The sequence below is a fragment of the Mariprofundus erugo genome, assembly GCF_005818865.1.
Taxonomy (GTDB): Bacteria; Pseudomonadota; Zetaproteobacteria; order Mariprofundales; family Mariprofundaceae; genus Mariprofundus; species Mariprofundus erugo.
This window is the reverse complement of sequence record NZ_VBRY01000005.1, coordinates 115,343-173,013: the sequence shown is the minus strand read 5'-3', so window position 1 is coordinate 173,013 and position 57,671 is coordinate 115,343. Positions and strand designations below refer to the sequence as shown.

General features: G+C 55.8%; 56 protein-coding genes (2 of these 56 running past the window's edge). 41 read left to right on the top strand and 15 right to left on the bottom strand.

Annotated elements, in window-relative coordinates:
• From rlmN to FEF65_RS06755, 16 genes are all read left to right on the top strand, one after another.
• Positions 1-781: the 3' portion of a dual-specificity RNA methyltransferase RlmN gene (rlmN, locus tag FEF65_RS06830; protein WP_138239053.1), read on the top strand. It extends 320 nt beyond the left edge of the window; 781 of the gene's 1,101 nt are visible here — the last part of the coding sequence; its start codon lies off the left edge, out of view; the stop codon is at positions 779-781.
• Entirely contained in the window at positions 778-1,650 is an 873-nt protein-coding gene (gene mtnP / locus FEF65_RS06825; protein ID WP_138239052.1) for an S-methyl-5'-thioadenosine phosphorylase, read from the top strand. The genes rlmN and mtnP overlap by 4 nt, the downstream gene beginning before the upstream one ends.
• Positions 1,647-2,411, top strand: coding sequence for a tetratricopeptide repeat protein (locus FEF65_RS06820; RefSeq protein WP_138239051.1), 765 nt, complete (start codon positions 1,647-1,649; stop codon positions 2,409-2,411). The genes mtnP and FEF65_RS06820 overlap by 4 nt, the downstream gene beginning before the upstream one ends.
• Positions 2,408-3,451, top strand: coding sequence for a helix-turn-helix domain-containing protein (locus tag FEF65_RS06815; protein ID WP_138239050.1), 1,044 nt, complete (start codon positions 2,408-2,410; stop codon positions 3,449-3,451). The genes FEF65_RS06820 and FEF65_RS06815 overlap by 4 nt, the downstream gene beginning before the upstream one ends.
• Before the next feature lie 180 nt (positions 3,452-3,631).
• Positions 3,632-4,309, top strand: coding sequence for a protein-L-isoaspartate O-methyltransferase family protein (locus FEF65_RS06810; RefSeq protein WP_138239049.1), 678 nt, complete (start codon positions 3,632-3,634; stop codon positions 4,307-4,309).
• Positions 4,310-4,335: 26 nt separating this feature from the next.
• Complete coding sequence (locus tag FEF65_RS06805) at positions 4,336-4,728, top strand: hypothetical protein (protein ID WP_138239048.1); 393 nt, start codon at positions 4,336-4,338, stop codon at positions 4,726-4,728.
• A gap of 98 nt (positions 4,729-4,826) precedes the next feature.
• Positions 4,827-5,885, top strand: a complete 1,059-nt coding sequence (locus tag FEF65_RS06800; protein ID WP_138239047.1) for a lytic murein transglycosylase — start codon at positions 4,827-4,829, stop codon at positions 5,883-5,885.
• Between the two features lie 2 nt (positions 5,886-5,887).
• The gene (locus FEF65_RS13735; protein WP_138239046.1) at positions 5,888-6,685 is read left to right on the top strand and encodes a septal ring lytic transglycosylase RlpA family protein; all 798 of its coding nucleotides are present in this window, start codon (positions 5,888-5,890) and stop codon (positions 6,683-6,685) included.
• Positions 6,678-7,244 carry an LOG family protein gene (locus FEF65_RS06790; protein WP_238701236.1) on the top strand — a complete coding sequence of 189 codons (567 nt, stop codon included), beginning with the start codon at positions 6,678-6,680 and terminating at the stop codon, positions 7,242-7,244. The genes FEF65_RS13735 and FEF65_RS06790 overlap by 8 nt, the downstream gene beginning before the upstream one ends.
• Entirely contained in the window at positions 7,241-8,113 is an 873-nt protein-coding gene (locus FEF65_RS06785; RefSeq protein WP_138239045.1) for an RluA family pseudouridine synthase, read from the top strand. The genes FEF65_RS06790 and FEF65_RS06785 overlap by 4 nt, the downstream gene beginning before the upstream one ends.
• Positions 8,107-9,336: a D-alanyl-D-alanine carboxypeptidase family protein gene (locus FEF65_RS06780; RefSeq protein ID WP_138239044.1), complete on the top strand. Its 1,230-nt coding sequence runs from the start codon at positions 8,107-8,109 to the stop codon at positions 9,334-9,336. Before FEF65_RS06785 ends, FEF65_RS06780 begins: the two co-directional genes overlap by 7 nt.
• A gap of 1 nt (position 9,337) precedes the next feature.
• Positions 9,338-10,207 carry an aminotransferase class IV gene (locus tag FEF65_RS06775; RefSeq protein WP_138239043.1) on the top strand — a complete coding sequence of 290 codons (870 nt, stop codon included), beginning with the start codon at positions 9,338-9,340 and terminating at the stop codon, positions 10,205-10,207.
• Complete coding sequence (locus FEF65_RS06770) at positions 10,204-10,839, top strand: HAD family hydrolase (RefSeq protein WP_138239042.1); 636 nt, start codon at positions 10,204-10,206, stop codon at positions 10,837-10,839. Before FEF65_RS06775 ends, FEF65_RS06770 begins: the two co-directional genes overlap by 4 nt.
• Positions 10,818-11,690, top strand: coding sequence for an Hsp33 family molecular chaperone HslO (locus tag FEF65_RS06765; RefSeq protein WP_138239041.1), 873 nt, complete (start codon positions 10,818-10,820; stop codon positions 11,688-11,690). Before FEF65_RS06770 ends, FEF65_RS06765 begins: the two co-directional genes overlap by 22 nt.
• 3 nt (positions 11,691-11,693) lie before the next feature.
• On the top strand, positions 11,694-12,389 hold the full coding sequence (locus tag FEF65_RS06760; protein WP_138239040.1) for a M48 family metallopeptidase: 696 nt from the start codon (positions 11,694-11,696) through the stop codon (positions 12,387-12,389).
• A 147-nt stretch (positions 12,390-12,536) separates the two neighbouring features.
• Positions 12,537-13,319 carry a TIGR01458 family HAD-type hydrolase gene (locus FEF65_RS06755; RefSeq protein ID WP_138239039.1) on the top strand — a complete coding sequence of 261 codons (783 nt, stop codon included), beginning with the start codon at positions 12,537-12,539 and terminating at the stop codon, positions 13,317-13,319.
• Positions 13,320-13,322: 3 nt separating this feature from the next.
• Here the strand turns inward: FEF65_RS06755 and FEF65_RS06750 are convergent, their stop codons facing one another.
• Complete coding sequence (locus FEF65_RS06750; RefSeq protein WP_138239038.1) at positions 13,323-14,042, bottom strand: EI24 domain-containing protein; 720 nt, start codon at positions 14,040-14,042, stop codon at positions 13,323-13,325.
• Between the two features lie 183 nt (positions 14,043-14,225).
• Here FEF65_RS06750 and tldD point away from each other — a divergent pair, with 183 nt between their 5' ends.
• From tldD to FEF65_RS06735, 3 genes are all read left to right on the top strand, one after another.
• A complete protein-coding gene (gene tldD / locus FEF65_RS06745) occupies positions 14,226-15,659 on the top strand; it encodes a metalloprotease TldD (protein WP_138239037.1) in 1,434 nt (477 codons plus the stop codon).
• Positions 15,656-17,035 (top strand): TldD/PmbA family protein, encoded by a 1,380-nt coding sequence (locus FEF65_RS06740; protein ID WP_138239036.1) that lies wholly within the window; start codon positions 15,656-15,658, stop codon positions 17,033-17,035. The genes tldD and FEF65_RS06740 overlap by 4 nt, the downstream gene beginning before the upstream one ends.
• 188 nt (positions 17,036-17,223) lie before the next feature.
• A complete protein-coding gene (locus FEF65_RS06735; protein ID WP_138239035.1) occupies positions 17,224-17,436 on the top strand; it encodes a hypothetical protein in 213 nt (70 codons plus the stop codon).
• Between the two features lie 177 nt (positions 17,437-17,613).
• On the opposite strand, the gene FEF65_RS06730 is transcribed toward FEF65_RS06735, so the two are convergent.
• Both FEF65_RS06730 and FEF65_RS06720 read right to left on the bottom strand, forming a co-directional pair.
• Positions 17,614-17,877 carry a hypothetical protein gene (locus FEF65_RS06730; RefSeq protein ID WP_138239034.1) on the bottom strand — a complete coding sequence of 88 codons (264 nt, stop codon included), beginning with the start codon at positions 17,875-17,877 and terminating at the stop codon, positions 17,614-17,616.
• Positions 17,878-18,905: 1,028 nt separating this feature from the next.
• Positions 18,906-19,262, bottom strand: a complete 357-nt coding sequence (locus tag FEF65_RS06720; RefSeq protein ID WP_138239032.1) for a response regulator — start codon at positions 19,260-19,262, stop codon at positions 18,906-18,908.
• Between the two features lie 572 nt (positions 19,263-19,834).
• On the opposite strand from FEF65_RS06720, the gene hrpA reads away from it, so the two are divergent.
• From hrpA to FEF65_RS06705, 3 genes are all read left to right on the top strand, one after another.
• On the top strand, positions 19,835-23,722 hold the full coding sequence (hrpA, locus tag FEF65_RS06715; protein ID WP_138239031.1) for an ATP-dependent RNA helicase HrpA: 3,888 nt from the start codon (positions 19,835-19,837) through the stop codon (positions 23,720-23,722).
• Positions 23,723-24,006: 284 nt separating this feature from the next.
• Complete coding sequence (locus FEF65_RS06710; RefSeq protein WP_161595197.1) at positions 24,007-26,361, top strand: CBS domain-containing protein; 2,355 nt, start codon at positions 24,007-24,009, stop codon at positions 26,359-26,361.
• A 128-nt stretch (positions 26,362-26,489) separates the two neighbouring features.
• Positions 26,490-28,544 carry an ATP-binding protein gene (locus FEF65_RS06705; protein WP_138239029.1) on the top strand — a complete coding sequence of 685 codons (2,055 nt, stop codon included), beginning with the start codon at positions 26,490-26,492 and terminating at the stop codon, positions 28,542-28,544.
• Positions 28,545-28,572: 28 nt separating this feature from the next.
• Here FEF65_RS06705 and FEF65_RS06700 read toward each other — a convergent pair whose 3' ends face one another.
• A complete protein-coding gene (locus FEF65_RS06700) occupies positions 28,573-29,451 on the bottom strand; it encodes a MipA/OmpV family protein (RefSeq protein ID WP_238701235.1) in 879 nt (292 codons plus the stop codon).
• 169 nt (positions 29,452-29,620) lie between these two features.
• Between FEF65_RS06700 and FEF65_RS06695 the strand changes: the two genes are divergently transcribed.
• On the top strand, positions 29,621-31,036 hold the full coding sequence (locus FEF65_RS06695) for a CCA tRNA nucleotidyltransferase (RefSeq protein ID WP_238701234.1): 1,416 nt from the start codon (positions 29,621-29,623) through the stop codon (positions 31,034-31,036).
• A 25-nt stretch (positions 31,037-31,061) separates the two neighbouring features.
• Here the strand turns inward: FEF65_RS06695 and tatC are convergent, their stop codons facing one another.
• Genes tatC through tatA form a run of 3 tightly spaced genes read right to left on the bottom strand, consistent with a single transcriptional unit; the run spans position 31,062 to position 32,304 of the window.
• Entirely contained in the window at positions 31,062-31,805 is a 744-nt protein-coding gene (tatC, locus tag FEF65_RS06690) for a twin-arginine translocase subunit TatC (RefSeq protein WP_138239027.1), read from the bottom strand.
• Entirely contained in the window at positions 31,805-32,101 is a 297-nt protein-coding gene (locus FEF65_RS06685; RefSeq protein ID WP_138239026.1) for a Sec-independent protein translocase subunit TatA/TatB, read from the bottom strand. Before FEF65_RS06685 ends, tatC begins: the two co-directional genes overlap by 1 nt.
• Before the next feature lie 8 nt (positions 32,102-32,109).
• Entirely contained in the window at positions 32,110-32,304 is a 195-nt protein-coding gene (tatA, locus tag FEF65_RS13730) for a twin-arginine translocase TatA/TatE family subunit (protein ID WP_138239025.1), read from the bottom strand.
• A gap of 367 nt (positions 32,305-32,671) precedes the next feature.
• On the opposite strand from tatA, the gene FEF65_RS06675 reads away from it, so the two are divergent.
• The 7 genes from FEF65_RS06675 to FEF65_RS06645 all read left to right on the top strand — a co-directional run bounded on the left by FEF65_RS06675 (position 32,672) and on the right by FEF65_RS06645 (position 38,507).
• Positions 32,672-33,412 carry a hypothetical protein gene (locus FEF65_RS06675; RefSeq protein WP_138239024.1) on the top strand — a complete coding sequence of 247 codons (741 nt, stop codon included), beginning with the start codon at positions 32,672-32,674 and terminating at the stop codon, positions 33,410-33,412.
• Positions 33,413-33,516: 104 nt separating this feature from the next.
• Positions 33,517-33,807: a c-type cytochrome gene (locus tag FEF65_RS06670; RefSeq protein ID WP_138239023.1), complete on the top strand. Its 291-nt coding sequence runs from the start codon at positions 33,517-33,519 to the stop codon at positions 33,805-33,807.
• A 63-nt stretch (positions 33,808-33,870) separates the two neighbouring features.
• Entirely contained in the window at positions 33,871-34,695 is an 825-nt protein-coding gene (locus FEF65_RS06665; protein WP_138239022.1) for a cytochrome c, read from the top strand.
• Positions 34,695-36,119, top strand: coding sequence for an oxygen-independent coproporphyrinogen III oxidase (gene hemN, locus FEF65_RS06660; RefSeq protein ID WP_202978169.1), 1,425 nt, complete (start codon positions 34,695-34,697; stop codon positions 36,117-36,119). Before FEF65_RS06665 ends, hemN begins: the two co-directional genes overlap by 1 nt.
• Positions 36,120-36,448: 329 nt before the next feature.
• Positions 36,449-36,859 carry a group II truncated hemoglobin gene (locus FEF65_RS06655; protein ID WP_138239021.1) on the top strand — a complete coding sequence of 137 codons (411 nt, stop codon included), beginning with the start codon at positions 36,449-36,451 and terminating at the stop codon, positions 36,857-36,859.
• Positions 36,856-37,668 carry a ParA family protein gene (locus tag FEF65_RS06650; RefSeq protein WP_238701233.1) on the top strand — a complete coding sequence of 271 codons (813 nt, stop codon included), beginning with the start codon at positions 36,856-36,858 and terminating at the stop codon, positions 37,666-37,668. The genes FEF65_RS06655 and FEF65_RS06650 overlap by 4 nt, the downstream gene beginning before the upstream one ends.
• Positions 37,669-37,769: 101 nt before the next feature.
• Positions 37,770-38,507: a hypothetical protein gene (locus FEF65_RS06645; RefSeq protein WP_138239020.1), complete on the top strand. Its 738-nt coding sequence runs from the start codon at positions 37,770-37,772 to the stop codon at positions 38,505-38,507.
• Here FEF65_RS06645 and FEF65_RS06640 read toward each other — a convergent pair.
• The 4 genes from FEF65_RS06640 to thiO all read right to left on the bottom strand — a co-directional run bounded on the left by FEF65_RS06640 (position 38,496) and on the right by thiO (position 42,490).
• On the bottom strand, positions 38,496-39,422 hold the full coding sequence (locus FEF65_RS06640) for a transposase (RefSeq protein ID WP_138239019.1): 927 nt from the start codon (positions 39,420-39,422) through the stop codon (positions 38,496-38,498). The genes FEF65_RS06645 and FEF65_RS06640 overlap by 12 nt on opposite strands.
• Before the next feature lie 36 nt (positions 39,423-39,458).
• On the bottom strand, positions 39,459-39,842 hold the full coding sequence (locus FEF65_RS06635; protein ID WP_161595196.1) for a hypothetical protein: 384 nt from the start codon (positions 39,840-39,842) through the stop codon (positions 39,459-39,461).
• Positions 39,826-41,028: a hypothetical protein gene (locus tag FEF65_RS06630; protein WP_138239017.1), complete on the bottom strand. Its 1,203-nt coding sequence runs from the start codon at positions 41,026-41,028 to the stop codon at positions 39,826-39,828. The genes FEF65_RS06635 and FEF65_RS06630 overlap by 17 nt, the downstream gene beginning before the upstream one ends.
• 304 nt (positions 41,029-41,332) lie before the next feature.
• Positions 41,333-42,490 carry a glycine oxidase ThiO gene (gene thiO, locus FEF65_RS06625; RefSeq protein ID WP_238701231.1) on the bottom strand — a complete coding sequence of 386 codons (1,158 nt, stop codon included), beginning with the start codon at positions 42,488-42,490 and terminating at the stop codon, positions 41,333-41,335.
• A gap of 326 nt (positions 42,491-42,816) precedes the next feature.
• On the opposite strand from thiO, the gene hpnC reads away from it, so the two are divergent.
• The 11 genes from hpnC (at position 42,817) to FEF65_RS06570 (ending at position 51,600) form a co-directional block, all read left to right on the top strand.
• Positions 42,817-43,671 carry a squalene synthase HpnC gene (gene hpnC, locus FEF65_RS06620; RefSeq protein WP_238701230.1) on the top strand — a complete coding sequence of 285 codons (855 nt, stop codon included), beginning with the start codon at positions 42,817-42,819 and terminating at the stop codon, positions 43,669-43,671.
• Positions 43,668-44,543 carry a presqualene diphosphate synthase HpnD gene (gene hpnD, locus FEF65_RS06615; protein ID WP_138239015.1) on the top strand — a complete coding sequence of 292 codons (876 nt, stop codon included), beginning with the start codon at positions 43,668-43,670 and terminating at the stop codon, positions 44,541-44,543. Before hpnC ends, hpnD begins: the two co-directional genes overlap by 4 nt.
• A gap of 5 nt (positions 44,544-44,548) precedes the next feature.
• Complete coding sequence (locus FEF65_RS06610) at positions 44,549-45,832, top strand: hydroxysqualene dehydroxylase (protein ID WP_138239014.1); 1,284 nt, start codon at positions 44,549-44,551, stop codon at positions 45,830-45,832.
• A 263-nt stretch (positions 45,833-46,095) separates the two neighbouring features.
• A complete protein-coding gene (gene coq7, locus FEF65_RS06605; RefSeq protein WP_138239013.1) occupies positions 46,096-46,785 on the top strand; it encodes a 2-polyprenyl-3-methyl-6-methoxy-1,4-benzoquinone monooxygenase in 690 nt (229 codons plus the stop codon).
• Positions 46,786-47,101: 316 nt separating this feature from the next.
• Entirely contained in the window at positions 47,102-47,602 is a 501-nt protein-coding gene (ruvC, locus tag FEF65_RS06600; protein WP_138239012.1) for a crossover junction endodeoxyribonuclease RuvC, read from the top strand.
• A gap of 64 nt (positions 47,603-47,666) precedes the next feature.
• Positions 47,667-48,230, top strand: a complete 564-nt coding sequence (gene ruvA, locus FEF65_RS06595) for a Holliday junction branch migration protein RuvA (protein ID WP_138239011.1) — start codon at positions 47,667-47,669, stop codon at positions 48,228-48,230.
• A 5-nt stretch (positions 48,231-48,235) separates the two neighbouring features.
• Positions 48,236-49,273, top strand: a complete 1,038-nt coding sequence (ruvB, locus tag FEF65_RS06590) for a Holliday junction branch migration DNA helicase RuvB (RefSeq protein ID WP_138239107.1) — start codon at positions 48,236-48,238, stop codon at positions 49,271-49,273.
• A complete protein-coding gene (gene ybgC / locus FEF65_RS06585; protein WP_138239010.1) occupies positions 49,270-49,698 on the top strand; it encodes a tol-pal system-associated acyl-CoA thioesterase in 429 nt (142 codons plus the stop codon). Before ruvB ends, ybgC begins: the two co-directional genes overlap by 4 nt.
• Positions 49,695-50,384 carry a protein TolQ gene (tolQ, locus tag FEF65_RS06580; RefSeq protein WP_138239009.1) on the top strand — a complete coding sequence of 230 codons (690 nt, stop codon included), beginning with the start codon at positions 49,695-49,697 and terminating at the stop codon, positions 50,382-50,384. Before ybgC ends, tolQ begins: the two co-directional genes overlap by 4 nt.
• A 3-nt stretch (positions 50,385-50,387) precedes the next feature.
• On the top strand, positions 50,388-50,804 hold the full coding sequence (tolR, locus tag FEF65_RS06575) for a protein TolR (RefSeq protein WP_138239008.1): 417 nt from the start codon (positions 50,388-50,390) through the stop codon (positions 50,802-50,804).
• The gene (locus FEF65_RS06570; RefSeq protein WP_138239007.1) at positions 50,782-51,600 is read left to right on the top strand and encodes an energy transducer TonB; all 819 of its coding nucleotides are present in this window, start codon (positions 50,782-50,784) and stop codon (positions 51,598-51,600) included. Before tolR ends, FEF65_RS06570 begins: the two co-directional genes overlap by 23 nt.
• 66 nt (positions 51,601-51,666) lie before the next feature.
• Here FEF65_RS06570 and FEF65_RS06565 read toward each other — a convergent pair whose 3' ends face one another.
• From FEF65_RS06565 to FEF65_RS06550, 4 genes are all read right to left on the bottom strand, one after another.
• Complete coding sequence (locus FEF65_RS06565) at positions 51,667-53,298, bottom strand: hybrid sensor histidine kinase/response regulator (RefSeq protein ID WP_138239006.1); 1,632 nt, start codon at positions 53,296-53,298, stop codon at positions 51,667-51,669.
• A 4-nt stretch (positions 53,299-53,302) separates the two neighbouring features.
• Positions 53,303-53,899: a cysteine hydrolase family protein gene (locus tag FEF65_RS06560; protein ID WP_138239005.1), complete on the bottom strand. Its 597-nt coding sequence runs from the start codon at positions 53,897-53,899 to the stop codon at positions 53,303-53,305.
• A gap of 174 nt (positions 53,900-54,073) precedes the next feature.
• Positions 54,074-54,436 carry a response regulator gene (locus FEF65_RS06555; protein ID WP_138239004.1) on the bottom strand — a complete coding sequence of 121 codons (363 nt, stop codon included), beginning with the start codon at positions 54,434-54,436 and terminating at the stop codon, positions 54,074-54,076.
• Position 54,437: 1 nt separating this feature from the next.
• Positions 54,438-57,671 carry the 3' portion of an ATP-binding protein gene (locus tag FEF65_RS06550; RefSeq protein WP_138239003.1) on the bottom strand. 279 nt of this gene lie beyond the right edge of the window, so only the last 3,234 of its 3,513 coding nucleotides appear in the window; the start codon falls outside the window, past its right edge — the gene reads right to left on this strand; it ends in the stop codon at positions 54,438-54,440.

Below are 57,671 nucleotides of genomic sequence, written 5' to 3'. Positions count from 1 at the left end.
GGTGTTTATTCCGGAAGAGAAGCGCGGCACGGTCTGCATCTCTTCCCAGGTCGGTTGCGTGCTGGACTGTCCCTTCTGTCATACCGGCACACAGGGCTTTGAAGGCAACCTGAGTCCGGGAGAAATTGTGGCCCAGGTGCTGATGATCAAGGCCGACCTGCTGCATGAACCGATGACCGGCGACCTGCACGATGGCGTCACCCATATCGTCTATATGGGCATGGGCGAGCCGATGGCCAATGAGGAGGGAGTGCATGGCAGCCTGGCCCTGTTGATGGATGAAGATGGTCTGAAGCTGTCCAGGCGACGGATTACCGTCTCCACCTCCGGTCTGATCCCGCAGATTGACCGGCTGGGACAGGTGCATCCGGTCAACCTGGCCATTTCGCTGCATGCGGCCATGGATGACAAGCGCAATGTGCTGGTCCCGATCAACCGCAAATACCCGCTGACACAGCTGCGCCACTGCCTCGACAACTACCCGCTGCCAACCCAGCGCCATATTACACTGGAGTATGTGCTGCTCGATGGCGTCAATGATCAGCCTGAGGATATTGCTGCTCTCAGACGCTTTGTGAACCCGGAGCGTGAACGGATCAACCTGATCCAGTTCAACCCCTATCCTGGCAGTCCCTATCGCGGAACGCCGAAGGAACACATGAGCAAATTTGCGCAAGACTTGATTTCAAAAGGCATTCGTGCCACTCTAAGGCGCTCGCGCGGACAGGATATCATGGCCGCATGCGGGCAACTCAAGGCGGAGACAAGAGAGGTTTCATGAGTCGGCTTACCCCTCACCGCACCGGCATTATTGGCGGTAGCGGGCTGTATCATATCGACGGTATTGAAGTACTCGATACCCTTACGATCGATACGCCATACGGCGCACCGTCCGATGAGCTGGTGCTCGCACGCATCGGTAATCAGGAAATTGTATTCCTGCCAAGGCATGGCCGAAACCACTCGATACCACCGCACAAAATCAACTATCGCGCCAACATTTACGCCATGAAACTGGCCGGTGTAAATCGCCTGATCTCCATTTCCGCCGTCGGCTCCCTGCGCAAACACATCCACCCCGGGGAATTTGTACTGGTCGACCAGTTTGTCGATCGCACCCATGGCCGCGAAAGCACCTTTTTCGATGGCCCGATTGTCGCTCACGTCTCCATGGCCGACCCGGTCTGCAATGAATTGCGCGAAGAGCTGGCCACAGCCTGCCGCAAAGCCGATATCACCACCCATCAGGGCGGCCGCTACCTGGTGATGCAGGGACCGCAGTTTTCCTCCCGCGCCGAATCCGAGTTGTATCGCAGCTGGGGTATGGATGTAATCGGCATGACCAACCTGCCTGAAGCGAAGCTCGCCCGTGAGGCGGAGATCTGCTATGCCACCGTCGCCATGTGCACCGATTATGACTGCTGGCATGGTCAGGAAGAGGATGTTTCGGTTCAGTCCATTGTTGAAGTGATGCAGCAAAACGTCACCCGCGCAAAAGCGATGTTGCATGCGTTCTTTGCCGGCTATCAGCAGTCGACCTGCCATTGTGGCTGTCGCGAGGCCCTTGAACAGGGGATTTTTGCCGACCTTTCCTCTCTCGACGATGATGCCATCCGCCCTGTGCATGCTCTGGTAGCGCGACTGCTGTGAAATACTACTGCCGGCTTGTTGCCCTTACCTCCCTGTTAACCCTCGCGGCCTGTGTCACCACCACGCCTCAGGATACCGCCCATCGCGACAAACTCGCCAGCCTGCACTACCAGATCGGTGTGGATGCGCTCGGCAAGGGACTGCTCCCCAAAGCCTTTGACGAACTGATGGAGTCCGACTCCATACGTCCGGATCAGCCCGAAGTGCTGGATGCACTGGCCTATGCATGGCTGATGCGCGGCGACATGGCCAAATCGGAAAGCTATTATCTCAAGGCCCTGCGCCAGGGTGGCGGCGCAGCAACACAGAACAATTATGCCAGCCTGCTCAACCGCCTCAACCGCTATGATGAAGCGGAAAAAGCTGCCCGCACGGCCCTCAATGACCCTCGTTACTCCAACCAGGATCTCGCCTTTATCAACCTTGGCAATGCCATGGCCGGCCAGAAAAATTACCCGGCCGCGATCGATGCGTTCAGGCAGGCCTTGCAGTTCAACCCGGCGAATAACCTGGCCAATCTCCGCCTGGCTGATACCTATGCCGCCGCCGGCGACCTGCTGCAGGCCCAGGCCCTCTACGAAGCCCTGATCCAGTCTCAGCCACAAAGCCGCGACACCGTCGCAGGTCTGGTACAGGTACTGGTGGCACAGCACAAAATTGATGATGCCCAACGTTATCTGAACCATTTCAGCAAACAGAGCGAATCGGTTGCTGATCGCGCATGGTCGATTGAACAGATCAACAGGCTGCCTACCCCATGAAAGATCAAATCGAGCAAGAGACAGCCAAAAAAACCAGACGCGAACAACCGGCGCCACCGGTTGATCCGGCCGAATTGCGTCAGCAGCTGCTGATCAGCATTGGCAAGAAACTGACAGCGGCACGACTGGCAACAGGTGAACCGCTGGAGGACCCGGCCCGCAAGCTCAAGCTGCGGCGCAAACACCTTGAAGCACTTGAAAACGGCAACTGGGCGATCCTGCCTGAAGGCGTCTATGCCATGGGCTTCCTGCGTCAGTACAGCACCTATCTCGGCATTGATCTCAGTGATGATATCGAGCGACTGAAGAGCAGCACCTATGCCCTGACACGCCCCCTGACGTTTCCCGACCCGCCGGTTGCACCATCACGGCGCTGGGCCTGGCTTTCGGCGGGCGGCTTTCTTGTGCTGATGCTGGCCTTCAACATGGTTTACCAGGGCTTTTCAACGTCAGACAACAGCAGTGACGTCAGCCGCGATGATAACGCCCCCATCCATCAGGATGAATACCAGGGCAGCGACCACACCACTGCCACAGCAGACAGGGAAGAGAGCACTCCTGCCCGCGATGACAGCGCGACAGGCGACACGACCCCTGCCGTAGCCGACGCCGTCCCGGTCAGCACGCCGACTGAACCGGTTGCAACACCGGCAGCAGCACCGACCACGGCGCGGGCAGCCATTCCCGATGCCATCCAGCCGGTGGTGGTCAAAGAGCAGATCGATATGGCAGCAGCCAGCCCTGACCGGGTCGCTGATCAGCCCCACACCTATCGATTCGAGGCCGTGGATGGTGCGGTCTGGATGCAAATTTCGCTGCCGGATGCGGTGAATCGCGGCAAAGGCAAGCTGATTAAAGAGGTCCTGCTACATAAAGGCGGAGAGGTACGCATCACTCAGCCGGTGAGCGCCCTGTGGTTGACCTGCGGCAATGCACCATCGCTGCGCATCTGGGTGGATGGCAGGCTGCTGGCAGAAACCGGCAGCCTCGGTGATGGCAAAAAGGTATTGCGCGACCATCGTATCGAGATACCGAACTGACCCGGCAAGCCGGGTTGTTACTTGCTATTTATCTGAAGCGACTGCATATTGCTGTGCCTTCATCGCTCTGCTGGCTGCCAGCATCGGAAGCATAACGTGCTGAATTACTGCGCAATATCGTGATTCAGCGGATACAATTCATCACACCGCACAGGACACCTTTGGGGAGGGAGCCGTCACATGACCGTTACAGACTTTCAATTTGCGCGCAAAAACATGGTGGATCATCAGATCCGCTGCTGTAAGGTACTGGATGCATCCACGCTTGACCTGATCGAGTCCATGCCGAGAGAAAACTTCACCCCGGCACATGTAAGAAGCCTCGCCTATATGGAGGGTCATGTTCCGCTGCCGTGTAATCAGGAGATGCTCAGCCCGCTGCAGGAGGCCAATATCATCCAGCATCTGGCCCTGACCGGTTGCGAGCGGGTACTTGAAATCGGCACCGGTACCGGCTTCCTCACTGCCATGCTTGCCATGCAGGCCAAAGAGGTGGTCAGTTGCGAGATTCACGATGCACTGGCGAAGGCCGCCCGCAGCAATCTTGAACAGCACGGTGTCAGCAACGCCAGCGTCCTGACCATCAATGCAATGGATCCAGCTGCCATGGCAGCAAACCCGGCCATGCGTGAGCCGTTTGATGCCATTGTGCTCGGTGCCGCCCTGCAGAGCATCCCGGCCCATATCGAAGCCATGCTGAATGATGGCGGCAAGCTGGTTGCCTTCCTTGGCCAGAACCCGGTCCTTTCTCTTGTGATGAGAACAAAGGTACGCCAGACATGGCAGCAGATCGGCATTTTTGAGACCCTGCTGCTGGATATGGAAGGACTGCCGGCAACACGTCAGTTTGTTTTCTGATAGCCAAAGCATTCGATCACATTCCCATGCATAGAGGATCCGGACCTGCAGCAGCATATACCCCGCTGCTGCTGTTGGTGGTACTGCTGACATCAGCCCAGTGCACGTCAGCACAGACCAGCGCTGCCCGCGACACTGAGGCTGATCTGCCTCAGTCAGCCGGCACCAGCGAACGTAACAGCGATGTGGCCGACGCCCCCTCGCCTGTCTGGCAGCCGCAACTGGCTGCTGCCACCCCGATGCCCGTCCCCCTGCAACCGGTTGTTATCATCAACAACAGCTGGCATGCCCCTGCACTGACCCCCGATCTGGCCAGAGAGGCCAGAATACAGCAGCAACGCGAGCGGGCCCGTACAGTACGCATGGCGGAGCGGGCCTTTTATTTCGGCATCGATGCTGACAACAACGCCCTGAAATAGACCTCACCGTCATCGCACAGAGGTGTACACAACCGAATTTTCCTGCTGTTTTCTGACAGGACTACCTCTCACCACCTTTCGCCGCTAGCATGGCCGCCATGCAGTTGCTCCAGGCACCTTGTCCAGCGGACAGCGAACAACCCATTGCCAACCCTCTGCGACGCACGCTGTTGCGCGGCGCGGGCTTTGCGGCCATCACCCTGTGCCTGCCCTCCCCGCTTGTCGCCGCTGCGATCAAACATCCGCACCAGCAGGTGGATCGGGAAACACTGATCCGGCTTGTAGCCGCTGAAACAGGGCTGCCGGTCAGCTACGTCGCCAGCATGCTCGGCCACGCAACGTTCACCCCCGCCATCATCAGGCAGATCACCACACCGTATGAGTCCCGCTCCTATGCCGAGTACAGGCCGTTGTTTCTGGGCCATAGCATGGAAAAAATGGGCCGTGACTACCTGCATCAACAGCAACAACACTTTGCTGCGGTGGAAGAGCGCTATCGTGTCGACAAAGAGATCATTGCTGCCATTCTCGGCATGGAAACCCGCTACGGCCGCCACCGGGGCAAGGATCGTATCGTCGATTCGCTCTATACCCTTGCCACCGGCTTCCCTCGCCGGGCCAACTTTTTCCGCAAGGAGCTGGGGGAATTCCTGCTGCTGGCCAGAGAAGAGCACCTGGATGCAACACAACAGCTCGGCTCATATGCCGGCGCCTTTGGCACCACCCAGTTTATCCCGTCATCCTATCGCGCCTATGCAGTCGATGCCGATGGTGATGGTCACCGCAATGTATGGGACTCTCCGGCCGATATTATCGCCAGTGTCGGCAACTATTTTCACCTGCATGGCTGGCAGCAGGGGCGTCCGTGCGCCCACTGGCTACCGGTGATCCCGCAACTGCAGGCGCATGCAGAAGCAGGCTTCGATCAGTGGGTGACGCTTGCCAGCCTGCGCCGGCAACTGCCTGCACTGCCACCGCAATGGCAGGATGATGACAAGGTCACCCTGATCGACATGCAGCCACCACAGGGCCGTCGCTTTGCACTGGTCCATTATAATTTCTACGTCACCACACGCTGGAACCGCTCATACAATTATGCCATGGCCGCGACCGAGGTTGCCGCCATGCTCGGAGGTCAGTCATTCGCCGTCACCTGATCATGCCAGCCCTGCTGTCGATTGCATTGCTGGCAGGCTGCGCCAAACCCGTCGACCGTGAGTCACCCGTTGTGCCGACAGCCGATACCCCCCGCTTGCCCGACGGCAAGGGTGGTGTTCGCAAGACCGGCAATCCGTATATGGTGGATGGCCGCTGGTATAACCCGATTCAGCAGGCAGATGTCAGCTACGATGAAACCGGTATTGCCTCATGGTACGGCCGTGATTTTCATGGCAAGGCCACAGCCAATGGCGAGCAATATGACATGCACAGCCTGTCAGCCGCGCATAAAACCCTGCCACTGCCCACACTGGTGCGCGTCACCAACCTGGATAACGGTCGCTCCCTGATCGTGCGGGTCAATGATCGCGGCCCGTTCGTCAAGGACCGCCTGATCGATCTGTCCTACGCTGCGGCAAAAGAGCTCGCCTTTGATAAACAGGGCACCGCCCGCGTACGGGTGCAAACGCTGGATATTCCGGCTACGGCTCCGCTGCCGCCAGCCAATATTGCAGTAACACCGCCCGTGCGCCCGGCTCCGCCACAACCACAACCACCGGCTGCCACAGGCAATATTTTTGTCCAGCTCGGTTCATTCAGCTCTCAGGAAAATGCCCGCCGCCAACAGGCCATGCTGTTGCCGCGTCACCCTGAAACCAGACTGATGCCATTCAAAGCGGCCGATAAAACCTTCTATCGGGTTCGACTGGGCCCCTATAACCATATGCAGATGATCGAACAGACGCTACAGGCACTCAAACAGGAGGGGTTCAATAACCCGATGGTGATCATTGAATAAGCTGGCAAATACAGACAACCGCCCCCGCCTGGCGGCCTTCGGTTCATCGCGCACAGCAGCTGACTCACCCGCCTATGCGGATGTTTCGCGACTTGCCAGAGCTATCGGTGAGGCCGGCTGGAATGGCATGACCGGCGGCCACCAGGGCATGATGGCCGCCTTCTCTGAGGGCATGGATGCCGGTGGTGGCCATGTGCGCGGCATTACGCTGGAGCGCTTCCCCACCCCGCCCGGCAACAGCCTGAGCGAAGAGGTTCGAGCTGCCGATTTTTTTGAACGCATGGGCCATCTCATTGAGCAGGCGGATGCATGGATCGTATTACCCGGCGGCCTTGGAACGCTGGCGGAGCTGGCCATGACCTGGGATCTGATCGCGATCCGGGTACTTGAGCCCAGGCCGCTGCTGCTCTACGGCGATATGTGGCAACCGGTGATCCACACGCTTGCAGAGCAGCTGCAGCTCTCCACCGATCGCGCCTTTGATTGCATGCAGATCTGCCACACCCACACAGACGTGCTGCAGGCGCTTGCCGGCTATAAAGAGAGGTTCCGTCGATGAGTAAAGCGGGCTATATGGACCTGAAAGGTACGGCAACTGCAGCACTTGCCGGCCAGCGTCTGGATCAGGGGCTGGCAGAGATATTCCCCCTTTCCCGCCGCCGCATCCGCCGGGCGATTGATGAGGGGGGGATCTACCTCAACGGCAAACGCTGCCGCACTGCCGGGCGCAAACTGGCCTGCAACGACCGCCTCCGAATCGTACTGCTGGATGATGAAGTACTGACGCCATTTGTTCCGGAGCAGCTGATCTGGCAACAGCCGCCTCTCTATCTCATTCATAAAAGGTGCGGACAGTATGCCCAGGAGGCACTGCACCGCAGCCGTGGCACCCTGCCCGACGAGCTCGCCCGTCATCTGGCCCTGCCACCGGCTCAGACCGAGCTGCTCAGACCCGTACACAGGCTTGATCGCGGCACCTCCGGACTGCTGCTTTTTTCATCCAGTCCGGCGCAACTGCAGCAACTGCAGGCGCACTGGCATACGGCCGTCAGCAAACACTATCTTGCTGTCGTTGAGCCGGCCCCGGCATGGGAGAGGCAGCGTATTCAACTGCCGATCGGTGCCAAACGTGATGCTGAAGGCCGCTATCACGTAACTCCCGATGGTCGTGCCTGCGACAGTGAAGCGACCGTTCTTGAGAGACGCGGTAACCGCGCCCTGATAGGGTTGATTCCCCATACAGGTCGCAGCCATCAATTGCGCGTCCATCTTTGTGCTCTAGGATGTCCCATTCTCGGAGACAGCCGCTATGGCGGCAGAGCTCATCCCCGTCTGATGCTACATGCCGACAGCCTGTGCATCAGCACGCCGGCATTGCCGGAAACAAAACAATGGAATAGCCCCCCCGAGGAGGATTGGCAATGGTAAAACAACAATCAACGTTCAGCATACATGGAGTGTTCAGGCTGATCACGCTGCTTCTGGTGTTACCATTTGCAACCAACGCTTACGCTCAGGCATCGGACTGGCCGGAGTCTCCCAAGCTGGATGCGCGGGCATGGGCCATGATCGATGCTCGCTCGGGACAGATCATTGCCAGCCATAATGGTGATGAGTCACTGCCGCCGGCGAGCCTGACCAAGATGATGACCCTCTATCTTGCTTTTGAGGCAATCAAACAGGGACGCCTGTCACTGGATACCCGGGTCTCGGTCAGTGAGAAAGCATGGAAAATCGGTGGCAGCACGATGTTTCTTGAGCCCCGCCTGCACCCCAAGGTGGGAGAATTGTTGCACGGCATCGCCACACTCTCAGGCAATGATGCCTGCATCGCACTGGCAGAGCATATGGAGGGCAGTGAAGAGACCTTTGCCGAGCGCATGAATGCCAAGGCCAGGGAGCTGGGCATGCTGCACAGCCATTTTGCCAATGCCACCGGCTTCCCGACCGAGGGGCATGTATCAGCCGCTCTCGACATGGCCACCCTGGGCGCCGCCCTCTGGCGTGACTATCCGGATCAGTACAAACTGTTCGGCGAAAAAGATTTTTCCTTTGACGGCCATGTGCAACCCAACCGCAACCGCCTGCTGTGGACCTTCAATGAGGCGGACGGCATCAAGACCGGCCATACACAGGAAGCCGGCTACTGCCTGGTCGGCTCAGCTGAAAAAGCCGGCACCCGCTTTGTTGCAGCCGTATTCGGCACAAAATCGGATCGTGCACGCGCCCAGGAAACTGCCACCCTGCTCAAGTTCGGTTTCAACCACTTTGTCACCCTGCGTCCGGCCGAACGGGATATCCGTCGTCAGGTGGAGGTATTTGAGGGCACAGAAGATCACGTCTGGCTGAAACCAACGACCGATATCTGGGTGACCGTTCCCAAGGGCAGTGAAAGCGCCCTCTCCTTCCGCCTGCGTTATGATGCACCGCTGAAGGCCCCGATCCGCCAAGATCAGAAGCTGGGGGTTATTGACGCCATCATCACCGGCAAGGATGGCAAGGTGAATGTTATTCGCTCCTTCCCGATGGTGGCTGCCGCCTCTGTCGGACAGGCCTCATGGATCAGTCGCCAGTGGGACGGGCTGCGCCTGTGGATGCGTGATAACAGCGATGCGATTGAAAACGTAACCGGCAACAGCGAAGCCAAATAACATGCCACTGACCGCATGGGTCAACGGACATTTTGTTCCCCTTGAGCAGGCAGTGGTACACATTGAGGATCGGGGCTTTCAGTTTGCCGATGGCGTTTATGAGGTTATCGCCTGTTTCTCCGGTGCCTTTCTTGATCTGGATGCCCACCTCTCCCGCCTGCAGCGCTCATGTGATGCGGTCGCTATCCGGCTTCCCCGTCCGATGGGTGAGATCGAACAGCTGATTGCAGAGGTTTACGCCCGCAATCCGTTTCCCCATGCGATGATCTATATTCAGATCACCCGTGGCATCAGCCCGCGCAGCCATCATCCGGCGGAGCCGATCGAGCCGACGCTAGTCATCACCGCCCGCGAGCTGCCGGAACCCGGGCAGGAGAAGATCGAAAAAGGGGCATATGCCATTACCCTGCGGGATATGCGCTGGCAGCGATGTGATATCAAATCGATCGCACTGCTGGCCAGTGTACTGGGTGAGCTTGAGGCGGCCCGGGCCGGAGCCGATGAGTGTTTCTGGCTGGATGAACATGGCCATATGCTGGAAGGCTGTGCCAGTAACTGCCTGGCGGTCATCGACGGGGTACTGGTCACGCATCCGCTGGACCACCATATCCTTGATGGCATGTCACGGCGGATGACGCTGCGCCTTGCCGTAAGCCACGGCATTGCGATTGAGCAGCGTCCCTGGCAACTGAACGAGCCGGGCCTGAGTGAATGCATGATGTGCAGTACAACCGATGCCATCATGCCGGTCTGCCGGGTGGATGAGCAGATCATCGGCAGTGGCCACCCCGGCCCTGTCGCCACATCCCTGCGCCAGTGGATGCTGGAAGAGTTTGAACAATTACGCACAGGAGCAACACAACAACCATGATCAAGGGTGTACTTCTCGATATGGACGGCACCATCGTCAATGCATTCCCGCCGATTATTCGCGCCCTGAATCAGACCTTTGTCGAATTCGGCCTGCCCACCATGACTGATCAGGAGGTCAAGCGACATACCGGACGCGGCGACTGCAGCATGATTGCCCTGTTTGGTGAGCGCCGGGAAGAGGCCGGTGCCCGCTTCCTCGAAATTCACGATGAAGACTACCTCGATCGCATCACCCCGCTGGATGGGGCGAAGAACCTGCTGCACTGGCTGAATGAGCGTGCCATCCCCTGTGCGATTGTTACCAGCAAGTCCCAGTCGCGCGCCGAGGCCCAGCTGGAGGTGCTTGGCTGGACCGACCTTGTGCAGGCCGTGGTCGGCAAGATTCCCGGCCGGCCGGAAAAGCCGGACCCGACCCCGCTGCTGCTGGCCTGCTCCATACTGCAGGTGGATCCTGCCCACACGGTCATGGTTGGCGATGGCGTCGCCGATATGAAGGCTGCCTGTCGCGCCGGCAGTCGGGCACTTGGCCTGTGTGACGGCTTTACCGCAACTGAATTAACCGAAGCCGGTGCACATGACTGCTTCGATTCCCTGACCGGAGTACATCAATGGCTCATCCATCACAGTTAACCACTGCATCTGATCCGACAGAGCAGGCGGGCGATCAACTGATCCGCTTCCTCCTGCCCGACGCATTTACGCGCGGCGCCATCATCAGGGGCAAACAGATCATTGAAACAGCCGCCAGCATGCACCGCCTTGATGCGGCCGATGGTCTGCTTTTCGGACAGGCCCTGCTCTCATCGATTCTGCTGCTTTCGATCAGCAAGGGCGGTGTACGTCAGGTGTTGCAGCTGGATGCAACGGTAAAGAGTGCCTCATGGCAACGACTTCTGGCAGAAACACGGCCGGGCGCCGTGCGCGGCTACATCAACCGCAACGACAGCAACGCTGAACCGGATGCACCATCTCTTGCCGCCCGTATGGGCAGCACCATTCGTCTCTCGACTGTACGTGATCCCGGCTTTGGCCAGCCCTACATCTCCACGGTGGAACACGACTCCCCCTACCTTGCCGACCATATCGTCCGTTATCTGGCCCAATCCGTACAGATTCGTGCCGATATCGTCCTGCATGATGATCTGGCGATCATGATCGAAGCCATGCCCGGTTGCGACGAAGAGCACTGGTTCAAAGCCGTGGAGGCGCTGGCAAAAATTCCGGCCTCGGCCATGGCTGAACAGACACCGGAAGCCCTGCTCGCTTACTTTGACAGCCTGCACTGCCGCCAGGCTGGCAGCGACAACTACAGCTACCGTTGCGGTTGCAGTCCGGCCATGATGGCGGAAAGTCTGCGCGCAATCCCGGCAGAACAGCTGGATGAGCTGGTCGATGCCAGCGGTCATATTACCGTGACATGCCAGTATTGCGGCAACCATTACGCTGTTGCCCACAGCGTCACGCCATCAAGATTACAGTAACCGGTGAACGGACTCAGCTATCAGATCGTACGGCGCCCCCGTCGCACGACCACCAGCATCGTCATTCATCCGGACAACCGTATTGAGGTCCTGGCCCCGCCGGGAGCACCTTTAAGCAGCATTCACAGCTGGGTGCAAAGCAAAAAATCGTGGATCGAACGCAAGCTTCACTTTAACAGCCATGTGCGCACTCAAGCCTCACCGCAACGATTCCATGCCGGCGCATCATTCACCCTGCTGGATCAGCCGTTTCTGCTGCGCATCGTTGAAGGCAAGCGGCGGGCCCGCATCACCTTTGACCAGCAGGAGATTTCAGCCCATCTGCCGGCGGCAGCCGAAGCCGATGAGCATACGCTGCGCCCGCTGCTCACAGCCTGGTATAAGCGTCAGGCCGGTGAATATATGCGCCAGCGGGTGGCTCATTATGCCGGCATCACCGGTTATACCCCGTCTCTGGTCGGTATTAAAAGCTATCGCAGCCGCTGGGGAAGTTGTCATACGGATGGACGCATCTATTTCAACTGGCGCCTGATCATGGCACCGGCTGCGGTGGTCGATTATGTCATCGTCCACGAACTCTGCCACCTGCCCCATCCGAATCACTCGCGCGCCTTCTGGCAACAGGTCGAACGATTCTGCCCGGACTATCGCGACGCCCGCAACTGGCTGAAAGTGCACGGTCTGTCACTGGATCTTTAGGGAATCGCTGATGAATCCGGCGAATGGACGGCCGGTCTGCAGCAATATGTCAGCAGCTTGCCGTAAAATGCAGTGATGAACGCCCCATGCAGGACAAAAGGATTTCCCCGATTGGGGAATACCGGCCTCCTCTGCTACAATCCGGCCATGAAATCCCGAAAACAACCCGCTATTGATGCTGTTTTGTTCGATCTTGATGGTGTCCTCTACATTGATGACAAGGTCATTCGCGGTGCCGCCGCGACGATTGACTGGTGCCGCAGCAGGCGGATTCCGATTGCTGCCGTCACCAACACAACCACCAGCCCGCGCCGGGTGATCGCTGACAAGCTCGAGCGTTTCGGTATCGCCATCGCAATCGATGAGATCTATACCCCTGCCGCGATCGCCGCCCGCCTGATCGGTCAGCGGACAGCACGGCTGTATATACACGATTCACTGCAGGAGGATTTCGACGGGATACGACAAGTCGTCGATCAGCCCGACTTCATTGTCATGGGCGATGTCGGTGGGGCCGGTTACAGTCAGGCACAACTCCAGCAGATATTCCGCCTTGTCATGGATGGCAGCCGCTTGCTGGCACTGCATAAAAACCGTTTCTGGCAAAAGAAAGATGGCCTCCATATGGACCTGGGCGCCTATGTCAGCGCCATTGAGTATGCCACGGCCAAACAGGCCACGCTGCTTGGCAAACCATCGCAGGCTTTTTTCCATGCCATTTGCAAGGCGATGCAGGCAAAACCGGCGCATACGCTGATGATTGGTGATGATATCGAGTCGGATATCGACGGCGCCGGCAGAGCCGGCTTGCGTACCGGTATGGTGCAGACAGGAAAATATCGTGAATCATTTTTCCGTCATTCCGGCATCAAACCGGATCTTCTTCTCCCTTCGGTTGCCGACCTGCCCGATGCGATTCAGCTGCTGTAGCGCTCAGCCTTTCAGCGCTTGATCCGCCGTATAAGGACGGGATGAGAGCGCCACCACCGCTGCCGGAATCACCAGCAGATTCAGTACGGGCACCATTAACAGCAGCATCGCCACACCGGCAAAACCGATATAGAACCAGCGCTGTTCATTCAGCTCCTGTTTGCGGCGATGAAACGCCCATGCTTGCCGCGATGCCGTCGTATCCATCAGTTCATAGCCGAGAAAGCGGATACCGGCATAGGTCCAGATCGCCGTCGCCAGCGGTGGCAACCAGATAAACAGCAGCGCCACCGCTCCCCATGCCAGTAACCCGCCCAGCGGCCGGATCGAGTTGGCCAGACTGGCGGTCACCTGCATCATCCAGCTATCGCTGTTAGCGGCAGACTCACCGACACCATGCAGCCTTTCCGTTCGCACAGCCAGCGTATCCAGCCACGGAGCCACCGCTGCCGATCCCAGTGCCACATAAGCCAGTGCGCCGGTGACCAGCGACAACAACAATGCCAGCACCCAGACCACCGCCGACAACAGCTGCCAGTACCAGGCATCCCCCTGTGGCAACCAGATCGTGGCCAGGTAATCCAGCCCCTGAAATGCCGCCATGGTTGCCGCAACCATCAGCGCGATGAGCAAAGCAAGCATGCGCCAGAGTACGCTGCGCAAATCAGGCTCGACAAAAAGCAGGCGGATCCCTGCCAGCAATGAAAATACACCCTTAATCACATCTTCTCCTATGACCGTATCAATCGCCGATGGCAAAGGCCAGCTTATGCAACAGGCCTGCCCCCGTCACGCACAAGCAATGGCCTGCCCTGTTCAGACTGGCCGTAAAACCAGGCTGACCGGCAGGCCAGTGATGGCCATGTCGCTTGACAATAGATGTATACGAACCACACGATTGCCCATATGCATAGTCAACCATCCGATTCCCGCGATCAACTGCCAGTAGCCGAAGAGGCGTTACAACGTGTGCTTGCCGCCATGCTGCCGGCCGATGCGGATGATGGGGACCTCTACATTGAACACTCGGTTTCAGAATCCATCTCACTTGAGGAGGGGCGGGTAAAACATGTCTCGGCCTCGACACAGCAGGGCATCGGTGCCCGCGTGATCAAGGGTGAGGCCAGTGGTCATGCCTATACCGACCGGCTGGAGCCGGAAGCCCTGATGCAGGCAGCCCGCTCGGCCCGCTCCATTGCCGACTCGGGTGGCAACCGCACCTCTGTGCGTATCCATCGTGCTGCGAGTGAGGTCGCTCTTTACAGCGCTGAGAACCCGGCTGCATCGGTAGATTTTTCGGCACGCAAACAGTTGCTGCAACGTCTGGATGCCATGGCGCGCAATCTCGATCCGCGTGTCAGACAGGTATTCGGCAATATCTCCTCCTCCTACTCGGACATTCATATGATCCGTATGGATGGCGCCCATATTCATGACGGACGCCCGCTGATCCGGCTGAATATTTCAGTGGTTGTTGAAGAGAACGGACGGCGTGAAACAGGCAGTGCCGGCGGCGGTGGCCGCTTTTCCCTCGCCCGTATGATCCACAGTGATGAACCTGAACGTCTGGTCCAGGAGGCCGTACGTCTGGCCACCCTGAACCTTGCCGCCCGCAAGGCACCCGCCGGCAGCATGCCGGTCGTGCTGGGGCCCGGCTGGCCCGGCATCCTGCTGCATGAAGCCATCGGTCACGGTCTTGAGGGGGATTTCAATCGCAAGGGCAGCTCCGTCTTTGCTGACAAGATGGGCAAACGGGTGGCCGCTCCCGGCATCACCGTGGTGGATGATGGCACCATCGCCGAGCGCCGTGGCTCCCTGAATGTCGATGATGAGGGAACCGCCAGTCACCGGACAGTCCTCATCGAGGATGGTATCCTCACCGGCTACCTGCTCGATCGTCAGAATGCCCGGCTGATGGGCATGCAACCAACCGGCAACGGTCGCCGTGAATCCTACGCCCACCCGGTCCTGCCACGTATGACCAACACGTTCATGCTGGCAGGAAAAGATGATCCGGCCGATATTCTTGCCTCTCTCGATCGGGGTATTTATGCAGTGAACTTCGGTGGCGGCCAGGTCGATATCACCTCGGGCAAATTTGTTTTCACCACATCTGAAGCCTATTACGTCGAAAACGGCATCATCCAGTACCCGGTCAAGGGGGCCACACTGATCGGCTCCGGTCACGAGGTACTGCAGAAGGTTTCAAGCATCGGCAACGATCTGGCGCTTGATCCGGGTGTTGGCACCTGTGGCAAGGGCGGTCAATCCGTGCCGGTCGGCGTCGGTTTGCCGACCATACGCATTGATGATCTGACCGTCGGAGGAACCGAGGCATGAAATCCACAGTACGCTCCACCCATGATTATACCGGTCAATTGATCGATGCCGCTCTCAGGGCCGGAGCGGCGCATGCCGATGCACTGAGCGTTTCCGATACCGGCGATGCCATCAATGTCCGTAACGGCACGGTTGAATCGGTTGAGCGGGAGGATGCACGCGGCGTAGGTCTGCGCGCCTTTGTGGAAACCGCCAGTGGTATGGCCTTTGCCACAGCATCCACATCTGATGTGTCGCCACAGGGGCTGCAAAAACTCGCCGAACAGGTGCTTGCCATGGCACGCATCTCAGAAGCCGATCCGGATGCCGTTCCCCCGGTTGGAGCCAACCACCCGACCGAACAGCAGCTGGCCGACTGGCGCCTCCGCCATCCGGAATCCGATGCCGGCTGGTCGCTGGAAGAAGCCAGGGATGCGGCACTCGCGTGCGAGGAGGTCGCACTCTCCTGCTCCACAGCCATCAGTAACAGCGAAGGTGCTGCCGCCAGCTTCGGTATCAGCCATGTCGTATATGCCAGCAGCGACGGGTTTTCAGCCGCCTATAGCAAAGCCTCCGCATCACTGAGTATTTCCGTCATTGCCGGCCATGGTGATGGCATGCAACGCGATTACGCCTGGCACAGGGCTCTGCATGTGTCAGGGCTGCGCACCCCCGACCTGATCGGCCGGGAAGCTGCCGAACGGGCCTGGCGCCGCCTTGATCCGGGCAGCATGGAAAGCGGTGCAGCCACGGTCGTCTTTGAGCCCCGCATTGCCACATCCCTGCTCGGCCATCTGATCGGGGCCATCAATGGACGGGCCATACTGCAGCAGCGTTCATTTCTGACCGATTGCCTGCATCAGCCCCTCTTTCCGGCCGGCGTTTGTATCGATGACAATCCGGATCACCCGGATGGACTGGGGAATCGTCTGTTTGATGGCGAAGGCACCCGCACTGCCAGCCACCGCCTGGTCAGCGATGGTGTATTGCAGCATTTTCTTACCGATCGCTATACAGCCCGACGACTCGGCATGCCTGAAACGGGCAGTGCTGTGCGAGGATTAACCGGCGACATCGGCATCGGCAGTGCCAATCTGATCTGGCAGCCGGGCTCTCTGTCACAGACCGATATCATCCGACAAATCCGCCATGGTCTGCTGGTGACTGAACTGATCGGTTTCGGTGTGAATTCCGTCACCGGCGATTATTCGCGTGGCGCCAGCGGTTTCCTGATCGAAAATGGTATGATCGTACGACCGGTTCAGGGCATCACCATTGCCGGCAACCTGAAAGAGATGTTTGCACAGATCAGCCATGTCGGCTCCGATCTTACCTGGTTCGGCTCATCGGCAGTTCCTTCCATTGCCATTGAGGGCATGACGATCGCCGGGGCATAACTGCCCCCCTTTTACCCTCCTCACGGGATCTCCTCTGTCGCTGTGCAACCCATCATGAATGTATCAACTGCCTGATCCGGAGCGCATAGATACGCCTGTCTGTCTCCTTCAGGCATAAAGTCCGACTTTGACACTCGGTCTTTATTGATCTATACCTCAGGTTGCATGCACAACAAAAGGAGGTTGCTATGCAATTTATTGAAAAATCAATCCGGGAATATCTTGATGCTCTCACCCATGTACACGGAGAGGCGTATACCAAAAAAGCTGTCGTGGATCACAGGGGCGGTGCCCAGATCTTCGTGAAATACCCCGGCCATGCTGAAGGGATGCTGGTCAACCTGGGCACGCTTGAGCTGATGACCCGAAATCTTCTTGAGCGGGCAGCGCAGGCCGCCTGACGCTTACCCGCTTCATCATATGCGTAAAAAAAGGGGCTTGATTAGAAGCCCCTTTTTTACGATTTCATCGCGCATGAGCGGGCAATATGGTGAAGCAAGCTTTTGAAACCCTGTCAGCGATAAGATGCATTTAAAGCAACACAGAATACTCTGCTAAAGCAGAACATCCCCCTTTCTTTATCGGTAAAGAAAGGGGTGAAAGAAAGCCGCCCCCGATATCTTTGTCCTGCGGATTCCCTCATGCGAGCCATTCACTACAGCCGCTGCATCCGCAGCTTGTTTCTGTAGTGAATCACTCTGTTCGGCAAATCTATAAGGGGGAATCAAACGGCTTTGCCGCCGCCCGGTGAGCTCCAGGATACAGCGAATCAAATCAGACGCGTGAATGTTGGGTTTGCAGGCAAAGGCGAAAACGTACATCCAACCTTTGCGTTCGATCATGGCCAGGATGGCAACACATCAGCATCACCCTAAAGCAGAGCATCCCCCTTTCTTTATCGGTAAAGAAAGGGGTGAAAGAAAGCCGCCCCCGATATCTTTGTCCTGCGGATTCCCTCATGCGAGCCATTCACTACAGCCGCTGCATCCGCAGCTTGTTTCTGTAGTGAATCACTCTGTTCGGCAAATCTATAAGGGGGGGAATCAAGCGGCATCCACTCCTCTTTACCAGCACCGGTTTTCGGGCTTTCGCGATGAACCTTTTTTGGTTCATCGCGCATGAGCGGGCAAGATGGCTGAAGCAGTTTTTTAATACCCTGTCAGCGATAAGATGCATTTAAAACTACGCGACTACTCTGCTAAAGCAGAGCAGCCCCTTTCTTTATCGGTAAAGAAAGGGGTGAAAGAAAGCCGCCCCCGATATCTTTGTCCTGCGGATTCCCTCATGCGAGCCATTCACTACAGCCGCTGCATCCGCAGCTTGTTTCTGTAGTGAATCACTCTGTTCGGCAAATCTATAAGGGGGAATCAAGCGGCACCCACCCATCGTTACCGGCACTGGTTTTCGGGCTTTCGCGATGAACCTTTTTTGGTTCATCGCGCATGAACAGGCAAGATGGCTGAAGCAGTTTTTTAATACCCTGTCAGCGACAAGATGCATTTAAAACTACGCGACTACTCTGCTAAAGCAGAGCAGCCCCTTTCTTTATCGGTAAAGAAAGGGGTGAAAGAAAGCCGCCCCCGATATCTTTGTCCTGCGGATTCCCTCATGCGAGCCATTCACTACAGCCGCTGCATCCGCAGCTTGTTTCTGTAGTGAATCACTCTGTTCGGCAAATCTATAAGGGGGGGAATCAAGCGGCTTTGCCCCTCCGTGCACAGAAATGAACCAGGAATACTCTGACTTGCAGGAGAGGAAACGGCATCAGCTCATCTTGAACGGCACTGGTTCCCGGGACTTCGGCGATGAACCTTTTATGCAGGCAGACCTCGGTCAGGGTGAACAAACTGCCGAGGCTGAAAAGAACTTTTTAACGCAGATTGAGCTCGGCCAGAACCGCCTCAAGCACCTCGGGATTGAACGGTTTACGCATAAAGGTATGCGGAATATCCGAACATTTATCCTCGACTTCCTGATAGCCGGTCACAATGATAAACGGGACATCGGGATAGAGCCTGTTCACCTTGCGCATCAGGTTATAGCCATCAATACCCGGCATACGCACATCGCTGATCACCACACCGGGCGGCTGATATTGAGGGCTGGTGACATAGGCGAAATATTCATCACCGCTCTGATATGTGCGGGCCTGATAACCAAGGATATCGGCTATTTCAGCAAGCATCTCGCGAACATGACGCTCATCATCGATAATATCTACAATCATGGGCCTGAATGTTACACCCTCAATTCTCTTCTGTTAACTGCCAAACGCATATTTTTGATCCTGCTTTTATCACCCGCCCGGATGAGCCCGGTTCCGGTCATCAGCCAGGGTGCACAACGGATGGATGACTTCCCTGTACAGGGCAATCGCATGAAAAAGCCAGTCACTTAAAAGCGTTTCATTGCAAAGGAGACAGAGTTACACAAAGTAACCGCAATGGTTTACAGCGTGAAGGAGATGCTGATTGATTGCCCTCCTGGCAAAATCGGTTCGCAAAGGCAAAAACGCGACAACGAGGCAGCAAGCCGATTGGACGGCCAACGGCTGCCCGCAGGGTGCGGGCATGATGCCCGAGTCATTTTGTCTTTGCTTACAAATCAGTCACTTACGCATCTGATTTGACGCGCTGCATCCTGCAGCTCACCCGGCGGCGGCAACGCCGTCCAATCCGGCTATCCTGCCGGATTGTGGCGCCCGTCCATGGCTCGCTCGGAAGCGCAGAATAAATCAGCGCTTCCCTGTAGTTTATCAAGGACAATGGTAACAGCCTTGATATAGAGTGCTGCGCTCTTATGGATAACATCGCTCATCCCATCAATGCCCTGCTCGATCTGCTCCCCTCCTGCATGATCAGCGATCGACGTGCATTCAGCAAACGACTGCACGGACTTCGCCAGCGCAGCAAACAGGGAAAACCGGTGGACCGGGCACTGGCAACATTAACGGATGCCATCCACACATCGGTTGCGACATTCAAACAGCGCATGCAAAGCCGGCCCGTGATTACCTACCCGGAGTCACTGCCTGTATCGGGTAAACGCCAGCAGATTGCCGATGCTATTGAACGCCATCAGGTGATCATTATCGCAGGTGAGACCGGCTCCGGAAAAACGACCCAGATTCCCAAAATTTGCCTGGAGCTGGGACGCGGCATTGCAGGCCTGATCGGTCATACCCAGCCGCGCCGTATTGCCGCCCGCTCGGTCGCCGGCCGTATTGCAGCAGAACTGAACAGCCGCATCGGCGAGCACGTCGGCTTCAAGGTGCGTTTCTCTGATCATACCGGCCCGAATGCCCTGATCAAGCTGATGACCGATGGTATCCTTCTCGCTGAAATACAGAGTGATCCGCAACTGCTTGCCTACGACACCATCGTCATCGATGAGGCTCATGAGCGCAGCCTGAATATCGATTTTCTGCTCGGTTATCTGAAACAGCTTCTGCCGCAGCGCCGTGATCTTAAGGTCATCATCACCTCGGCCACCATCAATACAGCCCGCTTTTCGGCATTTTTTGATGATGCCCCGGTCATTGAGGTATCAGGGCGCAGTTATCCGGTTGAGGTTCTTTATCGCCCGATTCAGGGGGATGAGGATGAGCTGGACCGTGATCTGCCACAGGCTATTGCCGATGCCGTCGATGAGGCGGCGTCGATCGACCCGTTCGGTGATATCCTGGTATTCCTGCCCGGAGAGCGGGAAATCCGTGAAGCCAGCGACCTGCTTCACCGCCATGCGATGAAACACACAGAGGTCATTCCCCTGCTCTCCCGTCTCTCACCGGCCGAGCAGGATCGGGTGTTTCAGTCACATCCCGGCCGCCGTATTGTGCTGGCCACCAATGTGGCGGAAACCTCACTGACCGTACCCGGCATCCGTTTTGTCATCGACTCGGGCCTTGCCCGTATCAGCCGCTATAGCGTCCGTACCAAGGTGCAGCGCCTGCCGATCGAACCGATTTCGCAGGCATCGGCCAACCAGCGCTCAGGCCGCTGTGGCCGTATCGCATCGGGCGTCTGCTTCCGTCTTTACAGCGAGGAGAGCTTTAACAACCGCCCTGAACAGACCGATCCTGAAATCCGCCGCACCAACCTGGCCAGTGTGATTTTGCAGATGAGCAATCTCAGGCTGGGGGATCTCGGCAAATTTCCCTTTATGGATGCACCCGAACAACAGGCCATTCGCGATGGTTACCGGCTGCTGGAGGAGCTGCAGGCGGTCGATAGCGGCAGGCAACTCACCCCGATCGGAAAAAAGCTCGTACGATTGCCGGTCGATCCGCGCATTGGCCGCATGCTGCTGCAGGCTGGCGAAGAAGGTGCTCTGCAGGAGCTGCTGATTATTGCTGCCGGCCTCTCCGTACAGGATCCACGCGGTCGCCCGATGGATATGCAACAGCAGGCGGATGAGAAGCACCGCAGCTTTGCCAATCCCGCCTCCGACTTTCTGACCTGGCTGAACATGTGGAACTGGTTTCACGAGCAGTCCCGTCATCTCTCCCGTTCAAAAATGCACAAACTCTGCCACGATCGATTTCTCTCCTATCTGAGGCTGCGCGAATGGCATGACCTGCATAGTCAGCTGCTCTCCATTGTACAGGAAATGCGGATGATGCCGAACAGTGAGCCAGCCCACCCTGATGCCGTACACCGGGCACTGCTGGCAGGGCTGTTAAGTCATGTCGGCCTCTATGATGATGAAAAGAAGTGTTATCTGGGAGCCCGCAACCTGAGGTTTGCCCTTTTCCCCGCCTCACCTCTGGCCAAAAAGCCGCCAAAATGGGTGGTCTGCTCAGAACTTGTTGAAACCAGACGCCTTTTTGGCCGTACGATTGCACCCATTGATCCGGCGTGGCTGGAACGACTGGCGCCCCATATATTGCAGCACAGCTACAGTGAGCCGCACTGGTCGAGCAAACAGGCTCAGGTTCACGCCTGGGAAAAAGTAACACTCTACGGCTTGCCGGTGATCGGGCGTCGCCGGATTCACTATGGCCCTGTTGATCCGGTGATTTCGCGCGAGCTGTTTATCCGCCATGCACTGGTGGCATCGGAGTTCCGCAGCCACGGCAAGTTTCTGCAACATAACCAACAGCTGATCGCAGAGCTTGAAGCGCTTGAAGCCAAACAAAGGCGGCGCGACCTGCTGGCCGATGAGCAGGCACGCTTTGAATTCTTTGATGCAGTGATCCCTGAGGGGATCTTCAGCGGCAAACTTTTTGAGCAGTGGCGCAAACAGGCAGAACAGCAATCGCCCCGACTCCTCTTTCTGAATCGGCAGACACTGTTGCACGGCGACAGTGCCAGCGTGGACGCATCGGCATTCCCGGACGAATACAGCAATGGCAAACTGAGGCTGAAATACAGCTACCACTTTGATCCATCCAACCAGGCCGATGGTATCACCCTGTTAGTCCCCCTCCCGGTACTCGGCCAGCTTGAGCCGGAACCTTTTGAATGGCTCGTACCGGGCATGCTGGTGGAAAAGTTGACTGTGCTGATTAAATGCCTGCCAAAATCAATCCGGCGCCGCTTTGTGCCAGCCCCTGAATTTGCCCGTGCCGCCGGCGAAAACATGGCATTTGCGCAAGGGGATTTACTGACTGCCCTGGCACGTGAACTCGGCCGCATGACAGGGCTTGAACCACACCGCAGCGACTGGGGAACAGATCCCCTGCCACGCCACCTGCAGATGAAATTCAGTGTTGTTGATGCGCATGGCAAATCCCTGGCCAGCAGCCATGACCTTAGAGCGCTGCAGGAAAAGTATGCCGAAACCAGCCGTCGCAGCCTGCAATCGATCGATACCGTCCGGAACATTGAACGTGTTGGAATCACCCGCTGGGATTTCGGCGACCTGCCCGAATCGATTGCCAGGGTACAAAACGGACTGTCGCTGCAATTTTTCCCGGCCCTGTGCGACTGCGGTCAAACCGTTGCCATCCGCATCTTCGAAAATCGTCATGAAGCGGCCCGTGCCATGCAACCCGGCCTGCGCCGCCTGTTCATGCTCTCACTGCACCAGCAGGTGGAGCTGCTGAAAAAGAACAGCCCGCAACTGCAAAAGCTGACGCTGCTCTATGCGCTGATCGGTAGCCCTGCCGCGCTGAAAGAGGAGCTGATCGAAGCGGCCTTTACCGCCCTGTTCATGCAATCACCGCTTCCGCGCACAGAAGCCGATTTTGTAAAACGGCTGGATGCCGGCCGCTCCCGCATTGTCGCACGGGCCGGTGAACTGGCGGATGCCGTCAGTGCCGCCCTTTCCGCCTATCACGGCCTGAGCCAGGCTCTGGAGGGCGTGCGTTCACTGCAATTACAGCCGGTGGTGGAGGATATACGCCTGCAAATGAGCCGTTTGATCTATCCCGGTTTTGTTGCCGCCACACCTGCTGAATGGCTGTCCCACTTCCCTCGCTTTATTCAGGCTGCAGCTCTGCGCCTCGAAAAGGCCGGCCGTAACCTGAAACAGGATAGTCAGCACCGTCAGGCCATCAGCCAGCTGTGGTCACAGTATGACGCCCGCCAGAAAGCGATCATTTCCGCTCATGGCGACACCGCTGATCTTGAAACGTTCCGCTGGCTGATTGAGGAGTTGCGTGTCTCGCTGTTTGCCCAGGAGCTGAAAACTTCGACACCGGTATCGGTGAAAAAACTTGAAAACATGTGGCTGACGCTGCGCTGATCGCCAGGGAAACAGCACAGTGCCAAAGCCTCTTACGGACGATACGTTTACACAGGCCGGCATATAAACGCCGGTCAAATCAGATCCGCAGGGGATGATTGCACACAAGGATTAAACCATATATGGCCTTTAAGCCGGAAGTTACGAAGCGAGGTCTGGTCAACCGGATGTTACCCCATCCGCCCAAATGATCACTTGCCTGATTTGACGAATAAAACCATGCTGTCACCCTGATCATCAGGCGCGCTCATTGCATCATGAGGATGGGAGGAGGTGGAGCAGGCATGTTAGAAAACCGTGTGGGTCATATTTTCAACAGGCATGTAGTCCGGGTCACGCCGGATACACCGGTGGCTGAAGCCATCCGTGCTATGGCGGATATGCAGAGTACCAGCATTGTGATTTGCGGTGCCCGTGGCCCTGTCGGCATTCTCACCGCCCGCGACCTCCCCCGCCTCTATGAGCACCACACCGATCGCTCCGCTCCGATTCAGCAGGTGATGACCTCACCGGTGACGACCTGTCTGCAGGATATTTCACTGCTTGATGCACTGGATATCATGCTTGATAAAGGGATTCGTCATATTCCCGTTGTCAATTCCAGGGATGAACTGGAAGGCATGATTTCAGAAAGTGATATTATGGACAGCCTGGGATCTGCCGATCTGATGCATTCGCAAACGATCATCCAGATTATGAAGTCAGAGGTCATCACCATCTCATCACAAGCATCATTTGATGAGGTCATGGAGATCTTTCTGGCCGAGCGGATCGGTAGCCTGATTGTCACAAGAGATTCGCTGCCGGTCGGCATTATTACCGAACGGGATCTGCCACGCCTGATCTCAAGCCAGACAGAAAGCAGTACAACGGCAGAGAAGATCATGACTGCGCCTGTCATCACCATATCGGTACACGCAACCGCACAGGATGCACTGCTTAAAATGCATGCGACCCATATTCATCACTTGCTGGTGACCGATACGGCCAACCGGATCAAGGGCATCATCACCCGCTCCTGCTTTTTTCATGATCTGGGCCGCTACCTGATCCGCAAACTGGTGATGGCTGAAAGGCAGGTCAGGGTGCTGTCACAGTTGCAGCAGGAGCAGCAGCTGCCGGCGATCGAGAATTTTTATTTGCAGGCGACTGAAAATGCCCCTTACGCCATGCTGGTCTACAAGCTGGGGACCATTATCTATGCCAACAAGGCAGCAATGCAGATGTTCGCATACAAGCGCCGATGTGATTTGATCGGCCGGCTGATCACCGATGTACTCCGCATCGATGCCTTCTCCAGTGAGCTGGACAAACTGTTAACCCATGAAAATGACATCAGCAATGAAATCATCAGGCTGGCAAAAGATGACGGATCGGCATGGATTGCCGAAATATCGAGTGCTGTCATTGTCTATGAGGGTGAACCTGCCACCCTGCTGACACTCAAGGATATTACCGAACAAAAAGCACTTGAGGATCGCCTGAACCATGCCCAGAAGATGGAGGCGATCGGTACACTTGCCGGCGGCATTGCGCATGATTTCAACAATATGCTGGCCGGCATTACCGGCAACATCTTTCTGCTCAAGCGTCAGGCCGATGATCACCCGGGTATGCGCAAAAAATTCTCCGACATCGAGAACCTCTGCTTCAAGGCGGCCGAGCTTGTTGCCCAGATGCTCACCTTTTCCCGCAAAACAGAAATCGATACCAAACCCATTGCGATGGTCCCCTTTGTCAAAGAGACCCTGAAACTGGCCCGGGTCGCTATCCCGGAAAATATTCATCTGCAATCTGTGGTCAGCCCGGAACAACTCACGGTTCGGGGCAACACAACCCAGTTGCATCAGGTGATGATTAACCTGCTCAATAATGCCCGCGATGCGCTGGCTGCAACGCCCCACCCTCTGATCAGGGTTGAACTGCAGCCATTCACTCCGGATGAACGTTTTCAACGCAAGTTCAACCACATGAATCTCGCCCCCGCATACGTCCACCTGTCGATCACTGACAACGGCAGCGGCATTGCAGCCGCTGATCTCAATAAAATATTCGAACCATTTTTCACCACCAAAAGTGAGGGCAAGGGAACCGGCCTCGGGCTTGCGATGGTTTATGGTGCCATCCAGTCACATCAGGGCCTGATTGATGTAGAAAGCAGCCAGGATACAGGCTCAACCTTTCATATTTACCTGCCACAGCTACAGGCCACAGCCTCTGAACCCATGCTCGCCGACCACTCACAAATCGTCGAGGGGCATGGCGAATGGATCCTGCTTGTCGATGATGACAGCCGGGTGCTTGGCGCGACACGCGATGTAATTGAAAGCATGGGCTATCACGTCATTACTGCAGAGAATGGCGAAATGGCCATTGCCAGGTTTATTGCCCATATCGATCAGATCAGGCTGATCATTTCCGATGTGGTCATGCCGGTGATGGGAGGCATTGAATCCGTCACACAGATCCAGAAGATCAAACCGGTTCCGGCTCTGTTCACGACCGGCTATGGGCTGAACCAGAGCTGCATGCATGATGGCAGCCTCCTGCCCGGGGAGGTGATCACCAAACCTGTCCACCCCTCCACCCTCAGTCAGCATATCCGCGAACTGCTTGATGGCATAAGACTGTCACTGTAATCCACCCCACTTCTCCTGAAGCTGCTGTATGCTGCAACCCGTGATCGTACACGTAGCATGATGGCACCGAACGTGCTTGATATGGCCATGTGTAGGCCGGCATCAGGGAACGGGGAGGCGGAAGCTGCATGAAAATCAATCACAAACTGATCATTGCATTTACCCTGGTGGCGCTGTTCGTCATTCTGCTCGGCATTCTGTCGACCAAAAACCAGCAGGAGCTGCAAGATGAAGTCGACATTATTTATACATCGAATATCGGTGAAATGCGTTTCACCCACGAAATCGCCTATCACCTGCAACGGGCCAAATCAAATCTGCGCCTGCTGATCCTCGAATCTGAATACGGCACGGCAAATGATCGCGACTATGCCATGCTGCAGGCACGCAACAGTCTGGATGAACTTGATGAGATGAGTAAAAAGCTCAACGAGACACTTGCCCATAACGCAGAAACTGTGACTGCAAGCAATCACCCCGAATCCATGCCCGTCATCCGTGAGCAGCAGGCACAGCTTGTCGAAACGACCAGTCAGATCAAGACACTGACATCCATTGCCGAGCAGCTGATGGCGCTGTACGCCGATGGCAAACATCCGCCCATGGCCGCAGCAATCGCCCTTGAAAAGCAGATGCAGCCTGCCTCCAGAGAGGCCCAGGAAAACATAGAGAAACTTGAGGTCGGTGCTGTCAATAATATCGCGACCTCAGTCACCGAAATACGGCGAATGATCATCCGGGACATGGAAACCGCCGGTGCTGTTACCCTGACTGCATTCCTGTTCGCCATGTTGCTTGCCTGGATTATTTCACGCTCGATTGTCAGAAACATTACCCGGCTCAAACAGGCAAGTGCCCGCATTGGCAATGGCCAGCTTGATACCATCATCGACATTGATACAAGTGACGAGCTGGGCGAGTTGGCGGCAGATATCAATAAAATGGCTGCCAACATTGAGGCCATGACGGTGTCACGCAATGCCCTGACGGCTGAGATCGGTGAACGCAAACGTACAGAGGAGGCGTTGACCGAACAGAAGGAGCGTGCCGAAAAGGCGGACCGGGCAAAATCAGAGTTTCTGGCCAGTATGTCGCATGAAATTCGTACACCGCTGCACGGTATGCTCGGCATTGCTGAACACCTCAAAGAGAGCGGTCTTTCCCGCGAGCAGCGGGATGAGGTTGAAACCATTCTCGCTTCCGGCGGCGCTCTGCTCTCCCTGATCAATGATATTCTCGATTTTTCCAAGATCGAGGCGGGCCAGATGGAGCTTGAGGCCACCCCGTTCGAGCCATGTATGGTGGTTGATGAAGTGGCCAGAATGTTGCGCATCAAGGCCGAAGAGAAATCGATTCTGCTACACCAGCAGTTACCCGGAGACAGATGCCAGCTTGTGCTCGGGGACCCTGCCCGCCTGCGCCAGGTGCTGATCAACCTGGTCGGCAATGCCATCAAATTTACCGGCAAAGGCGGCACCATCTCGGTTGCCCTGCGCATGCAGGAGGCAAGCGATGGAAAGGTGGCCCTGACCTTTGCCGTCACCGATAGCGGCATCGGTATTCCCGCTGACAGGCTGGATGCCATTTTTGACAAATTTACCCAGGCTGACAGTTCTACTTCGCGCGAGTTCGGAGGTACAGGTATTGGCCTGAGTATCTGCCGCGATCTGATTCAGCTGATGGGAGGAACGATTACGGTGGCAAGCCAACATGGAGAAGGCTCCACATTCACCATCGAACTTGCACTGCCGGTGGCCCGGCAAGCGGCGGCGGCGCCAGTCACAACCGGCCACGATGGCGATCATTCACGCCTGCTCGGCGCACGCATTCTTGCCGCCGACGATAATCCGGTGAACTGCAAGGTACTTCAGCTGCACCTGAAAAAACTGGGCTGCGAACTGGAGCTGGCAGCCAATGGCCAGGAGGCCGTCGAGAAAGTCATGCAGGGTCATTTTCAGCTGGTGTTGATGGATATGCACATGCCGGTGATGGACGGACTTGCCGCCACCCGCGCCATACGGGCAGGTCACGGTGAGTGGGCACAGATACCGGTGATTGCCATGACCGCCAATGTCATCAAGGGGACCCGCGAGGCATGCATCGAAGCGGGCATGAATGACTACCTGTCCAAACCGGCCAAGCCGGTTGAACTTAAGGCCATGCTGCTGCGCTACCTGAACTGAATATAAGGCAGCGCTTCCCGCGTCACCTCTACTCATGCTCCTCTGTGGTCGCGGACTCGTCCGACTGCCAGATGCTCCAGGTCATGCCCACTGCGATTGCCAGATAGTTCTGACTGCGAACCAGCGGGCTGTTGCTGACCACCCCCGCTTTAAGATTCCGGTAGCGCAAGGCCCCGTAAAGGGTGACATCATCAGTAATGGCGTAACGAACCGTTGCTCCGGCTGCCAGCGAATGCAGACCGGCCCTCGCTGTATAGGCAGCCCTGGCCGGCGTCACAAACTGCGGTGCAACACCATAATAGGTGTTATTAAACCCGCGCGATGCATAAAGAATTCCGGCATTCAACCTCAGACTTAATTGCGATGTCGGACGCAGGCGATACTGCAGATCAGGCTCCAGCAACCAGCCCGGCGTGGTACCGGATGTATCGATAATACCGCGCCATGGTAAACGCAGCTTCAAATCCGACAGTTCCGAGTCATATATCTGCCAGTTAAGGCGCGGCCCGGCCTGAAAATTAAACTTTAACTCCGGCATTCCGGCTCGTGCACGATTGGAGTTGCGCACGGGTAGCCCGGCCCCGAATGATGCATCCAGAGTCAGCTGTTTTAATCCGAACAGCTCGGCCCGGATACCATCGCGGTCCACCTTAAAGCGATCACCCCGGTAAACCACATAGGGAACGGGTACTGCCAGCGTATAACGCTCATCACTGCCCATATATTGCGGCAATGACACCGCGCCACCCCCAAGCCCGAGCTCCCACTTCGGCAATGCCTTTTCAGCAGCGTCTGCGAGTGGTGACAGCATCATGGCCACCGCCATGGTGGCGCCAAAGCAACCACGCATGGCTGTGCCCCTGGCCCGGTGATAAGCAGCGGCTCCGGATTCAACATATACGGGCATATCCACCCCCATGAAAATTTTGCGCACTATAGCCAACCGCGATTGCAGATGAACCCCACAGGAGAGGTGGATGAATCAACACCGCTCCGGTCACAGACTCACCTGCAGAAGCGACAGATCCAGTCGGGCAGGCATTGCTTTTTCCCCCTGATCATCGTCAAATATGCAGGTGAAGCACGATCCTTTCAGAGCCATTGATCCCCTCCTGCTGCCGGCTGATCTTTTGCAGCTGTGCCGGCACCTTGCCGCCAGCGGCGGGCGGGCCTGGCTGGTCGGTGGTTGCGTGCGTGACCTGCTGCTGGGCATTCCCCCGCATGATTATGATGTTGAAGTGTACGGTCTGCATGAATCCGCATTGACCACTGCGCTGCAGCAGCTCGGCCGCTGTGAACAGGTCGGCAGGCAGTTCGGCGTGCACAAGCTGTGGCTGCACGGCCGCACGATTGATGTCGCACTGCCCCGTACCGAGGTCAAACAGGGCGAGGGCCATCGCGCCTTCAGCGTACAGAGTGATCCCTTTCTTACCCCTGAAATAGCCAGTCTGCGCCGTGATTTCACCATCAATGCGATGATGTATGATCCCATCCATGCGCACTTGCTGGACCTGCATGGCGGGCAAAGCGATCTGGCCTCCCGCACCTTGCGCCATGTCAGTGCAGCCTTTGGTGAGGATCCGCTACGGCCGCTCCGCGCCATGCAGTTTGCCGCCCGATTCAGTATGCGTCTGGCGGCGGAAACGGGCGTCATCTGCCGCGCCCTGATTGATGAGGCCACCACCCTGCCCGGCTCCCGCATCAGAGAGGAGTGGATGAAATGGTGTCACGCTGCCACCCCCTCTTACGGATTGCGTGCACTCAGGGAGAGTGGCTGGCTGGCCCTCTACCCTGAACTTTTTGCACTGACTGATTGTCCGCAGGATCCCCGCTGGCATCCTGAGGGTAGTGTATGGAAACACACGCTGCAGGTGGTCGATCAGGCAGCCCGGATTGCGGATCGTCAGGGGCTTGACCGGCACGCGCGCGAACAACTGCTGATCGCCGCTCTTTGCCATGATATGGGGAAGGTCGATACCACCATCCGCCATGATAACGGACGCATCAGCTCCCCCGGCCACAATCTGCAAAGTCTGACGCGGGCCGGCAGCTTTCTGCGCCGGATTGATTTCCCCAAAGAGATGGAAGCGTATATCTCGCCACTGATCCGGGAGCATATGACCCATATGCACGGCATTGCCAGTGAGAAAAGCGTACGCCGGCTGGCATTCCGTCTGCAGCCGGCAAACATTGAATTATGGGAGATGCTGGTCGAAGCGGATGCATCCGGCCGCTTTCCGGCCCCCCCTTCACGACCGGCTCAGGAGTGGTTACAACTTGCCATCACCATGCAGCAGCACCACCATCCTGTCCGGAGAGTGATTACGGGCAGGGTGTTGATCGACTGCGGCATTGAGCCTGGCCCGGCCATGGGCGCACTGCTCGCCAAGGCCTACGAGGCGCAGCTGAACGGCGATTTTTTCGACATCGACAGTGCCCGCACATGGCTTGCACGTGAAATCCCCCCTGAAGCCGTCGCGCCATCATCGTAATCCATACATCGGCGCACAGCTCTGTTCAGGAGGCAGCTTCCTTGCCGGTGTCTGCGGTCGGTACACTTATGCGTGCAATCATCAGGCCCAACTCGTAAAGCAGCAGCATCGGAATGGCCAGCAACACCTGTGAGATAACATCGGGCGGCGTAAGAATCGCTGCCACCACAAAGGCCCAGACAATAATATAGCGACGCTGGCGGGCCATCCCCTCGGCTGTCGCAATATTAAGGCGCGCCAATACCATCATCACAATCGGAATCTGGAAGCAAAGTCCGAAGGCAAAGACCAGCTTGAGAAACAGCGACAGATACTCTTTCACCGCTGGCAGCGCATGAATCTGATCGGTGGCAAAGCCAAGGAAAAACTGGAAAATCAGCGGAAACACAATGTAGTAGGCGAATGCACCACCACCACTGAAGAGAATCACACTGGCTACAACGGCAAACAGGAACAACCGCTTTTCATGCTTGTAGAGGCCGGGGGCCACAAAGGCCCAGAACTGGTAAAAGGTGAGCGGCGAGGTGACAAAAAGACTGCCAAGCAGCGCAATCTTCAGATAGGTAAAAAAGACATCCGGCGCATTAAGAAAAATCATCGGTGTGCCGGCAGGCAAGGCGCTCAACAACGGCGCCGCCATAAAGTTGAACACCGGTGCCGACCAGTTCATCAACACCATGACACCGGCAACAAATACCGCCAGCGCCAGACGTATCCGCCACTGCAGTTCTTTCAGGTGGGAGAGAAACCCTTCTCCGGCTTCAGCCATTACTGTTTCCCGTTCGTTGCATCTGTCTGAGGGCGAGCTTCAGCAATCTCGGCATCGGAGGCGGATGCCTTGATATGATCAAGCTCCGACTTCAACTGATTGCCGGCATCCTGCACCGGTCGCGTGATATCACTTGCTTCACGGTGGATTTCACTGCTGATATGACCCATCCAGCTGCGACCATAGCGCACCCAGCGACCAATCTGGCCGAGGAACTCCGGCATACGTTCGGGACCGACCACGACAAACAGGACAATACCGATCAATAACAGTTCAAACAGCCCGATATCGGGCATAAGCGCTCCTAATCCTTCTTGGCGGCAATATCGTCAGTCCCTTTTGTCGCATTGCCGGCGGGTTCATCATCGGACATGGTCTTGCGGAAATTCTTGATTCCCTTGGCCAGCCCTGCCCCCAGCTGCGGCAGTTTTCCTGCACCGAACAGCAGCACCACAATCAACAGTATCAACAGTAACTCGGTTGTTCCCAGTCCAAACATTCAAACCCCCTCTTCTGCTGCGGAGAGACTGACTCCCGGCACACCGGTGAATCAGACCGAAAAGGAAAGCATGGATTCCTTTTCAACGATGGAAGTGCTGATTGACTTCAGCGCTTCCGGGCAAACCAACCATGGCTGATAAGCCAGCGGACTTTCCGCATCTGCTCCGCGCGGACTATATAAAATCCGCCAGACAATGCCAGTCACCAGACCGCCTGCAGCAACGGTGCACGATGGTGCGCACAGAAATAGCTATGACTGCAGCGGAATCGTGCCCTGTCGGAATCAGGAAAATAGCCCTTTTCGCTTCGTTGCTATTTTAACGATCGGCCATATAATGCCGAAAAGAAAAAAAGGTGGCTATTTGATGCCCAAGTACAAACGCTTTGCTGATGCATCTGTCAGTGAAAAGATTCTCGACTCGATGTTCCTTATCACCATAGGCGTCGCCTATATGTTTGCCCTGCTGAACCTCTACTATACCCATCAGGGACGGGACGGTAAGCCTGGCCTGTCGGTCCGGGACGTACAGCTGGCCTATTACGGCAGCCACAACCAGACCCGTCTGGGCGCAGCCATTAACGGCCCGATGGAACCCAACCTGCCCAATGAGGCGGCCAAACAAACCATTCTGGACTGGATCAACAATGGCGCCAAAGAGGCCGAGTTCCACGAGAAGGTCGAGCCGATCATGCAGAAAAACTGCATCATGTGCCACTCGGCTGAAAGTGGCCTGCCCATCCCTCACTTTACCTCATACGCCAATGTGGTGCAGCTGACTGAAACAGATACCGGCGCCACCATTCCGGCACTGGTGCGCGTTTCCCATATTCACCTCTTCGGCATTGCCTTTATCCTCTTCTTTGTCGGTCGAATTTTCATACTTTGTGAAATGCCCGTACTCATCAAACGCATTGCTGTGGCCATTCCGTTCATGTTTCTGCTGATGGATATCAGTTCCTGGTACATCACCAAGATCATGCCCGGCTTTGCCTATGTGGTAATCGCCAACGGTGCCCTGATGGGAATCTCTTTCGGTGGTCAGTTGCTGACCAGCCTGTATCAGATGTGGCTGTATAAACCGAAATCGATACCTGTCGACATGTAACGAACGTGTACAATTTTATCCCTGCGCGCATTCATTCCATCTGTGCATGAATCGCGCCAGGGGTTATGATAGCTCCGTATGGAGCAGATTAAAGGAGAACGACCATGAAAAAATCATTTGTACTGCTTGCAACAACCGCCATTTTTGCACTGACCTCTCAGGTTGCCATGGCCGAAGTCGATGCGCAAAAAATATTCGACGCCAAGTGCAAGGGATGCCACAAGGTGGATGGCAAAAAAGTTGGACCGGGCTTTGCACAGATGAACACCGATGCAGCTGCCCTGAAAGAAACCATCGCCAACGGCCGCAAAATGATGCCTAAATTCAGCGGCAAACTGGATGAGGCAGAGATCGATGCAATGGTGGCATTCATTCAGAGCAACCAGCACAACTAACCCTTGCGCTGGCCATCCTTGTGGTAAATAGTTAGGCCATCATTTCGGAGGGAAGGAGAGTCTATGGGAATTAAAAAGTGGATCGGGGTTCTGGCTGCCCTGACAATTATGCCTGCAGCCGCATCAGCAGCATCTGACACACTGGATGGAAAGGCGCTATACGAGGCGAACTGTGCACTCTGTCACGGGAAAACCGGTGAAGTATCTGACTACGGTAAAACCCTGAAACCCTTCCCTGCCAGAAATCATCGTGCGATCGCAAAGCTGGTCAGCCGCGATGAACTGCGCCGTATTATTACTTACGGTGTAGAAGGCACGGCGATGAACCCCAAGAAGTACACCCTGGATGCATTGCAGATTGAAGCAGTGATTGATTACATTCAGACTTTTGATTACACCCCTAACCTCGCCAACGGCAAGGCTCGCTTCGAAGCCGTCTGCTCAACCTGCCATGGTATGGATGGTCGTGCAGTGACCGGTATCGGCGCCAAGAATCTGGTTTACACCAACCTGAATCTGACTGAAATCGTACACACCATGCGTTATGGCCGTCCGGGCACCCTGATGACCAGCAAGCGCCATCAGCTGAATAACACCGACATTGCTGATATCGCTTACTACGTTAACTCACTGCGTTACATGTCCAACCCTGCTAACGGCAAGGCGCTTTATGCCAGCAACTGCGCCTCCTGCCACAGCAGCCCGCGCTCCATCAAGCTGATCGGTAACGCTGCAGAAACCCGCTCGATCTCGGATCTCTCTGATCGCCTGCTGGATCTGCGTATCCGTCACGGTCGTCACATTGATCGCGCCGGCAAGAAAGTGGAAGCCATCAGCTCCGATGATATGCAGGATATCATTGCCTACATGAGGAAAGAAGCACAGTAATGACTGATAACATGCACGAAAATCGCGCCTCCCAATTGGGGGGCGCTGATCTTTTTGACCTGGACATTATTAAAAAGTACGACAAGGCCGGTCCTCGTTATACCTCATATCCGACTGCACCGATGTTCCATGCCGGTATCGGCTCTGCCGATTATGCCGCCACCCTTAAAAGGGTTGCAGACGATGAGGCGCCGCTGTCGCTCTATATTCATATCCCGTTCTGCAACACGGTCTGCTACTACTGTGGCTGCAACAAGATTGTCACCAAACAGTATGATCGTGCAGCCCCCTATCTCGAGCTGCTGCTGAAAGAGATCGATATGGTGGCAGACGCCATGGGTAACACCCGTCGCCCGGTCACCCAGCTTCACTTCGGCGGTGGCACCCCGACCTTCATGAACAACGATCAGATGCGCATCATCATGGCACGCCTGCGCGAGCGCTTTAACTTCGTGCCGACCGATCAGGGTGAATTCAGCATCGAGATTGATCCGCGCGAGTGCGATGAAAACACCGTTGCCGTGCTGCAGGAGATCGGCCTGAACCGCATGAGCATGGGCGTTCAGGATTTCGATCCGATCGTGCAGAAGGCAGTCAACCGCATTCAGAGCAAGGAAGAGACGATGCGTGTGCTCAATGAGGCGCGCGCGCATGGCTTTGAGTCGATGAATATCGACCTGATGTATGGCCTGCCGCACCAGACGGTAGAGACATTTGATCGTACACTGGACACCATCATCGAGTTCAGCCCTGATCGCATTGCGCTGTTCAACTATGCCCACCTGCCGCACATGTTCATGCCACAGCGGCGCATTGATGAAGCAGCCCTGCCTAGCCCACAGGAAAAGCTCAATATCCTTGAGCACAGCATCAATAAATTGCTTGATGCCGGCTATGTATTCATTGGCATGGATCACTTTGCCAAGCCTGACGACGAGCTCACCATTGCGCAGCAGGAAGGCAAGCTGTACCGCAACTTCCAGGGCTACAGCACGCAGGCTGATTGCGATCTGATCGGCCTTGGCGTCACCTCCATTGGCTATGTCGGCGGTGGCTTCTTTCAGAACGCACGCGAGATGGATGCATACACAGAGGCGGTTGAAGGCAACGATTTCGCTGTATTCCGTGGCTATATCCTGTCGGATGAAGATCACCTTCGCCGCCAGGTGATTATGCGCCTGATGTGTGATTTTGCTCTCGATTACGGGCAGTTTGAACAGGAGTTCGGCATCGACTTCAAAGCCCACTTCGCTGATGGACTTGCGGATCTTGCCGAAATGCAGGCCGATCAGCTGGTCGAGCTGCGCGATGACGGACTGCGTGTGCTGCCGGCCGGTCGCCTCCTGATCCGCAACGTGGCCATGGTATTTGATGAATACCTGCAGAAGAAAAAAGAAGGTACCAGTTTCTCCAAAGTGATCTGATACCGGTATGTATGTCAGGGCCGGGTATGATTACCCGGCCTTTTTCTTTTTTTTGCTGTAGTCTTTCCACCTTCAGCAAGTGACCCTTGCAGCATAAGGGAGATGGTGATTTATTGCCATCATGGCAAAAATCAGTTCGCAAAGACAAATGCGTGACAAAGAGGCAGGAAGCCGATTGGACGGCCCACGGCCGCCCGCAGGGCGAGGCATGATGCCCGAGTCATTTTGTCTTTACTTACAAATCAGGCACTTATGCGTCTGATTTGGCGAGCCGTCCATGGCTCGCTCGAAGCGTCGAATGAATCAGCGCTTCCTAAGGAGATCGTCCAGTGCACATTCAAGATGACACCCGTACCCTTTATGAGCGCATAGGCGGTGAAGAGAACGTGCGCCTGCTTGTACAGCGCTTCTATCACCACATGGATACACTGCCGGAAACGCAGTCCATTCGCTGGATGCATGCGGACAACCTGCAATCAGCTGAGGAGAAGCTGTTTCTGTTTCTCTCCGGCTGGATGGGCGGACCATCCCTCTATATTGAAAAATACGGCCACCCTCGCCTGCGTATGCGTCATCTTCCCTTCGCCATCGGAGCAGCAGCGAGGGATCAGTGGATGCTGTGCATGAAACTCGCGCTGGATGAGGTAGTCAGCGATAAGCCGCTGCGCGACGAGCTCTATGCCGCCTTTTACGGCATTGCCGATTTTATGCGCAACCGGGACGACGGAGAGAGCGCGTGAAACATGTGCAGAATAACAGTGCAGACTACCTCTATTCACGCAAGAAACCGGCAAAGATTATCGCTGTCTACAACATCAAGGGTGGCGTCGGCAAAACATCCACGGCGGTCAATCTGGCCTGGCTTGCCTCCCGTCATGACGGACAGGTTCTGCTTTGGGATCTTGATCCGCAGGGAGCTGCGGCCTATTGCCTGCAGGCCAAGGCGGGCAAACGCAGTGATCAGCTGTTAAAAGGCAAGCTGGCTGCCGACAAGGCCATCACCCGTACCGCCTATGAGCATCTCGATTTACTGCGCGCTGATTTCTCGCTTCGCCACGCCGATCTTCTGCTCAGTGATATGAAGAAGCCGGAAGAACAGTTGAGCCGGGTGATTGCACCGATGATAAAGTCATATGACTTTATCATCATCGACTCGCCTCCCGGCCTCACCCTTCTCTCCGAAGCCATTTTCAAGGTTGCCGATCTGGTGGTATTCCCCACCCTGCCCTCTATCCTTTCATTGCGGATGCTGGCAGAGCTGCTCGACTTTAAAAAAGAGCATCACCTCAAACAGCTGCATATTCGTGCATTTCTGAATATGGTCGACAGTCGCAAAAGCCTGCACCGGCAGATCATCGCTGAACGCCACCGCATGGGCAAAGTGATGCTCAACAGCCAGATCCCGTATGCCAGTGCCGTTGAGCAGATGGCTGAACGGCGCATGCCGCTCCCCTGTTTTGATCCCCACTCTCCGGCGGCTCTCGCCTATGGCATCCTCTGGGCAGAAGTATTTGATGCCCTGCAGGCAATCAAAAAGAAGGGCTCATAAGCAAGCGCATCCAGCTTTGCCCGAACGGCCTGGAAGTGGCATATTTTGTGCTCTGACATCATTCAGACTCAATCTTGAGGCCACACATCTGAGGAGGCACCATGCAGTGGGACCAGATGAAATGCCAGGGGCGAGAGCTTGCAGAATGTTGCCGACATGCTCTGCCCTGCTGGAGTATCGAACAGGTCACCGATGGCGACAGACGGGAGTTCCTGGCTCGACTGGATACTTGCAGCTTCTGTAAGCATTATGCACCCTCAACTATGGATAACCTGATTGCTTACAGGCTCGATGCCGATGATATCATCGTTTACGCCAACAAAGTCTGGGACGCATTCGCGCAAAACCATAATGGTGCCAACTGCTGTCTGAGTCAGATCAGGGGAAAGTCTCTCTGGTCACAAATCTCCGATGCTGAAACCACGATGATTTATAAAAAGGTTTTCGAGAAAGCACGCAGTTCCTACCAGGCCATTGCTTTCAGGTTGCGCTGCGATGACCTCAATGAGATGCGCTTTCTGGATGTGCGGGTTATTCCTCTACCGCATCATTGGCTAGAACTTAACTTTACTATTACAGAACAGCGTCCGCGTGAACCTCAGGCAATTCCACAGCAGTATAATGAGCATAATATCATCACAATGTGTTCATTTTGCGGCGATCTGAAGGGCCGGGATGGCAACTGGCATGCTATCGAAGATAAAATCACTTCTGCCGATTTGTTTCAATACGACCCGCTTCCAAAAATCAGTCATGGACTATGCACTGAATGCTCGACAAATTTTCTGAAATCCATCCGAACCCTTAAGGATAAACCTCTTCCGGGGTCAGTTCTTTAGTCTGCACTTTTCAGCCAGTTCAGCCACTTCATTTGCGTGATGACTGCCCAGCAGCTCCCTCTGAATTTGGGAAACTCTGGAAACAGAGATGCCAAACAGCGCAGCAACATCCCCCACGGATAAATTCACCACCCTTCTCAACAGAACTACGCTAAAAGCATAGGCCTTCCTGTGGGATCGCGACAGTACACTTTCAACATCACAGCTGAAATACCCTGCAACAGTACCCAGAACGCCATCAGCAGTCGGACGGGCTGGCTGTAGCTGTACTTTTGGAATATTGGCAACCCCATCCACAGGCACCTGCCGCTGCATCTGTTCTAGAAAAGCCTCTCTGCCCAACCATATTTGCCCATGCAACTCGTCCCATGGCGATGCAGTATTCATCCCGTCAAGGACAAAACGGGCATAAGATTTTTCATCCCCGAAATATTTCATCAACTGCTGCAATGCCATCCACGGTGGAGATGCAACCAAACCAGCCGAACTTCTGTAGCTACTCCATATATATGCTTCCGGGGCCTCCACCATCCCGGCCCGCACAGGGTTTAAGGCGATGTAGCGCACCAACTCAAGAAGATAGGCATCCTTTTCAACCACGATACTCTTGTAACGGCCCTGAAAAACATGGCCGACATACCCGTGACGATGGTTGAACCCTTGCGTATAGCTGCCATTCAGTCGGCGCATTCCCTTAACAAGGCTTCCCTCCGGCGTTTCGACCAGTAAATGATAGTGATTATCCATCAGGCAATAGGCATAACAGATCCACTGTTGCTGTTCGATCTCCTGACCGAGCAGCTCAAGAAAACAGTTTCGATCAGAGTCATCGAGGAAAATATTATCTTTACCATCACCTCGTGCAGTCAGATGATAGCAGGCTCCGGGATATTCAATTCGTAGCGGGCGAGACATAACGTACTTATAGTTGGCTCAACCCGTAACTAGCAACTAAAGAACTGACCCCATTGTTTTCAAAGGCTCCTTGTTTTTTTTCCAAATAACTAACAGCAATAGGAACGCCCAAATCCCAACGATCACATCCATAATGTTACGAGCAATCCAGTCGTTTTTATCCAACTCTAATATCTCCCGGACATCCTTATAATTGGTGACAATCTGGCCATGATGTTCCACCTGCATCACCCAATCGTGATAGCCAAAATCTATCGTTATAAGGAGGCCTAATCTGGACTGACTCAGGATAGTCACAGCTTCACCAATCAATGGCTTGAGTCGTTCAAAATCGTCAAACAGAGGATGGATGAACCGATACGATGCGGAAGAACCATCCGGACGTTTTACGCCAAGCCACATATCACGACTTTTTCCCACGCGATATACCGCCGTGAGTACCACCTCCCGCTTGTCCATCTGTTCCAAAGTCAGGATCGGCGTATTTATATTGATAATTATGAAGACTTATCATTGAGGTTGCTATGAGTATCAAAATATAAATATTTTTTGATTCCTGCCGCTTTAGTGCGCGCACAATCATTCGCTGCCAAAATTCAGTGGCTTGCAGCCACCCCATCACGCCCGCAGGACGCGGAACAGAATCCTGGTATTCAGCTCTGATCATCTTCTCCGACTCAGACGGGACCGGGATACCATACAGAATTCGAGTCTCTCTTCTGCCGAGAAAAATCAGTGTACCAGCGAGACACAGGAAAATTATCGCGACGACACTCTTTATCTCCATCGGGTTTTGGACAGGGGCTCTGCCGAAAAGGGCGAGGTTTAAAGTAATTAGAATCAGCAGGATACATGCGGCCTTCGTCGCTTTGAAGGCCCATGTCTTCTGTCGCAAAAAGCCATACGCGATACATTCAAGCAACACGAAATCCACGGTCCAATTGGATATCAAGCCATTGTTCATATTAGTTTTCTGGTTGCCTATCCCGAAAATCAAGAGCCCGACTATCGCCACGAAAAAAGCAATCATACGGATTATTTTTATATTGAAATCATGAATGACCGATCCGGGGTGCGTCAGCGCCCATAGCACGCGTCGCAGCCATCGTGCGCAGAACTTCAGTACCCCGGCAACGCTCAAATGCTGCAGATCATTCCGTAGTGATTCGATGTCGAAATCACGGCCCGACTCATGCTGCCGCTCGTCTTCAGCCAGCGTAATGAAACCGAACAAGATCCTTGTTTTTCGTTTCATGAGAAACAGAAACGTGCCAATGGCCCAGAGCATTGTCAGTACATTTGCAACCGTCGTGCCGTTAGCGATGCGCATTACATCGATCAGAACGACGACGCCACAAACAATAGCTGTCCACTTGTAAGCCCATGCTTTCAGCTGCCAGAAGCCATAGGATATCCATATAAGCAGAGATCCGATCGCCAAAGCGGTAAGTGCGTAGTAACTGCTCATAATGGTGGAATTACCGACCAGCAGGAAAAACATGCCGGACAGAACAATGCTGAGCGCGATCAGGGTAAACGCTGTTGCATATGCTTTCCCGGCACTTAAAACGCTGGCCCTGGAGATTTGATGACGAGGCGCTATCATCAAAACGCACCTGCCTGTACAGACAGAACGGTCATACGTATATCTTCAGGATACTGGCTCCCGCTGCTGACCTGCTGCAGCTCAACAGCCATCCCCTGAAATCCCATCAATCACTCCACTCCCATGCTCCGAATCATCCGGGAGCAACGCGTCATTCTAGGGAATGGGAATATTTTGCAAGCCATCCAAATGGATGACATGAGTGGCTATCTTATGATTTGTAATCACTCTTTTGCACGCATGCGGATGCAAAAAAATACCCAAAGTACGGTACCGAAGCGGTAACCCGAAGGAAAGAGCTACCTCAGCGATCGGGGAATCCGACGGCGGCAGACTCGTACACCGGCCGGTCAATGCGGAAGCCGGTGACATCCACGGCCGGCTCCTCCCCCATCATCCAGCGGCTCATCAACTCGGCGGTACCCGGCGCAAGTACCACCCCGTTGCGATAGTGGCCGGTCGCCACCCACAAGCCGGGGCGCCCGTTCACCGGTCCCAGATATGGCAGTCCGTCAGGCGTTCCCGGCCGGAAGCCCATCCACTGCTCAACAATCTCCGCATCCTTCAACCCGGGGGCCATCCGCCAGGTCGCTTCAAGCAGGCGGTTGACGACAGGTTCGGTATTCCCCTTGGAAAAGCCGACCCTCTCCATGCTTGCACCTATCAGAATATGGCCATCCACACGCGGCACCAGGTAGGCATCATCATGTTTGACGATATGAGCCAGTTTGCCCGGGGTATCCTTAAGCAACACAATCTGCCCCTTCACTGGTTCTACCGGCAATGAGATGCCCCACTGTTCGGCCAGCTCCCCGCTCCAGCTGCCGGCAGCAAGCAACACCGCATCCGCCTCAATCGACGAACCATCGGCCAGCATCAGGCCAGTCGCCCTGCCACCGGCTTCCAGCAGGCTCGTCACTTCGCACATCTCACGAATCTCGACGCCACTGAGCTCCAGCGCCTTACGGGCCGCCTGCAGCAAACGCGGATTGCGCACCTGCCCGACCTCCGGCCACAGCAGTGCCCCGTCCACTTCGGGTGAAAGCGTCGGTTCAGCATCAACTGCCTGTTGCCGGTTGAGAAGATCCAGCTGCCAGCCGAATTGCTGCGACCAGGCGATGGCCTGCGCCTGATGATTGACCCGATCATCGGAGAACAGCGGAATCATCAGGCCTGACTTCCGCCACTGAATCGACATGCCGGTCAGATGATAAAGATCACGATTGAGCGCCGGATAAAGATTGAGACTGTAATCAACAAAATGGCTCAGACTGTCCGGGTAAAGCCACGGATGAATCGGACAGAGAATACCGGCACCCGCCCATGAGGACTCCTGCCCTGTCCGCCCCCGCTCGATGACCACCGGTTTTGCTCCCAAACGGTGCAGATACAGGGCCGTCAGACAACCAACCACCCCTCCGCCGATCACAGCTACACGCATTCCTGCCCCTGTCTGACTCACATCTCCCTCCTGGACCACCTTGCAACAATTGCCTGGGAATGCGCTGATTCACCCGGCGCTTCCGAGCGGGCCATGAACAGCTCACCACAATCAGGCCGAATTGGATACTTGACCTTTGTGGCTGACTTTTGCCCGAATGGCAACCAATCAGCATCCTCCCGGACAAAACCGGCCCCCGACAACCACCCGGAATGGCAGCGAATTGAGCCATCCGGTTGCAACAACACCTGATCCGGCTTGCACCGGCCATCCTATGTCGCCACCATGCCGCCATGCAGGCCACAGCTACAGATTCCATGCAATTAGCAGAAGCATATCAGCAATGCATGGCAATCGCACGACAACACTATGAAAATTTCCCGACAGCCTCGCATCTGATCAAGGCTGATGTACGCCCGGCTGTTGCCGCAATCTATGCATTTGCACGTCATGCCGACGACCTTGCCGATGAGGGAGATCTCTCGGCAAAAACCCGGCTGAAACAGCTGGATGCATGGGAAACCCTGCTTGAGCGAGCCGAAAAGAGTCAGCCGGTTGACCAGCCGATCTTTACGGCCCTTGCTGATGCCATCCGTTCGCATCAGTTGCCCGTGGAGGAGCTGTATAACCTGCTGATTGCCTTCCGCATGGATGTCACCCTCTATGCATACGCCAGTATCAGCGAGCTGCTCTTTTACTGCCGCCATTCCGCCAACCCGGTCGGACGGCTGATGCTGGCCCTGCATGATATTCACAGCACCGAGGCAAAACACTATTCGGACCGGATTTGTACAGCCCTGCAACTGATCAACTTCTGGCAGGATCTCAGTATCGATCTGCCAAGAGGCCGCTGCTATATCCCGGAAGAGTGGTTATCACCTTACCAGTTTGAAGCACGACAACTGCTTGCCGGGGAGATCTCCTCTCAGCAGTTTCGCCCGGTATTTCTGCATGCCATCGACGTCACCCGTGACATTCTCGGCGAAGGTGTTCCGCTGTTGCCGCTGCTGCCGTTAAGGCTCCGCTTCCAGATTGCCGCCACATTGCGCGCCGGTTTTACCCTGCTTGATCGCCTTGGCCAGCTGGAAGACCCGCTGCATCAACGACTCACCCTCAGCCGCGCCGACTGGTTCAAACTGGCCGCAGGCACACTGATCGACACACTTTTCCCTTTACGCGCCATTCACAGGAACCGCACATGACCCCTGAAGCCTACTGCCGGGACAAAACCAGAGGCTCCGGCTCCTCATTCTTTTATGCATTTCTTTTCCTGCCGGAAGAAAAACGGCGCGCCATGATGGCCTTGTATGCATTCTGTCGTGAGGTTGACGATATTGCCGATGAAGTCAGTGATCAGCAGGTTGCCCTGACCAAGCTGAACTTCTGGCGTGAGGAGCTGGCGCGGACGTTTGCCGGTCAGGCAAGCCACCCTGTCGGCCATGAGCTGTTATGGTGTGCCGGCCATTTCCCCATCAATGAGGAGTTGCTGCTGGAGATTCTCGATGGCATGCAAACCGATATCATGGCCAGACCATTCATCAAGCAATCGGATTTATCGCTGTATATCTACCGTGTAGCCGGCGTCGTCGGTCTGCTCTCCATCGAGGTATTCGGCTATAGCGAACGCAAAAGTCGCGACTTTGCCACCCGGCTGGGAGAGGCATTGCAGCTGACCAATATCCTGCGTGATCTGGCCGAGGATGCTGCCATTGGCCGCATCTATATCCCGCAAGAGGTACGCAGCCGGTATCAGGTGAGTGATCAGGCATTCAAAACCGGAACCGTGGATGAATCCATGCAGAAGCTGCTGCAGGAGTATGGCGACAAGGCGGAAAATGCCTTCCGTGATGCAGTGGCCATGCTGCCCCCCAAAGACAGGGAGAGCCTGCGCCCGTCGATCGTGATGGCCACAATCTATTATGCCTATCTGCGCCAGCTGCGCGCCATCGGCTTTGATGTATGGAGCACACCGGTCCGCATCCTGCCCTTACGCAAGATGTGGATTGCCTGGCGTGCCTGGCGTTATGAATGCAAGGCCTGCAAGCGGCAACGCCCGATTCGTCTGGAATTCTGATACCGGTGCCATCCCGCATCGCCATCATCGGAGGCGGCCTCACCGGTTTAACTGCTGCCATCCGTCTGGCCGAGGCCGGGCACGAGGTGACACTGTTTGAAGCAGCCCCTGCTGCCGGCGGACGTACCCGATCATTTTTTGAGCCGACCATGCAGCAGCTGTGCGATAATGGCCCGCACCTGCTGATCGGTGCCTATCGTGCAACCCGTACATTGCTGCAGGACTGCGCCGCCGATCACCACCTGCACTGGCAACCATCACTCTCGCTGCCATTATGGGATCAGCCACGTGGCCACTTTTGCTTTCAGCCAGCGGCTCTCCTCCCCTTTCCACTGGCCATCCTGCAAGCCGCAGCCACCCTTCCCGGTCACAGCCTGCATTCCGCCACAGCCATGCTGCGCATGGCCATCGCACTGCAACGCAAAGCGCCCCCGCTTGCGGATCATGTCAGGGAATGGCTGCAATCCCTGCGTATCCCGGCCGAGCTTGTCCGCGACATGCTTGAACCCCTGTGCCTCGGCGCCATGAATGAGGCGATGGACACAGCTTGCCCGCACTCGTTCAAACGTGTCTTGCAGGAAAGCTTCGCCAGCCGCCGCGATGCCTGCCTTGGCTGGTTTAACGGCCCCCTGCAAACCACCCTGATTGAGCCACTGCTGAACAAAGCATCTTCTCTTGCCGTTCGCATCCACACCGGCCACCGGGTACGCCAGCTTGAGGTGCAGCATGGCAAGGCTGTGCTCGATGATCACCGCTTTGATGCAGCGATTCTGGCGCTTCCCGCCCATGCAGCCGACAGGCTACTCAAGCAACCGGCCAGCACAGAGACACGTGCCATCACCAACATCCATCTCTGGCTGGATGAACCTGTTTCCATGCCCGCTCCGCTTGTCGGTTGTATCGGCGGCACCGGCCAATGGTATTTCGATATATCGCGCCAATGGCATCACAGCCTGCCCGGACAACACCTATGCGCCGTCATCAGTGCCGATCATGAGTCGCATGATCACCCTGCACTGGTGATGCGCTGCCGGCATGAACTGGCCAGGCTCTGCTCACTGCCGAAACTGCCGGAACTCGTACACAGCCGTGTCGTGCGTGAACAGCGCGCGACCACCCTCGTGCGCCCGGCCAAAGCCCCCCGTCAGCTACCCGCCTGCATCATTGATGCAAGCGAGCGTCCTCTCCCGGGTCAGTTGCCGGCAACGATTGAGGCAGCCATTCGTCGCGGTGAACAGGCGGCGGCAGCATATATAAACGGCACATCTGTTCACCGACTGCCGATCTGATCGGTCGTCGCAGCCGGTTTCAACCACATCCACGAAAAATCTCACCTGATACATGCATTACATTTCATATCACTTTGTTTTATTTGATCTATTTTTATTGCACAATAAACAGGCAATCACCCTCCCCCCACCTCGAATCCCTTATCAGCAAAGAAATACGGCACTTCATCCACACAGTTATCCACAGCTTCTGTGGAAACAGGCTGTGAAAACTTGCAATGCCGCCGATTCAGGTAAAAATTAAGCCATCGGAGGATCACGATATGTCTGAGAAACCTTTTCGCACCCCCACGCTCGCTGACCGTATGATTGGCGAAGTGGACAGAGCACTGAACAATATCTTTTGCGAACAGCCAAGCTCCCGTCCCTATCCTCCGGCCGCCGCTGTCGCCGATCTTCCTGTCAGCGATTCAACCGCTATCAAGCCCGTTGCCGAGATGAGTCCGGCCCAGAAGCAGCTGGCAGCTGGCCTGATGCGCGTCAATCATGCCGGCGAGATGGCGGCCCAGGCACTGTATCAGGGGCAAAGCCTGACCGCCCGCGACCCGGAACTTTCCGCCAGACTTCGCCATGCCTCCATTGAGGAGAGCGATCACCTTAACTGGTGCAGACGCCGCCTGACCGAGCTGGGAGAGCGCCCGTCGATGCTTGATCCGCTCTGGTATGCAGGCTCATTCGCCATCGGTATGACGGCCGGCATTGCCGGGGATCGCTGGAATCTGGGATTTCTTGCTGAAACCGAGCATCAGGTGGTCCGCCATCTCGACAGCCACCTGGCCCGCCTTCCTGCCGATGACCAGCGCAGCCGCGCCATTGTTGAACAGATGAAGATCGATGAGCAGGGCCACGCCGAACTGGCCGAATCGCTGGGTGCCGCCGAGCTGCCGCCACCGGTGAAGCAGCTGATGCAGCTGACCTCCAAAGTGATGACCCGCCTGGCAGAGAAGGTATAAGCTGCGGGCGGCCTTACAACGCCGCCGGCAAAATCACCTGCCGATACATACAGCTACTGATCCGCACTGCGTTCCATGGCTGATCGCCACATCCGCTGTACTTGCTCGCTGTCCGGCAGGAAAGAATCCATCGCCGTTTTCGCTTTTCGCATGAATCAACGAGCGCCACACAGTCATTCAAATTGCGCTTCCCTCCATGCACCCCCGACCATGACGCCCTGTCACATCAGTGCTATGGTTGCGGCCGTTTTTCTGTAAGGGGTTCTTTCATGTTCACAGCCACATCCTCATGTCTCTGCGGGCCGGTCACCTCCTGATGAAACCTGTAAGAATCATCGGTGTTGATCCGGGCTCGCTGAAAACGGGAGTCGGCATTATTGATGTACAGGGCAACCGTATTCGCCATGTCCACCATACGGTCATTCGTTGTGGCAATGGCGATTTTGATACCCGCCTGCACCTGCTTTTTACCGGCCTCAGATCCCTGATCAGAGAGTTCAAGCCGGCAACAGCTGCCATTGAGGATGTATTCGTCTCCAAAAATGTGAACTCAGCCCTGAAACTCGGCCAGGCGCGCGGCGCCCTGATCGCAGCATGCGGCGAGTGTGATTTACGTGTCAGCCCCTACTCACCCACCATGGTCAAGCAGGCCGTTGTCGGTTTCGGACGAGCGGAAAAGGAGCAGGTGCAGCATATGGTACGTGTGCTGCTTCATCCACCCGAGCCACTGGCAGAAGATGCTGCGGATGCACTTGCCGTGGCAATCTGTCATGCGCATCATGCACCCATGCAAAAATTAGTGAGTTCAATATGTTAACATCCATTTCTGTCATAACCCCGGCCGATTCGCGGCACCACCCTGATGTCACAGGAGCGCTACGTTGATCGGCTGGCTTTCCGGTACTGTAAAAGCACTCGACCCGGCTGGATTCGTCCTGCTTGATACCGGTGGCGTGGGCTATGACGTCATCGTCAGCCTGCAAACCCTGTGCAAGCTGCGCCCGGGTGAAGCGACTGAACTCTCCATTCATACCTATGTGCGTGAAGATCAGATCACCCTGTTCGGCTTCAGCAACATCAGTGAGCGCGGCATTTTTCGCAAGCTGACCACGGTCTCCGGTATCGGTGCCCGCATGGCCCTGAACCTGATGAGCGGCATGAGCTGCGAGGATCTGATCCGGGCCATTGAGCAGGCCGATGACCTGGCCATCGCCCGCACGCCGGGCATAGGCAAAAAAACGGCCCAGCGCCTGATCCTCGAATTGCAGGGTAAACTGGGCTCCGCCCCGGCAACAGGTGGTGTCACCAACAACAAGGCTGAAGAGGTGCACTCGGCTCTGATCAACCTGGGCTACAAGGCTGCACAGGTCGATGCCGCCCTGAAACGCATTGAACCGGCTGATTTTGAAACCATGTTCCGTGCCGCACTGAAGGTGATTGCCTGAATATGATGGATTATCAGGATCATGACGAGCGCCTCGTTGACGGGGCATCCAGCGGGCACGGTGATAACTGGGATGCAGCGCTGCGACCGAAAATGCTCGATGAATATGTCGGGCAGGAGAAGATTCGTGCCAACCTGACCGTCTATATCCGCGCGGCAAAGGCGCGCAATGAGTCCCTCGATCATGTATTGCTCTACGGCCCGCCGGGACTTGGCAAAACGACACTGGCCAACATTATCGCTATGGAGATGGGCGTCCACATTCGTGCCACCTCGGGACCGGTGATTGAAAAGGCCGGCGATCTGGCGGCCATGCTCACCAATATCGAGGAGGGTGATGTCCTCTTTATAGATGAAATTCACCGCCTCAGCCCGCAGGTAGAAGAGATTCTCTACCCGGCGATGGAGGATTTTCAGCTCGATATCATCATCGGCCAGGGCCCGTCAGCCCGCTCGATCAAGATGGATATCCCCCGCTTCACGCTGGTCGGCGCCACAACCCGGGCCGGCCTTCTGACCAACCCGTTGCGTGACCGCTTCGGTGTGATCGAACGGCTGGAGTTTTATTCCAGGGAGGAGCTCGCCCGCATCGTCGATCGTTCAGCCCGCCTGCTCAATATTCAGACCGATCACAGTGGTGCGATGGAAATTGCCTGTCGCTCACGCGGCACCCCGCGTATTGCCAACCGGCTGCTGCGCCGCGTACGCGATTTTGCCGAGGTTGAACATAACGGTGTGATTACCGGTGCTGTTGCCGATTCATCGCTGACCCGGCTTGAGGTGGATCACCTTGGTCTGGATCATCAGGATCGGCGGCTGCTGTCGATCATGATCGATAAATACAATGGCGGCCCGGTCGGCCTTGATACGCTGGCGGCCTCGATCTCCGAAGAACGGGACACCATTGAAGATGTGCTTGAGCCTTACCTGCTGCAGGAGGGGCTGATTGCGCGCACACCGCGCGGCCGCACGGCAACCCCGCTGGCTTACGCCCATATGAACCGCTCGCTTCCGGGCAGTCTCAGACAGGAGTCACTGCTGTGAGCACATATCAGGAAACCTTTCCTGTACGGGTCTACTATGAGGACACCGACCACGGTGGTGTTGTTTATTATGCCAATTATCTGAAATTCATGGAGCGCGGTCGTACCGAGTTTCTGCGTACGCTGGGACTTGAACTGGATATCATCGACACGGACTTCGGTGTGCAATTTGCTGTCACCGAGGCCCATGTTCGCTATCGCATGCCGGCCCGCTTCAACGACCTGCTTGATATCGGCACAAGTTTGATCGAACTTGCCGGTGCCCGTCTGGCTTTCAGCCAGCAGGTCTGCCACCGCGAGTCCGGCAAAGAGCTGTGCACAGCCACCATTCGGCTTGCCTGTATCAACCGGGACGGAAGGCCATCCCGTATTCCAGCCACACTGTTTCAAACATTACAGAATCACCTGAACAAGGAGCTTATATGAGTCAGGATCTCTCCATACTGCATCTGATCCTTCATGCCGGCATCATCGTACAGGGGGTCTTGCTGTTGCTGATCACGCTATCGCTGATCTCCTGGGCCATCATTTTCAACAAATGGCGGCTGTATAGTCAAACCCGCCGCGAGGCGGAGGCATTTTCACAGACATTCTGGAGCGGTACGGATATGGACACCGTACTGACAGGCATTTCACAGCAATACCCTGACAGCTCACTGCCCAATATTTTTCAGGCCGGGTACCGTGAATTCATGCGCATCCGACGTGATGCCAGCCAGGGGCACAGCGCCAAGATCACCGCCGGCGGTGGCATTGACGGCGTGCGCCGATCACTCGATGCAGCCTTCTCACGTGAAATCGAAAAACTCTCCCGCCACCTGGCTTTTCTGGCCACGGTTGGTTCAACCGCTCCGTTTATCGGTCTGTTCGGTACGGTGTGGGGTATCGTCAACGCATTTCAGGGGATTGCCATGACCCAGAATACCTCATTAACCGCTGTTGCCCCCGGCATTGCCGAAGCACTGGTGGCCACCGCATTCGGACTGGTCGCCGCGATTCCGGCTGTCGTTGCCTACAACAAATTCACCTCCGACCTTAAGCGCATGGGCGCCAATATGGAGCAGTTCTCCTCCGAATTCCTCAATATTATCTCCCGTCACATCAAGGGGTAAATTATGTGGGCCGGTCAAAGTAAATGGGACAGGGATAGTGAGCCGATGGGTGAAATCAACGTCACCCCGCTGGTCGATGTGATGCTGGTGCTGCTGATCATCTTTATGGTGACGGCACCCCTGCTGACACAAGGGGTGAATGTTGATCTGCCGGACAGTGAGTCCCCGGCCATGCAACAGAATGTGGAACCGCTGGTCGTCACCATTCAGGCAGATGGTCAGATCTACATGCAGGATCATGCCATCGCCATTGAGCAGCTTGCCCCCCGCATTGAGGCCATGCGCCAACAGAAACCAGGACTACCCATTTTTATCCGAGGTGACGCCAAAACCCCTTATGGACGGGTTGCCGAGGTCATGAGTCTGCTGGAAACATCCGGCATCCGGAAGGTTGGCCTTGTCACCGAGCCGCACCGCTAGGCAGCCCCGTATCAGTGCAGATCTGAGCAAATCTGATCTGCTGTTTGCCCTGCTGCTTCATGCAGTGGTACTGGCTGTGATTGTTGTTTTGGCCTTCTGGCAACAGCGCCATCCGGATGAACCACTCAAGCGTATTGAGGTGATGATGATTTCATCCAGGCAACTGGCTGATATGGAGCAACAGGCACGCAAGGCAACAAAACAGGTCAAACAACACAAACCGACCGAATCCAGGCCACCCAAACCGGCACCGGAAAAGCCGAAGCCTGCGCCCAGGCCAAAACCACAGGCAAAACCGGTCCTGAAGCTTGAGGAGAAGCCGAAGCCTGCCACAAAACCAAAGCCTGCCGAACCGCCAAAACAGGCGGAAAAAGTGAGGAGTGAAAAGAAAAAAAAGGTCAAGGCTGATGAAAATTTTGATCCGTTCGCACCGGTTGCCTCCTCCACAGACAGCAAGGCAAACACCACGACCACCCGTCGAACGGAGCTTGCGGACCTTGCCGGCAAACAATTGTCCAGCAATGAGATGGAACGATATATCGGCATGATGCAGGCGGCCGTGCAGGAGCACTGGAAGGTGCCGGCCAGTGCGGCCACGACCATCGACCCTCTGGTCGAAATGGAGCTTGCTGCTGATGGCAGCGTGGTCGCAGTAAAAATAGTGGAGAGCTCAGGCAATGAGCTGCTGGATGCATCACTGATCCGGGCCATCCATGCAGCAGCGCCCTTCCAGCTACCCGCAGAGCAGTTCGAGTTCTTCCGGGTCAACCACCTGCGCTTTCATCCGATAAAGTAAGCGGATGATACATTCACGACTGATCACAGCCCGCTTTATTCAAGCGGAGGCAACAGCAGCGCTCAACTACAGTGGCGACTCGCCCTTATCTGCAGTCAGTGCCTGCTCGACGAGCGCCTGCATGGCCTCAGGGGTATATGGCTTCTGAAGAAAGCCGAATAACCGTTTACCGGCAAAACGATCCTGAACACTCTGTTCACTATAACCGGACGAGAGAATCACCTTTACATCCGGATTAATCATACGCAACTGGCGGAATGTCTCTTCACCATCCATGCGTGGCATGGTCAGATCGAGCAGCACCAGGGCAATCCGGTGTGCATCCCGGCGGTAGATTTCGGTCGCCTCTTTCCCGTCGGAAGCGGTCAGTACCTCGTCAATGCCAAGATCGGCCAGCATCATGGCAGCCATATCACGGATGATCTCTTCATCATCGACCACAAGCACAACACCGGCACCATAACGGGACAGCGGTCTGCTCTCCGCATGCACCTGATCGTTGCCCACATAGTTCATGGCCGGAAACAGAACCCGGAATGTGCTCCCCTGCCCCTTTTCGCTATATGCTTTCAGCGCACCATGATGACGGCGCACAATACCGAGGATCGCACTCATCCCCAGCCCCCGACCGGTAAATTTGGTCGTAAAAAATGGATCAAACACCTTTTTCATGGTCTGGGCGTCCATACCGCAACCGGTATCGGAGACTTCGACAAAGACAAAATAGCCCTCTCTGGCTTCATCACTATGCAGACACTGATTCAGGTAGTCCTTGCTGGCAAAGGTGACACCGGTGCGTATCGCGATCACACCGCTGCGCTTGTCTATGGCCTCATTGGCGTTGGTGACAAGATTCATCACCACCTGTTGCACCTGCGATGGATCCGCCTCAATACCGGGCAGCTGTTCTGTCAGCGAGAGCTTGAGAATCACCCCTTTGTTCATGGTGACTTCCATGATATTGAGGATCCCTTCGATCAGGGTCGACAAATCCACTGTCTGCATCACAAGATGGCCCTGTCCCGAGTAGGCCAGCATTTGACGACAGAGGTCGGCAGCCTTTTCAGAGGAGCTGACAATCGCCTGCATATGCTTCTGAAGAGCCATGGACTGGCCGGGGAGCTTGCGCTCGGCCATGGCTGCATGGCCCATAATCGCAGCGAGCAGGTTATTGAAATCGTGTGCAATACCTCCGGCCAGCACGCCCAGACTCTCAAGCTTCTGCTTTTGCAACAGCTTGAGTTGCAGCTGCTCTGCTTCCTCTTCAGCCTGCTTGCGTTCGGTGATATCGGTCAGCGTACCGGTTGTCCCCTGCACAGCTCCGGCATGATCGAGTGTGAGTCGGGCAAATACTTCGATCCAGCGAAAACCACCATTTTTATGGCGATAGCGGATCACATGGCGGCAATACTCTTTTTTGCGCTCAATCAGTGGTTTGAAACGCTCCATATTCAGCTCACGATCATCCGGGTAAACATAATCGAGGAAGAGCGTGTTCATACTCTCCTCGACGGAAAAGCCGGTCACTTCAAACCATGCCGGATTAAGAAAGGTCCACAATCCCTGGGCATCGGTCTGAAACACCACCTCTTTGAGGTTATTAACCAGCTCCCGGTATCGCCGCTCGCTTTCGCTGAGCGCCTCAATGAGGCGGTAGTGATGTTGAATGCTTTTCTCTTCATCTGTCGGGCGGGTCATCGGTTTACTCCGCCAGTGCTGAAATCAGATTCTGACAACTCCATATATCGGCATAGAGGGGAAATACCTGATTGCAATAAAAATCCTGCTCGAGAAAGGTTCGGCCGCAGGTTGCATCCTTAAGCATATGCACCCGGAATCCGCGCTCATGGGCCGAACGGCCGGTTGAATCAATACAGATGGAGGTGACTGCTCCGGCCAGCACCACATCCTCAATCCCGCGTTCGTGCAACAGCGCATCCAGTCCTGTTTCCGCAAAGGCATTCAGCCCCCGCTTGCCGGGTACCTCGATGATCCTGTCGGCATAAGGTCGGAACTCCGGAATGGCCTCTGCCCCGAATGTCCCTCGCCGGAATGCACCGGCATCCTTTACTGCCTTGAGAATACCAACAGGCTCATGTAATTCGTGATAATCTTCAGTAAACAGAATCGGCGTTGAAATCATGGTCACGCCGGTATCCTGCAGGGCTTGCAGCAGCTGCAGGGTGATTTCCAGAACGCTGTCGGCGTTCATCTCAATCACCGGTCGTAATACACCGTCTTTCGAAAAATAGTCATTCTGATAACCAATCAGAATCAAGGCTGTTTTTTTTGCCTGCATGATCGCCCCCGCGCCACTCCTGACTACTCTGACACCCTGTGCCCGTATACCCCCGAACCCATGATGCGCATTACCAAAGCAGAAGAGTCATTTTTACCCTGTGGCTCAATCATGTCAACATTTCAACATTTCTTTTTATCGATCACTGCAATCACGTTTCGCACGGCCTGACATTCAGCCTTTGATAAACGAAGCAACCTCTTGAGCGAACGTACCCGGATCAATCGGCTTCTGCATAAAGCCGTCAAAGCCAAGCTCCAGCAAGCGCTCCCGCTCGCCCTTCATCACCGAGGCAGTCAGCACCACCACAGGGAGCGTGGTAAAACCATCCGCACGGATAATCTCCAGTGCTTCAAGGCCGCTGATGCCGGGCATACGCAGATCCATCAGCACAAGATCCGGAGGCTTCTGACGAACAAGTTCAACCCCTTCCTCACCGGTTGCTGCACTCACCACTTCAAATCCTTCCAGCTCGAGCACATCCGTGACGAGCTCCAGATTCATCGCATTGTCATCCACAACCAGTACGCACGTCATATCAGACATCCCCCAGCACACAATGGTTACCACCGCTCTCACAGGCTTCATCGATCCGCTCTTCAAGAAGTCGCAATAACTTTTCCGCATCTTCGCCATCATATGAGAAATGAACAGCACCAAATGAGGCAGTAAAGCCAGCCATCGCCCCCTGCGGCAGTGGAAAACGCTGGTGCTGAATCCGAATGCGTAATTTTTCTGCCACACGTGCGGCACCGGCAGGGGTAATGCCTGGCAAAAACACCTCAAAGCGCTTTTCCGATATGCGGGCAAATACATCACCATGACGAATCAGCGTCTTGACTGTATCGGTCATGTCCTTGAGTGCGGCAATGCCCCAGCGCTCACCATATTTTTCGGTATAGGCATCATATCCATCCATCTCCCAGCCAAGGATCGAGAATGAAAGGTGGTGGCGCAATGCGGTCGATGTCTCCTGAGCCATGCGCCGGCGCATATAACGCTGGTTAAAACAGCCAAGCGATACATCAATCAGTTGCGCCTGCACAGGGTAAAGCAGCTCCAGCCGGTGCAATTGACGCATAATCTCAGCCTGATTCGAATCACCCTTGAGCAACACGCGATCTGCCTGGTGACCCAGCTGCAGAATCTCTTCACGACTCAGATCCTTGGCCGTAAAGATCAGTACCGGTATATCCGCCACGGCAGGATTCTTTCTCAGACTCGACATCACATCAAAGCCGGTCATACCAGGCATCATCAGGTCGAGAATGATCAGATCCGGCTCCCGCTCAATCGCCTTGCGCAACCCCTCCTCACCACTCGCCGCCAGTAAAATGCGATAGCCTTCATGCAGCAGGGTCTCCTTGAGCAGCTCCCGAACCGAAGCATCATCATCAATCACCAGAACCGTTGCCATTTCCGAACGGGAGGGGATCAAGCGACCATAGCGCGTAATGACATCGATCATTTCATGCTGGGTCATCCCTTTTTCAATCACTCCGACTTCGCCCATGGAGTATTCGGGTACATCGGCTGTGCCCCCCACCAGAATAACCGGTGTCGACTGGGTACGACGACATGATTTGATCGCCTGCAGATTTCGGTGGGTCTGTTCGCCCTCGGCAGACATGCCCAACATGATCAGGAATGGAAACCCTGCTGAGGAAGCCTCCAGACACGCGGCAACATCTGCACACTGAACCGGTTCATATCCACCCTCGCGCTCAAGTGCAGTTGCCACAGCATTGCGCCGCTCCTGCCACTCATCAATCACCACAATGCGGGGACGAGGACCATGGCTTGGCACCACTTCCGCAGGTTCGGCTATCGGCGCATGCACCTGTTCATACAGCTGCTGTTCAGCCATCTCCTGAGCCGATCCGGACATGACCATCTCACATGGCAGGTGAATGGTAAAAATGCTGCCCTCACCCACTTCACTGGTCGCACTGACATCACCGCCCAGCAAACGGGCCTGTCTGCGTGTCAGAGCAAGCCCCAGCCCGGTCCCTTCATAGGCGCGAGCCAGCCCGCCCCTGGCCTGGACAAACGGCTCAAATATTTTCTCCATATCTTCGGCCGAGATACCAATACCGGTATCCTTTACATCCACCAGCAGCTCTTTCTCGCTGCCTTCGGGAGCCAGGATGCGCATGGATAACTCAACGCTGCCACCCTCAGGGGTAAACTTGATGGCATTACCCACCAGGTTGACCATCATCTGATGCAATTTGCCGCGATCGGTGCGGACCAGCTCCTGCATATCCTCCTGCTGCTCAAGACTGAGCGTTAACTGTTTCACCCTGGCCAGCGGGGTCATTTCAGCCAGCACCTGCTCTGCCACCTCGGCCGGTGAAAACAGATGCTCCTCGACCACCATCATACCAGCCTCAATACGACTGATATCGAGAAGATCATTGATAATTTTCAGTAACCGCTTGCCACTGCCGTGAATATTGTCGACATATCGCTTCTGCTTTTCATTCAGGGCACCGAGCCGCGGATTTCCCATCAGCTCCGAAAAACCGATAATCGCATTCAGCGGCGTACGCAACTCATGGCTGGTATTGGCCAGAAACTGGTTCTTGGCCTCACTGGCCTGCATCAGCTCCTCATTGATAATCTCAAGCTCGACCTCACGGGCACGCAAACGGGCATTGGATGTCTGCAGCTCCTCGGTTCGCTCGCACACCTGGCTCTCCAGCACATCGTTCAGCCGCCTGAGCTTCTCCATCGATTGTGCATTGGCCAGCGCCACACCGCAGGCCGCCGCCAATGCCTCCAGTACCGTCTGATCCTCGGCAGAAAACGGCTCGCCATCGACCCTGTCGGTCAGATACAGCGCGCCAATCACCTGCTCACCGAAACGAATCGGCAAGCCCAGAAAATTGCGCATAAACGGATGCCCTTCAGGGAAGCCGACACTGGCAGGATGTGCCTGAATGTGATCGATACGAACCGGTTTTCCCTCATGCCACAGCAGCCCAAGCAGCCCCTTGCCCTCCGGCATACGGGCGATTTTCTGCTCCACCTCCGGATCCATGCCAAGTGAGATAAACTGTTTTTGATCGTTCATATCAAGGTGGCTGAGCATGACATAACGGGCTCCCGTCATCTCCATGGCCAGCTCACCGACCCGCTTTAACACCTCGCGTGATACCCTCTGACAGGACAGGCTGACCGTTGCCTCCAGCAACGCCTGCTCTCTCGCACGCAAGCGCTGCTCCACAACCAGTTCGGCCTCCAGCTGATCCAGAAGAGAGTTGGAACAGGCTGCAAGCTCACCCAGCTCATCCTGACTGGAGCAGTTAAAGCGCTGCAAACGACTTCCCGCCACAATCCGGCGGGCGGTTTCGGCAAAATCCATAATCGGATTGAGAATGGTCTGACGGGTGTAAAGCCATACACCAAGCACCAGCAAAATACCCATGGCAAAAAAGATCATCAATGCCTGCCCTTTCAGGGACTCAACCAGTGAGGCGGCCTGTACAGTCGAAAGCGACAATGCCAGCACACCACGGTTACTGTGCTGATCATATCCATGGCACTGCATGCAGGAGGATTCTGCATGGATCGGGTAGAGAAGCGTCATATGCTCACTGTCATCCCGGCGCAGATAAGGTGTTGCCGATGCGGCTACCGACTTAAATGCCTCAGCCAGTTTCTCCGGTACGACTGACGGGGATCGATGCTCTTCGCGTACAGGAAAGCGCTCTTCTCCCAGCCACTGGTTGACATGCCGGAGGGTACCCGGATCGACAAATGCCTCGCT

What these genes read in the sequence shown, in the direction of transcription:
- FEF65_RS06800 (WP_138239047.1), top strand. Translation starts at nt 4,827, where the DNA reads ATGCAGTTGCTCCAGGCACCTTGTCCAGCGGACAGCGAACAACCCATT.
- tldD (WP_138239037.1), top strand. Translation starts at nt 14,226, where the DNA reads ATGCATAGTCAACCATCCGATTCCCGCGATCAACTGCCAGTAGCCGAA.
- FEF65_RS06740 (WP_138239036.1), top strand. Translation starts at nt 15,656, where the DNA reads ATGAAATCCACAGTACGCTCCACCCATGATTATACCGGTCAATTGATC.
- FEF65_RS06805 (WP_138239048.1), top strand. Translation starts at nt 4,336, where the DNA reads ATGCATAGAGGATCCGGACCTGCAGCAGCATATACCCCGCTGCTGCTG.
- FEF65_RS06665 (WP_138239022.1), top strand. Translation starts at nt 33,871, where the DNA reads ATGGGAATTAAAAAGTGGATCGGGGTTCTGGCTGCCCTGACAATTATG.
- FEF65_RS06710 (WP_161595197.1), top strand. Translation starts at nt 24,007, where the DNA reads ATGTTAGAAAACCGTGTGGGTCATATTTTCAACAGGCATGTAGTCCGG.
- tatC (WP_138239027.1), bottom strand. Translation starts at nt 31,805, where the DNA reads ATGGCTGAAGCCGGAGAAGGGTTTCTCTCCCACCTGAAAGAACTGCAG.
- tolQ (WP_138239009.1), top strand. Translation starts at nt 49,695, where the DNA reads ATGAGTCAGGATCTCTCCATACTGCATCTGATCCTTCATGCCGGCATC.
- FEF65_RS06775 (WP_138239043.1), top strand. Translation starts at nt 9,338, where the DNA reads ATGCCACTGACCGCATGGGTCAACGGACATTTTGTTCCCCTTGAGCAG.
- FEF65_RS06630 (WP_138239017.1), bottom strand. Translation starts at nt 41,028, where the DNA reads ATGATAGCGCCTCGTCATCAAATCTCCAGGGCCAGCGTTTTAAGTGCC.
- tolR (WP_138239008.1), top strand. Translation starts at nt 50,388, where the DNA reads ATGTGGGCCGGTCAAAGTAAATGGGACAGGGATAGTGAGCCGATGGGT.
- FEF65_RS06565 (WP_138239006.1), bottom strand. Translation starts at nt 53,298, where the DNA reads ATGACCCGCCCGACAGATGAAGAGAAAAGCATTCAACATCACTACCGC.
- coq7 (WP_138239013.1), top strand. Translation starts at nt 46,096, where the DNA reads ATGTCTGAGAAACCTTTTCGCACCCCCACGCTCGCTGACCGTATGATT.
- FEF65_RS06730 (WP_138239034.1), bottom strand. Translation starts at nt 17,877, where the DNA reads ATGATCGAACGCAAAGGTTGGATGTACGTTTTCGCCTTTGCCTGCAAA.
- FEF65_RS06670 (WP_138239023.1), top strand. Translation starts at nt 33,517, where the DNA reads ATGAAAAAATCATTTGTACTGCTTGCAACAACCGCCATTTTTGCACTG.
- FEF65_RS06810 (WP_138239049.1), top strand. Translation starts at nt 3,632, where the DNA reads ATGACCGTTACAGACTTTCAATTTGCGCGCAAAAACATGGTGGATCAT.
- FEF65_RS13735 (WP_138239046.1), top strand. Translation starts at nt 5,888, where the DNA reads ATGCCAGCCCTGCTGTCGATTGCATTGCTGGCAGGCTGCGCCAAACCC.
- FEF65_RS06720 (WP_138239032.1), bottom strand. Translation starts at nt 19,262, where the DNA reads ATGATTGTAGATATTATCGATGATGAGCGTCATGTTCGCGAGATGCTT.
- FEF65_RS06685 (WP_138239026.1), bottom strand. Translation starts at nt 32,101, where the DNA reads ATGCCCGATATCGGGCTGTTTGAACTGTTATTGATCGGTATTGTCCTG.
- hrpA (WP_138239031.1), top strand. Translation starts at nt 19,835, where the DNA reads ATGGATAACATCGCTCATCCCATCAATGCCCTGCTCGATCTGCTCCCC.
- FEF65_RS06560 (WP_138239005.1), bottom strand. Translation starts at nt 53,899, where the DNA reads ATGCAGGCAAAAAAAACAGCCTTGATTCTGATTGGTTATCAGAATGAC.
- FEF65_RS06770 (WP_138239042.1), top strand. Translation starts at nt 10,204, where the DNA reads ATGATCAAGGGTGTACTTCTCGATATGGACGGCACCATCGTCAATGCA.
- FEF65_RS06645 (WP_138239020.1), top strand. Translation starts at nt 37,770, where the DNA reads ATGCAGTGGGACCAGATGAAATGCCAGGGGCGAGAGCTTGCAGAATGT.
- FEF65_RS06815 (WP_138239050.1), top strand. Translation starts at nt 2,408, where the DNA reads ATGAAAGATCAAATCGAGCAAGAGACAGCCAAAAAAACCAGACGCGAA.
- tatA (WP_138239025.1), bottom strand. Translation starts at nt 32,304, where the DNA reads ATGTTTGGACTGGGAACAACCGAGTTACTGTTGATACTGTTGATTGTG.
- ruvB (WP_138239107.1), top strand. Translation starts at nt 48,236, where the DNA reads ATGGATTATCAGGATCATGACGAGCGCCTCGTTGACGGGGCATCCAGC.
- FEF65_RS06555 (WP_138239004.1), bottom strand. Translation starts at nt 54,436, where the DNA reads ATGACGTGCGTACTGGTTGTGGATGACAATGCGATGAATCTGGAGCTC.
- FEF65_RS06735 (WP_138239035.1), top strand. Translation starts at nt 17,224, where the DNA reads ATGCAATTTATTGAAAAATCAATCCGGGAATATCTTGATGCTCTCACC.
- FEF65_RS06705 (WP_138239029.1), top strand. Translation starts at nt 26,490, where the DNA reads ATGAAAATCAATCACAAACTGATCATTGCATTTACCCTGGTGGCGCTG.
- FEF65_RS06755 (WP_138239039.1), top strand. Translation starts at nt 12,537, where the DNA reads ATGAAATCCCGAAAACAACCCGCTATTGATGCTGTTTTGTTCGATCTT.
- hpnD (WP_138239015.1), top strand. Translation starts at nt 43,668, where the DNA reads ATGACCCCTGAAGCCTACTGCCGGGACAAAACCAGAGGCTCCGGCTCC.
- hemN (WP_202978169.1), top strand. Translation starts at nt 34,695, where the DNA reads ATGACTGATAACATGCACGAAAATCGCGCCTCCCAATTGGGGGGCGCT.
- FEF65_RS06675 (WP_138239024.1), top strand. Translation starts at nt 32,672, where the DNA reads ATGCCCAAGTACAAACGCTTTGCTGATGCATCTGTCAGTGAAAAGATT.
- mtnP (WP_138239052.1), top strand. Translation starts at nt 778, where the DNA reads ATGAGTCGGCTTACCCCTCACCGCACCGGCATTATTGGCGGTAGCGGG.
- FEF65_RS06640 (WP_138239019.1), bottom strand. Translation starts at nt 39,422, where the DNA reads ATGTCTCGCCCGCTACGAATTGAATATCCCGGAGCCTGCTATCATCTG.
- FEF65_RS06785 (WP_138239045.1), top strand. Translation starts at nt 7,241, where the DNA reads ATGAGTAAAGCGGGCTATATGGACCTGAAAGGTACGGCAACTGCAGCA.
- hpnC (WP_238701230.1), top strand. Translation starts at nt 42,817, where the DNA reads ATGGCAATCGCACGACAACACTATGAAAATTTCCCGACAGCCTCGCAT.
- FEF65_RS06780 (WP_138239044.1), top strand. Translation starts at nt 8,107, where the DNA reads ATGGTAAAACAACAATCAACGTTCAGCATACATGGAGTGTTCAGGCTG.
- FEF65_RS06700 (WP_238701235.1), bottom strand. Translation starts at nt 29,451, where the DNA reads ATGCCCGTATATGTTGAATCCGGAGCCGCTGCTTATCACCGGGCCAGG.
- ruvC (WP_138239012.1), top strand. Translation starts at nt 47,102, where the DNA reads ATGAAACCTGTAAGAATCATCGGTGTTGATCCGGGCTCGCTGAAAACG.
- FEF65_RS06765 (WP_138239041.1), top strand. Translation starts at nt 10,818, where the DNA reads ATGGCTCATCCATCACAGTTAACCACTGCATCTGATCCGACAGAGCAG.